This window comes from Burkholderia sp. 4M9327F10 (assembly GCF_005503145.1).
GTDB lineage: Bacteria > Pseudomonadota > Gammaproteobacteria > Burkholderiales > Burkholderiaceae > Paraburkholderia.
Genome location: NZ_SCNV01000053.1, coordinates 1 through 57,671, shown reverse-complemented (window position 1 = coordinate 57,671; position 57,671 = coordinate 1). Strand labels below are relative to the sequence as shown.

General features: G+C 62.1%; 47 protein-coding genes and 3 pseudogenes (1 of these 50 running past the window's edge). 32 read left to right on the top strand and 18 right to left on the bottom strand.

The window, feature by feature from the left end:
- A protein-coding gene (gene smc / locus FFS45_RS32340) for a chromosome segregation protein SMC (protein WP_137958708.1) crosses the window boundary here: on the top strand, positions 1–581 show its final stretch. Its footprint begins 2,938 nt before the window's first position; the window shows 581 of its 3,519 coding nt (coding positions 2,939–3,519); the start codon falls outside the window, past its left edge; the stop codon is at positions 579–581.
- 97 nt (positions 582–678) lie between these two features.
- Positions 679–1,908 carry a cell division protein ZipA C-terminal FtsZ-binding domain-containing protein gene (locus tag FFS45_RS32335; RefSeq protein ID WP_137958707.1) on the top strand — a complete coding sequence of 410 codons (1,230 nt, stop codon included), beginning with the start codon at positions 679–681 and terminating at the stop codon, positions 1,906–1,908.
- Between the two features lie 224 nt (positions 1,909–2,132).
- Here FFS45_RS32335 and FFS45_RS32330 read toward each other — a convergent pair whose 3' ends face one another.
- On the bottom strand, positions 2,133–2,981 hold the full coding sequence (locus tag FFS45_RS32330) for a hypothetical protein (protein ID WP_212745784.1): 849 nt from the start codon (positions 2,979–2,981) through the stop codon (positions 2,133–2,135).
- Between the two features lie 316 nt (positions 2,982–3,297).
- Between FFS45_RS32330 and ligA the strand changes: the two genes are divergently transcribed.
- Together ligA and def are read left to right on the top strand one after the other, a co-directional pair.
- Positions 3,298–5,349 (top strand): NAD-dependent DNA ligase LigA, encoded by a 2,052-nt coding sequence (gene ligA, locus FFS45_RS32325; RefSeq protein ID WP_137958706.1) that lies wholly within the window; start codon positions 3,298–3,300, stop codon positions 5,347–5,349.
- Positions 5,346–5,879: a peptide deformylase gene (def, locus tag FFS45_RS32320; protein WP_137958705.1), complete on the top strand. Its 534-nt coding sequence runs from the start codon at positions 5,346–5,348 to the stop codon at positions 5,877–5,879. The genes ligA and def overlap by 4 nt, the downstream gene beginning before the upstream one ends.
- A gap of 152 nt (positions 5,880–6,031) precedes the next feature.
- On the opposite strand, the gene FFS45_RS32315 is transcribed toward def, so the two are convergent.
- Genes FFS45_RS32315 through map form a run of 3 tightly spaced genes read right to left on the bottom strand, consistent with a single transcriptional unit; the run spans position 6,032 to position 11,643 of the window.
- Positions 6,032–8,215, bottom strand: a complete 2,184-nt coding sequence (locus tag FFS45_RS32315) for a pseudouridine synthase (RefSeq protein ID WP_137958704.1) — start codon at positions 8,213–8,215, stop codon at positions 6,032–6,034.
- Between the two features lie 6 nt (positions 8,216–8,221).
- The gene (locus FFS45_RS32310; protein WP_137958703.1) at positions 8,222–10,801 is read right to left on the bottom strand and encodes a [protein-PII] uridylyltransferase; all 2,580 of its coding nucleotides are present in this window, start codon (positions 10,799–10,801) and stop codon (positions 8,222–8,224) included.
- Between the two features lie 29 nt (positions 10,802–10,830).
- Positions 10,831–11,643: a type I methionyl aminopeptidase gene (gene map, locus FFS45_RS32305; RefSeq protein ID WP_137958702.1), complete on the bottom strand. Its 813-nt coding sequence runs from the start codon at positions 11,641–11,643 to the stop codon at positions 10,831–10,833.
- A 396-nt stretch (positions 11,644–12,039) separates the two neighbouring features.
- Here map and rpsB point away from each other — a divergent pair, with 396 nt between their 5' ends.
- The 16 genes from rpsB (at position 12,040) to FFS45_RS32225 (ending at position 28,226) form a co-directional block, all read left to right on the top strand.
- The gene (rpsB, locus tag FFS45_RS32300; protein WP_137958701.1) at positions 12,040–12,792 is read left to right on the top strand and encodes a 30S ribosomal protein S2; all 753 of its coding nucleotides are present in this window, start codon (positions 12,040–12,042) and stop codon (positions 12,790–12,792) included.
- A gap of 166 nt (positions 12,793–12,958) precedes the next feature.
- A complete protein-coding gene (gene tsf, locus FFS45_RS32295) occupies positions 12,959–13,840 on the top strand; it encodes a translation elongation factor Ts (protein ID WP_137958700.1) in 882 nt (293 codons plus the stop codon).
- A 232-nt stretch (positions 13,841–14,072) separates the two neighbouring features.
- The gene (pyrH, locus tag FFS45_RS32290) at positions 14,073–14,786 is read left to right on the top strand and encodes a UMP kinase (RefSeq protein ID WP_074264280.1); all 714 of its coding nucleotides are present in this window, start codon (positions 14,073–14,075) and stop codon (positions 14,784–14,786) included.
- A gap of 98 nt (positions 14,787–14,884) precedes the next feature.
- Positions 14,885–15,445, top strand: a complete 561-nt coding sequence (gene frr, locus FFS45_RS32285; protein WP_137958699.1) for a ribosome recycling factor — start codon at positions 14,885–14,887, stop codon at positions 15,443–15,445.
- A gap of 63 nt (positions 15,446–15,508) precedes the next feature.
- Positions 15,509–16,291, top strand: coding sequence for a polyprenyl diphosphate synthase (gene uppS / locus FFS45_RS32280; protein WP_137958698.1), 783 nt, complete (start codon positions 15,509–15,511; stop codon positions 16,289–16,291).
- Complete coding sequence (locus FFS45_RS32275) at positions 16,285–17,106, top strand: phosphatidate cytidylyltransferase (protein ID WP_137958697.1); 822 nt, start codon at positions 16,285–16,287, stop codon at positions 17,104–17,106. Before uppS ends, FFS45_RS32275 begins: the two co-directional genes overlap by 7 nt.
- 10 nt (positions 17,107–17,116) lie before the next feature.
- The gene (locus FFS45_RS32270; protein ID WP_137958696.1) at positions 17,117–18,322 is read left to right on the top strand and encodes a 1-deoxy-D-xylulose-5-phosphate reductoisomerase; all 1,206 of its coding nucleotides are present in this window, start codon (positions 17,117–17,119) and stop codon (positions 18,320–18,322) included.
- Positions 18,323–18,329: 7 nt separating this feature from the next.
- Positions 18,330–19,727 (top strand): RIP metalloprotease RseP, encoded by a 1,398-nt coding sequence (gene rseP / locus FFS45_RS32265; protein ID WP_137958695.1) that lies wholly within the window; start codon positions 18,330–18,332, stop codon positions 19,725–19,727.
- Positions 19,728–19,793: 66 nt separating this feature from the next.
- Positions 19,794–22,097 carry an outer membrane protein assembly factor BamA gene (bamA, locus tag FFS45_RS32260; RefSeq protein WP_137958694.1) on the top strand — a complete coding sequence of 768 codons (2,304 nt, stop codon included), beginning with the start codon at positions 19,794–19,796 and terminating at the stop codon, positions 22,095–22,097.
- Positions 22,098–22,143: 46 nt separating this feature from the next.
- On the top strand, positions 22,144–22,716 hold the full coding sequence (locus tag FFS45_RS32255; protein ID WP_171029811.1) for an OmpH family outer membrane protein: 573 nt from the start codon (positions 22,144–22,146) through the stop codon (positions 22,714–22,716).
- 20 nt (positions 22,717–22,736) lie between these two features.
- A complete protein-coding gene (lpxD, locus tag FFS45_RS32250) occupies positions 22,737–23,837 on the top strand; it encodes a UDP-3-O-(3-hydroxymyristoyl)glucosamine N-acyltransferase (RefSeq protein ID WP_137958692.1) in 1,101 nt (366 codons plus the stop codon).
- Positions 23,838–24,023: 186 nt separating this feature from the next.
- Positions 24,024–24,491, top strand: a complete 468-nt coding sequence (gene fabZ, locus FFS45_RS32245) for a 3-hydroxyacyl-ACP dehydratase FabZ (RefSeq protein ID WP_090694092.1) — start codon at positions 24,024–24,026, stop codon at positions 24,489–24,491.
- A 142-nt stretch (positions 24,492–24,633) separates the two neighbouring features.
- Entirely contained in the window at positions 24,634–25,422 is a 789-nt protein-coding gene (lpxA, locus tag FFS45_RS32240; protein ID WP_137958691.1) for an acyl-ACP--UDP-N-acetylglucosamine O-acyltransferase, read from the top strand.
- A gap of 3 nt (positions 25,423–25,425) precedes the next feature.
- On the top strand, positions 25,426–26,595 hold the full coding sequence (lpxB, locus tag FFS45_RS32235) for a lipid-A-disaccharide synthase (protein WP_137958690.1): 1,170 nt from the start codon (positions 25,426–25,428) through the stop codon (positions 26,593–26,595).
- On the top strand, positions 26,592–27,362 hold the full coding sequence (rnhB, locus tag FFS45_RS32230; protein ID WP_137958689.1) for a ribonuclease HII: 771 nt from the start codon (positions 26,592–26,594) through the stop codon (positions 27,360–27,362). The genes lpxB and rnhB overlap by 4 nt, the downstream gene beginning before the upstream one ends.
- Positions 27,363–27,440: 78 nt before the next feature.
- The gene (locus tag FFS45_RS32225; RefSeq protein ID WP_137958688.1) at positions 27,441–28,226 is read left to right on the top strand and encodes an RNA methyltransferase; all 786 of its coding nucleotides are present in this window, start codon (positions 27,441–27,443) and stop codon (positions 28,224–28,226) included.
- Between the two features lie 30 nt (positions 28,227–28,256).
- Here the strand turns inward: FFS45_RS32225 and FFS45_RS32220 are convergent, their stop codons facing one another.
- The gene (locus FFS45_RS32220; RefSeq protein WP_137958687.1) at positions 28,257–29,072 is read right to left on the bottom strand and encodes a pyruvate, water dikinase regulatory protein; all 816 of its coding nucleotides are present in this window, start codon (positions 29,070–29,072) and stop codon (positions 28,257–28,259) included.
- A 666-nt stretch (positions 29,073–29,738) separates the two neighbouring features.
- Between FFS45_RS32220 and ppsA the strand changes: the two genes are divergently transcribed.
- The 3 genes and pseudogenes from ppsA (at position 29,739) to FFS45_RS32205 (ending at position 33,811) form a co-directional block, all read left to right on the top strand.
- Positions 29,739–32,144 (top strand): phosphoenolpyruvate synthase, encoded by a 2,406-nt coding sequence (ppsA, locus tag FFS45_RS32215; RefSeq protein ID WP_137958686.1) that lies wholly within the window; start codon positions 29,739–29,741, stop codon positions 32,142–32,144.
- Between the two features lie 122 nt (positions 32,145–32,266).
- A pseudogene (locus tag FFS45_RS32210) lies at positions 32,267–32,701 on the top strand (NfeD family protein); the annotation flags it as partial.
- 177 nt (positions 32,702–32,878) lie between these two features.
- Entirely contained in the window at positions 32,879–33,811 is a 933-nt protein-coding gene (locus FFS45_RS32205; protein WP_137958684.1) for a stomatin-like protein, read from the top strand.
- A gap of 135 nt (positions 33,812–33,946) precedes the next feature.
- Here the strand turns inward: FFS45_RS32205 and smpB are convergent, their stop codons facing one another.
- Positions 33,947–34,393 carry an SsrA-binding protein SmpB gene (gene smpB / locus FFS45_RS32200; protein ID WP_090694127.1) on the bottom strand — a complete coding sequence of 149 codons (447 nt, stop codon included), beginning with the start codon at positions 34,391–34,393 and terminating at the stop codon, positions 33,947–33,949.
- A 100-nt stretch (positions 34,394–34,493) separates the two neighbouring features.
- On the opposite strand from smpB, the gene FFS45_RS32195 reads away from it, so the two are divergent.
- Positions 34,494–34,931: a type II toxin-antitoxin system RatA family toxin gene (locus FFS45_RS32195; protein WP_137958683.1), complete on the top strand. Its 438-nt coding sequence runs from the start codon at positions 34,494–34,496 to the stop codon at positions 34,929–34,931.
- Positions 34,928–35,260, top strand: a complete 333-nt coding sequence (locus tag FFS45_RS32190; RefSeq protein WP_137958682.1) for an RnfH family protein — start codon at positions 34,928–34,930, stop codon at positions 35,258–35,260. Before FFS45_RS32195 ends, FFS45_RS32190 begins: the two co-directional genes overlap by 4 nt.
- A gap of 102 nt (positions 35,261–35,362) precedes the next feature.
- On the opposite strand, the gene FFS45_RS32185 is transcribed toward FFS45_RS32190, so the two are convergent.
- Entirely contained in the window at positions 35,363–36,346 is a 984-nt protein-coding gene (locus tag FFS45_RS32185; RefSeq protein WP_137958681.1) for a DMT family transporter, read from the bottom strand.
- 242 nt (positions 36,347–36,588) lie between these two features.
- Between FFS45_RS32185 and guaB the strand changes: the two genes are divergently transcribed.
- The 4 genes from guaB to FFS45_RS32165 all read left to right on the top strand — a co-directional run bounded on the left by guaB (position 36,589) and on the right by FFS45_RS32165 (position 42,083).
- The gene (guaB, locus tag FFS45_RS32180) at positions 36,589–38,049 is read left to right on the top strand and encodes an IMP dehydrogenase (protein ID WP_137958680.1); all 1,461 of its coding nucleotides are present in this window, start codon (positions 36,589–36,591) and stop codon (positions 38,047–38,049) included.
- A 6-nt stretch (positions 38,050–38,055) separates the two neighbouring features.
- On the top strand, positions 38,056–38,757 hold the full coding sequence (locus FFS45_RS32175) for a hypothetical protein (protein ID WP_137958679.1): 702 nt from the start codon (positions 38,056–38,058) through the stop codon (positions 38,755–38,757).
- A 215-nt stretch (positions 38,758–38,972) separates the two neighbouring features.
- Positions 38,973–40,556, top strand: coding sequence for a glutamine-hydrolyzing GMP synthase (gene guaA, locus FFS45_RS32170; RefSeq protein WP_137958678.1), 1,584 nt, complete (start codon positions 38,973–38,975; stop codon positions 40,554–40,556).
- 222 nt (positions 40,557–40,778) lie between these two features.
- Positions 40,779–42,083, top strand: coding sequence for a site-specific integrase (locus FFS45_RS32165; RefSeq protein WP_137958677.1), 1,305 nt, complete (start codon positions 40,779–40,781; stop codon positions 42,081–42,083).
- A 147-nt stretch (positions 42,084–42,230) separates the two neighbouring features.
- Here FFS45_RS32165 and FFS45_RS32160 read toward each other — a convergent pair.
- Positions 42,231–42,443, bottom strand: a pseudogene (locus FFS45_RS32160) (transposase domain-containing protein); the annotation flags it as partial.
- A gap of 22 nt (positions 42,444–42,465) precedes the next feature.
- Between FFS45_RS32160 and FFS45_RS42545 the strand changes: the two are divergent.
- Positions 42,466–42,641: pseudogene (locus FFS45_RS42545) on the top strand (transposase domain-containing protein); the annotation flags it as partial.
- A gap of 209 nt (positions 42,642–42,850) precedes the next feature.
- Here FFS45_RS42545 and FFS45_RS32150 read toward each other — a convergent pair.
- The gene (locus FFS45_RS32150) at positions 42,851–44,701 is read right to left on the bottom strand and encodes a sigma 54-interacting transcriptional regulator (protein WP_249363018.1); all 1,851 of its coding nucleotides are present in this window, start codon (positions 44,699–44,701) and stop codon (positions 42,851–42,853) included.
- Between the two features lie 304 nt (positions 44,702–45,005).
- Here FFS45_RS32150 and FFS45_RS32145 point away from each other — a divergent pair, with 304 nt between their 5' ends.
- Both FFS45_RS32145 and FFS45_RS32140 read left to right on the top strand, forming a co-directional pair.
- On the top strand, positions 45,006–46,139 hold the full coding sequence (locus tag FFS45_RS32145) for a branched-chain amino acid ABC transporter substrate-binding protein (protein ID WP_137958676.1): 1,134 nt from the start codon (positions 45,006–45,008) through the stop codon (positions 46,137–46,139).
- Between the two features lie 218 nt (positions 46,140–46,357).
- Positions 46,358–47,506 carry a porin gene (locus FFS45_RS32140; protein WP_137958675.1) on the top strand — a complete coding sequence of 383 codons (1,149 nt, stop codon included), beginning with the start codon at positions 46,358–46,360 and terminating at the stop codon, positions 47,504–47,506.
- A gap of 388 nt (positions 47,507–47,894) precedes the next feature.
- On the opposite strand, the gene FFS45_RS32130 is transcribed toward FFS45_RS32140, so the two are convergent.
- The 9 genes from FFS45_RS32130 to FFS45_RS32085 form a co-directional block, all read right to left on the bottom strand.
- Complete coding sequence (locus tag FFS45_RS32130; protein ID WP_137958673.1) at positions 47,895–48,662, bottom strand: enoyl-CoA hydratase/isomerase family protein; 768 nt, start codon at positions 48,660–48,662, stop codon at positions 47,895–47,897.
- A 53-nt stretch (positions 48,663–48,715) separates the two neighbouring features.
- Positions 48,716–49,162: a hotdog domain-containing protein gene (locus tag FFS45_RS32125; protein ID WP_249363017.1), complete on the bottom strand. Its 447-nt coding sequence runs from the start codon at positions 49,160–49,162 to the stop codon at positions 48,716–48,718.
- 157 nt (positions 49,163–49,319) lie between these two features.
- The gene (locus FFS45_RS32120; RefSeq protein WP_137958672.1) at positions 49,320–50,036 is read right to left on the bottom strand and encodes an ABC transporter ATP-binding protein; all 717 of its coding nucleotides are present in this window, start codon (positions 50,034–50,036) and stop codon (positions 49,320–49,322) included.
- Positions 50,036–50,812, bottom strand: coding sequence for an ABC transporter ATP-binding protein (locus FFS45_RS32115; RefSeq protein ID WP_137958671.1), 777 nt, complete (start codon positions 50,810–50,812; stop codon positions 50,036–50,038). Before FFS45_RS32115 ends, FFS45_RS32120 begins: the two co-directional genes overlap by 1 nt.
- Positions 50,813–50,836: 24 nt before the next feature.
- Positions 50,837–52,006 carry an ABC transporter ATP-binding protein gene (locus FFS45_RS32110; RefSeq protein WP_137958670.1) on the bottom strand — a complete coding sequence of 390 codons (1,170 nt, stop codon included), beginning with the start codon at positions 52,004–52,006 and terminating at the stop codon, positions 50,837–50,839.
- A gap of 18 nt (positions 52,007–52,024) precedes the next feature.
- Positions 52,025–52,975 (bottom strand): branched-chain amino acid ABC transporter permease, encoded by a 951-nt coding sequence (locus FFS45_RS32105; RefSeq protein WP_137958669.1) that lies wholly within the window; start codon positions 52,973–52,975, stop codon positions 52,025–52,027.
- Between the two features lie 857 nt (positions 52,976–53,832).
- Complete coding sequence (locus FFS45_RS32095) at positions 53,833–54,597, bottom strand: enoyl-CoA hydratase/isomerase family protein (protein WP_137958668.1); 765 nt, start codon at positions 54,595–54,597, stop codon at positions 53,833–53,835.
- Positions 54,594–55,910: an AMP-binding protein gene (locus tag FFS45_RS32090; RefSeq protein WP_249363016.1), complete on the bottom strand. Its 1,317-nt coding sequence runs from the start codon at positions 55,908–55,910 to the stop codon at positions 54,594–54,596. The genes FFS45_RS32095 and FFS45_RS32090 overlap by 4 nt, the downstream gene beginning before the upstream one ends.
- Before the next feature lie 514 nt (positions 55,911–56,424).
- Positions 56,425–57,438, bottom strand: coding sequence for an AraC family transcriptional regulator (locus tag FFS45_RS32085; RefSeq protein WP_137958667.1), 1,014 nt, complete (start codon positions 57,436–57,438; stop codon positions 56,425–56,427).
- Between the last annotated feature and the right edge of the window lie 233 nt (positions 57,439–57,671).

The following is a 57,671-nucleotide window of genomic DNA, read 5'->3' as shown; positions in this document are numbered from 1 at the left end:
CCGCTACCGAGCGCAAGAATTTCCTCGATGCGCAGTCGGCCGACCTGACGAGCGCCATCGAAACCCTGGAAGACGCGATCCATAAGATCGACCAGGAAACCCGCACGCTGCTGCAGGGCACCTTCGACGAGGTGAACCGCCATTTCGGCGAACTGTTCCCGCGTCTGTTCGGCGGCGGTCAGGCGAAGCTGATCATGACCGGCGACGAAATTCTCGATGCCGGCGTGCAGGTCATGGCGCAACCGCCGGGCAAGAAGAACTCGACGATTCACTTGCTGTCCGGCGGCGAGAAGGCGCTTACCGCCACCGCTCTCGTGTTCGCGATGTTCCAGTTGAATCCGGCGCCGTTCTGTCTGCTCGACGAAGTGGACGCGCCGCTCGACGACGCCAACACGGAGCGCTTTGCCAATCTCGTGCGTGCGATGTCGGACAAGACCCAGTTCCTGTTCATTTCGCACAACAAGATCGCGATGGAAATGGCTCAGCAACTGATCGGCGTGACGATGCAGGAGCAGGGCGTGTCGCGGATCGTCGCGGTCGACATGGAAACGGCCGCGGGTTTCGCCCAGAATATCGTTTGAGTTCGCACGGCGCGAGCCTGCGCTGCGCTGCGGCCTCGTTGCCGCGCGACGCAGGCTCAGGCGCCGCACAAACAGAAGAATTGCTGATGGAGCATGCATGGACGAGTTGACACTCGGTTTGATCGGCGCGGGTGCCGTGGTGGTCGGGGGTGTGGTGGTGTACAACGCATGGCAAGGCGCGAAGGTGCGACGCCGGATGCCGCGGCCGATGCCGGCCGATACTGCCGAGGCCTTCGCACGGGAAGATCACGAAGAACAAAGCCCGTTCATCGAACCGGCCCGGCCGACGGTGCGCCGCGAGCCCGCTGCGGACGACGCGGCCGATACCGAGTCGCGTGTCGAGCCCACCTTCGGCACGGCCGCGCCGCTCGATGTGCCTGCGGATATCCAGGCCGAGACGACCACGCCGAATGGTTTCCCCGAGGCTCATGGCGAGACGGCGGCTGCCGGTGCCGATGAACCGGTGGAGCCGATCATGCCCGCCGCGACGACGATTTCCTCGGCGCCGCCGGCAATCGTCGACCGGCGCATCGACTGCATCGTGCCGATTCGCCTCGCTGGCCCGCTCGCGGGCGACAAGGTGATTCCGCTCGCGCAACGGTTGCGCCGCGCGGGTAGCAAGCCGGTGCATATCGAAGGCAAGCCGGAGGGCGGCGGCGCGTGGGAGCTGCTGCAGAACGGCGTGCGCTACGAAGAGTTGCGTGCGGCGGCGCAACTGGCTAACCGTAACGGGCCGCTGAACGAACTGGAGTTCTCCGAGTTCGTCACCGGCGTGCAGCAGTTCGCGGATGCGATCGACGCCGCGCCTGAATTCCCGGACATGATGGAGACGGTGGCGATGGCGCGCGAGCTGGATGGCTTCGCCGCCCAGTGCGACGCGCAACTGTCGATCAATGTGCTGTCGGACGGCGCGCCGTGGTCGGCGAACTACGTGCAGGCGGTGGCGTCGCAGGACGGCCTGCTGCTTTCGCGCGACGGCACCCGGTTCGTCAAGCTCGACGCCCGGCAAAGCCCCGTGTTCATGCTGCAGTTCGGCGACACCAACTTCCTGCGCGACGACCTCACGTACAAGGGCGGCCAGATGATTACGCTGGTGCTCGACGTGCCGGTGGCCGACGAAGACATTCTGCCGTTCCGGCTGATGTGCGACTACGCGAAATCGTTGTCCGAGCGGATCGGCGGCCGGGTGGTCGACGACGGCCGTCGTCCGTTGCCGGATACGGCGCTGCTGGCGATTGAGAAGCAGTTGATGACGCTCTACGCCAAGCTCGAACAGGCGGGGATTCCGGCGGGGTCGCCGGCTACGCGGCGGTTGTTTAGCCAGTAGGCTGTTTGGGGACTTGGGCTTGGGCTTGGGCTTGCGTTTGCGTTTGCGTTTGCCCGCGCCTGTGCCTGTGTCCGCCCCCGTGCCGCTGCCATTGGCGGCGGGCGCGCGGCACACGGTAGCGACCGGCATCGCGAATTCCGGTCCCGGTGCGCCTTGGCAAATACGTTCGCTCAGTCGAACACTTTCCGGCAGCCGAACACCTTCCTGCAGTCAGACACCTTCCCTCAATCAATCTCCTTCGGCCACTGTGCGCCGCTGATCCACGCCTTCAGCGCGGCCACCACCGCTTCATCCTGCCCATAGAAACCGTGATGCCCCTTCGCCTCGCAGGGGTTGCCTTGAGCGCTTCCGCCGCTGACGGCGATCAGGTCGTGCCCGTCGTCCGCGATACGTTTCGCCGCACTGAACGAGCATAGGAAGCAGCCGTCGTCGACGTGATGCACGAAGAGTTGCCGTGCGTGGATCTCACCGTAGTTGAAGCCGATCAGCGGCAGCGCCTGGCCGCGTGCCGGACTGCTTAGCGTCGACGTATGGACCACCGCGTCCCAGGTATCGGGTAGCGCGCGGCCGACGAATGCCGAGGAAATGGTCCCGCGGCTAGTGCCGACGAGCACCAGCCTCGCCCCGGGAAAGCGCGTGCGCAGGTCCGCCGCGATGTGCGCGATATCGTCCGCGTGGCGCGGCGAAGCGCGGAACATGTCCGAGTAGCCGTTAGGCTGGTCGGACGGCGCGTCGACTAGCGCGGTCGCAAAGCGGTCGTCGGCGAGCAGCGTGCGGGCCCGCACGAGGAAGTTGTTCTTCAGGCGCATGCTGATCGCGCCGTCGCTTGCCTGGGCAAGTTGCAAATCCCCATCGCCACCGGCAAACATCACCAGGATCCACTCCGGGTGGCTGCCGTCCTTCTGCGTGAGCAGGTACGAGATCGTGGCGTTGTCGGCCACCGGCACGCTGACTACCTGTTCGAGTGCGCAGGCCGGGGCGGCGTACCAGACGAACAGGGTGACGAATACCGCCATGGCATGCGAGGCCAGCCGGCGAAGACAGCTTTGCTTGATGGCGACGAGGCCCGCCATGATTTCTCCCTGGGTAGATGCGGCCAGTACGGCACGTGGGACATGCGCCTACAGTCGCATTGCGCCGCACGAGTGTCAATGCGGCGGCACATACGTTAGCCGTTCGGCCAGGGCGCAGCCAAGGGTCTCTTGCGTAGAGCGCACGTGACCCCGAGGCGGCTAGCGGGTGGCTAGCGAGCGGCAACCACGCAAAGCGTGCGCCGATGTGGCGTCTGGGTGAGCCGGCGTACGAAAGTGGCTATCCGGCCAATGTCCACGGCGGGCGGTTCCTGAGATAATCAGAAGTCTGAATTTCACCGGCGAATCTTCCGACAGCATGACTCGAACCACCGTCCCCAACCCAGCAACGAGCAGCCCGGCCGAGCGTGCCGTGTGGTTGCGCGCGGAGCTTGAACGCGCCAACCATGCGTACTACGTCCTCGACCAGCCGGACTTGCCGGATGCAGAGTACGACAAGCTCTTCAAGGAGCTGCAACAGATCGAGACGGAGCATCCGGATCTGGTCACGCCGGACTCGCCCACCCAGCGTGTCGGCGGCGAGGCTGCGAGCGGTTTCGTGCCGGTCCTGCACGACCAGCCCATGCTCTCGCTGAACAACGGCTTCGCCGACGAAGACATCGCCGCGTTCGACAAACGCATTGCCGACGCGCTCGGCAAAACGCCGGTCAGCTATGCGTGCGAGCTCAAGTTCGACGGCCTGGCCATTTCCTTGCGCTATGTCGACGGCCGCCTGGTACAGGCCTCCACGCGCGGCGACGGCACCACCGGTGAAGACGTGACCGGGAACGTTCGCACAATCCGCTCCATTCCGCTGACGCTCAAAGGCAAGCGCGTGCCCAAGGTGCTCGACGTGCGCGGCGAAGTGTTGATGTTCAAGCGCGATTTCGAACGCCTGAACGAGCGGCAACGCGCCGCTGAGCTCAAGGAATTCGCGAACCCGCGTAACGCGGCGGCCGGCAGTTTGCGTCAGCTCGATTCCAGGATCACGGCCCAGCGCCCGCTGTCGTTTTTCGCTTATGGCATTGGCGTGCTCGACGGCGAGCCGATGCCGGCCACCCATAGCGCGCTGCTCGACTGGTATGGCGAACTGGGCTTGCCGGTCAACGGCGAGCGCTCGGTCGTGGAGGGCGCTGAAGGGCTGCTGGGATTCTTCCGCGCGGTGGGCGAGAAGCGCGATGCGCTGCCGTACGACATTGACGGCGTGGTCTACAAGGTCAATGCCCGTGAAGAGCAGGACGTCCTGGGCTTTGTGTCGCGCGCGCCGCGCTTCGCGCTGGCGCATAAATTCCCGGCTCAGGAAGCGTTGACGAAACTGCTGGCGATCGACGTGCAGGTAGGCCGCACGGGCGCGATTACGCCGGTGGCGCGGCTCGAGCCGGTGTTCGTCGGCGGCGCCACGGTGACGAATGCCACGCTGCACAACGAGGACGAAGTGCGCCGCAAGGACATCCGCATCGGCGACACCGTGATTGTGCGGCGCGCCGGCGACGTGATTCCGGAGGTGGTGAGCGCGCTGATGGATCGTCGGCCGGCGGACGCCGCCGAGTTCGTCATGCCTACGCAGTGCCCGGTATGCGGCTCGGCTATCGAGCGCCTGCCCGACGAGGCCATCGCCCGCTGCACCGGCGGCCTGTTTTGCCCGGCGCAACGCAAGCAGGCGCTGTGGCACTTTGCACAGCGCCGCGCGCTGGATATCGACGGGCTCGGCGAGAAGATCATCGACCAACTGGTCGAGCTGAACCTCGTGCGCACCCCGGCCGACCTGTTCAACCTCGGCTTCGCGACGCTCGCGGAACTCGACCGCTTCGGCGACAAATCCGCCCAGAACCTGCTCGACTCGCTCGAGAAGGCCAAGCACACTACACTTGCGCGGTTCCTTTACGCGCTTGGAATTCGTCAGGTGGGCGAATCGACGGCGAAGGATCTGGCCAAGTACTTCGGCTCGCTCGATCCGATCATGAACGCCACGGTCGAAGAACTGCTTGAAGTGAACGACGTGGGGCCGGTGGTCGCCGAGTCGATCCATCAGTTTTTCGCCGAAGAGCACAACCGCACGGTGATCGAGCAACTGCGCGCACCGGGCAAGGTGACCTGGCCTGAAGGTCCGCCCGCGCCGAAGGCGCCGCAGGGCGTGCTGGCCGGCAAGACGGTCGTGCTGACCGGTACCTTGCCGACACTGGCGCGGGAAGAGGCAAAGGAAATGCTCGAAGCGGCCGGCGCGAAGGTGGCCGGCTCCGTGTCGAAGAAAACCGATTATGTGGTGGCGGGTGCCGAGGCCGGTAGCAAACTTGCGAAAGCTGAGGAACTTGGCATCCCTGTGCTCGACGAAGATGGTATGCGTAAGCTCCTGGAGGGGCAGATAACATGATCCGCGAAATTCTCAAGATGGGCGATCCGCGCCTTTTGCGCATCGCCGCTCCCGTCGACCATTTCGACACGCCCGACCTGCATGCCCTTGTGAAGGACATGTTTGAAACCATGCACGACGCGAACGGCGCGGGCCTCGCCGCACCGCAAATCGGGGTCGATCTGCAGGTGGTGATTTTCGGCTTCGGGCACAACGAACGTTACCCGGACGCGCCGCCGGTGCCGGAAACGGTGCTGATCAATCCGACCATTACACCGGTGTCGCAGGACATGGAAGAGGGCTGGGAAGGCTGTCTTTCGGTGCCTGGGTTGCGCGGCGCCGTCAGCCGCTTTTCGATGATCCGCTATCACGGCTTCGATCAGTTCGGCAATCCGATCGACCGCGTCGCCGAGGGCTTCCACGCCCGCGTGGTGCAGCACGAGTGCGATCACCTGATCGGCAAGCTGTACCCGATGCGGATCAACGATTTCTCCAAGTTCGGCTTCACGGAAGTCCTGTTCCCGGATCTGGATCCGAACAGCGACGACTGAGCTGGTAGCGGCTAACGGTGGCCGCGTCGGCACCGGGGCGCCACAACAGGCTCCACAGAAAAAAAGCCCACGCATTAGCGTGGGCTTTTTTTCACATTCGCTGCGTTTTCTGCCGCGCAGCGCTCAAACGGCGCAGCAGCTACGCGTGACGATCAGAACGACTCGTCGTGCGCCAGATAACGCCACTGTCCGGGCGGCAATGCGCCAAGCGGCACGCTACCCATCCGCACGCGCTTCAGGCCGACCACTTCCAGACCGACCAGCTCGCACATGCGGCGAATCTGCCGCTTCTTGCCTTCACGCAGCACGAAGCGCAACTGTTCGCCGTTCTGCCAGCTCACCTTGGCCGGCTTGAGTGGCACATTGTCGAGTTCCAGTCCGTGACGCAGCAACTCCAGGCTTTCGGGCGGGAAGTTCTGATCGATTTCGGTGGTGATATCGCCATAGGTGACGCGCACCAGGTATTCCTTCTCGACTTCCGAATGTCCGCCGATCAGCCGCTTGGCAATCCGGCCGTCCTGGGTCAGCACCAGCAGCCCGGTGGAGTCGATGTCCAGCCGGCCCGCCGGAGCGAGCTGGCGCAGATGCGACACCGAGAAGCGGATGTCCGAGTTGTCGCCCTCCCAGCGGTTTTCCGGCGTGACGAGCGTGACGGCCGGCTGATAGCCGTCTTCAGCCTGACCCGACACGTAGCCAACCGGCTTGTGGATGAGGATCGTGACGAGCCGTGCCTGGATCGCCTGAGCGGCCGGGTCGATCTCGATACGCTGGTCCGGGCGGACCTTGGAGCCGAGCGTGTCGATCTTTTCACCGTCGACGCGCACCCAGCCGTTCTCGATCCACTCGTCGGCTTCGCGGCGCGAGCACAGACCGAGTTCAGACATCAGCTTGGACAGGCGCAGCGTTCCCGGCGCGTCGTCATGATCGCGGCGGTGCGCAGCGGCGGGACGCTCAGCGGAGTCATCGTCGTGCCCGGGGCGCGGCGCCTTGTCGAAGCGGGCCGGGCGTTCACGCTCGGCGAAGCGACTGCCGGGAGCGGGGCGGTCACTGCGCGCGCCCCGTTCAGCGCGCTCCGAGTGTCCGGTGCGCTCAGCACGCGGCGGACGGTCGCCAAATCCGCGCGGGGCAGGCGCCCGCGTGCCACGATCTTCGCGGGGCGCGCGTTCAGTGCGCTCGCCGTATGCCCGCTTGACTGGACTCGCGAACGAACGCTCGCCGCGCTCGGACGAACCGCGTTCGCCGAAGGCCGGGCGTTCGCCGCGCGCACCCGGCGGCCCACGGCGGGCGCCTTCGTCGCGCGAGGGCCGCTCGAAGCTGCGACGCTCGTCAGAACCGCTGCGGCCTGCGCCGAAGCGCGGACGCTCGGAAGCGCCACGTTCACGCAATTCTTCGCGTTCACGCCGTCCCGGGCGTTGTTCGCCGCGCGGACCGGCATTGAAGGCGCCAGTAGTGCGCGGTGCGCCGGGGCCGCGCGTATCGTCGGCGCTGCGGGGGCCGCGTGGTGCGCCAAAGGCCGGGCGGCGCGTGCCTTCGTCACGGGCAAAGCGGGCAGGGCGCTCGCCTTCAGCGCGGCGCGGTGCGCGGTCGCTACGATCACCCTCGAAACGGCGCGGTGCGCCGCCAGGGCCTTCACGGCGCGGCGGGCGCTCGGTCCGCTCGCCTTCGAAGCGGCGCGGCGGGCGTTCGCTGCTCTCGCCCTCGAAGCGACGTGGCGCACGCTCGGTGCGTTCACCCTCGAACTTACGCGGCGGGCGCTCGCTACGCTCACCCTCAAAGCGACGTGGAGCACGCTCAGTGCGCTCGCCTTCAAACTTACGTGGCGGGCGTTCGCTACGTTCACCGTCAAAGCGACGCGGAGCGCGTTCAGTGCGCTCACCTTCAAACCTACGCGGCGGACGTTCGCTACGTTCACCCTCAAAGCGGCGCGGAGCACGTTCGCTACGCTCGCCCTCAAATTTACGCGGCGCCCGCTCACCACGTTCACCTTCAAACCGTCGCGGCGCACCGGCCTCACCATCGCGGCGCGGCGGGCGGTCCGACGGCGCACGCCGGGGAGCCCCAGCACTGCCCGCATCGCGCTCGCGCGAAAACGCTCCCTCAGCACGCGGCGGCCGCGCGCCGCCCTGCGTGCGGCCGCCGCCACCCGCAAAACCCGCGGGCTTCGCCGGACGTTTGCCGGCCCCGCCCGGCGTAGCTTCGCGCGCACCGGCGGCCGGTGTGGCGGGCCGCGGCCCAACCGGGCGCGTCGGTTTACGCGCGGTTGTACTACCCGAGCGAACAGGGGCGCGTTCGGACGAAGCCGACCGCGGGTGCTTGGCTGTCAATTTGACTCGCATGAAATCTCACACTGCGATCGCGCGCAGCAGCTCTGTCTCGACCTGAATTTGCAGGCGGTTGTCCGAGAGTCCGCGTCCGTCCAGCAGGAATACGTCCTCTACGCGTTCGCCGAGCGTATTGATCCGCGCCGATTGGACGCCGACCTGGTGCTCGGCCAGCACGCGCGCGATCGAATAAAGAAGGCCCGGCCGGTCGTTCGCCGACACGGACAGGATGTAGTACTGACCACGGTCGTCGGCCCGAAGGTCGACGCGCGGCGTAACAGGGAAGGTTCGCGACAGGCGCGACAAACGCCCTTTCGACGGCTCCGGCAGCAGGGTGCCGTCCGCCGTGAGGCGTGCGGTCAGTTCCTGCTCGACCAGATTGGCGATGTCGCGATAATGCACGTCCTCCTCGGTGTGCTGGACGATAAAGTTATCCAGCGCGTAACCGTGGCGGGTCGTGCTCACACGGGCGTCGAGAACCGACAGCCCGTTCTTGTCGAAATACGCGCAAATGCCGGCAAAGAGGTCAGGGCGATCCTGCACGTAGACGAGTACCTGCAGGGCCTCGCCGACGGGCGACGGCCGCGCGCGTACGATCGGCGTGGGCGTTTCGACATGGCGGTACAGCACACGGGTTTGCCATGCGATATCCGCTGCGTCGTGACGCAGGAAGTAGCCGACGTCGAGCTTGTCCCATAGCGCCTGGTGCGCGTTTTCCGGCACGGTTTCCAGACGCAGCAGCGCGAGCGCCTCTTCCTGACGCGACTTCAGTTCCGAATGCGCGTCCGGGCGGGCGCCGCCGAGCACGGCGAGGGTGGCCCGGTAAAGGTCTTCGAGCAGCTTGCCTTTCCAGCCGTTCCAGACCTTCGGGCTGGTGCCGCGAATGTCGGCCACGGTCAGCAGGTACAGCGCGGTCAGGCGCCGTTCGTTGCCCACCAGTTCGGCAAACCGCTTGACGACCTCAGGGTCGCTCGTGTCCTGCTTCTGCGCGACCTGGCTCATGGTCAGATGGTGCTGGACCAGCCACACCGCCAGATCGCCGTCGCCGTTGTCCATGCCGTGTTCACGGCAGAAGCGGCGGGTGTCGGCCATGCCGAGCGTGGAATGGTCGCCGCCGCGGCCTTTGGCGATGTCGTGAAACAGCGCCGCCACATAGAGCACCCAGGGCCGCTCGAAGTTGGCGATCAACTGGCTGCAGAACGGGTATTCGTGCGCGTGCTCGGCCACCGCAAAGCGGCGCAGGTTGCGCAGCACCATCAGGATATGCTGGTCGACCGTGTACACGTGATACAGGTCGTGCTGCATCTGTCCGACAATCCGGCGGAAATTCAGCAGGTAGCGCCCCAGCACGCTGGTCTGGTTCATCAGCCGCAGCGCGTGGGTGATCCCGGCGGGCTGCTTGAGAATCTCCATGAACATGCGCCGGTTTTCCGGGTCGCGCCGCCAGTGCTGGTCCATCGCATCGCGCGCGTTGTAGATCGCCCGCAGCGTGCGCGCCGACAGGCCCTTCACGCCCGGCGTCTGCTCGTACAGCAGGAAGGCTTCGAGAATCGCGTTCGGCTCGCGTTCGAACACGTCGTCGCCGGCGATTTCCAGCATGCCCTGCTTCTCGACGAAACGATCCGACAGCACCCGCGTGATGCCGCTCGTGTTCGGAAACAGTTGCGCTTCAATGTTCTGGATCAGGATCGTCGCCAGCTGGGTGACCGCCTTGGCGGCCCAGTAATAGCGGCGCATGAGTTGCTCGCTGGCGCGCTTGGTGGCGGTCGGCTTGTAGCCGAAGCTTTCGGCCACGGCCGTCTGCATATCGAACACGAGGATGTCCTGGCGCCGTCCCGCGATCACGTGCAGCCGGGCGCGCAGCGCCTTCAGGAAGCCTTCGTTGCGCTCCAGTTCGCGGGCTTCGCGCTCGGTAATCAGGCCGCGCGCCTCCAGTTCCTCCCAACTGCTGCCGAAACCGGCCGCCTGGGTTACCCACAGGATCAGTTGCAGGTCGCGCAGACCGCCCGGGCTTTCCTTGATGTTCGGCTCGAGCGCGTAGGGCGTGTCCTGGAATTTGGCGTGGCGCTGGCGCATTTCCAGCACTTTTGCCTGGAAAAAGGCGCGCGGATCGAGCGCGTCGCGATAACGCTTCGAGAAGTCCTCGAACAGCGCGGTACTGCCGGTAATGCGGCGCGCCTCCAGCAGCGAGGTGCGCACGGTGATGTCGTTGGCGGCCTCTTCGAGGCATTGCGAGACCGAGCGCACGCTGCTGCCGAGTTCCAGCCCCAGATCCCACGCGAGACTGATGAAGCGCTCGATGCGCGCTTCCAGATGGGCGATCGGATGATCGGGCAGCAGCACCAGAATGTCGATGTCCGAATGCGGCGCCAGTTCGCCGCGCCCGTATCCGCCCACGGCCAGCAGGGCGAGGGAGGGTGGCAGGTCGCAGGCGTTCCACGCGCCGCGCAGCGCCTCGTCGGTGGTGCGCGCGAGCGCGCCCATCAACGATTCGACGATGGTTGCCAGCTTGAAGCGTTCCAGCAACTTGGCTTTGGCCACCTTGTAGTCCGCCTTGAGCGACGTGGCATCGGTAAGGGCGACGGCTGGAACACTGCTCATGGGCGCGCGCGGGTGGGGGCGAGCGGCGCTCAGGCCGCGGTGGCCGCGGCGAGCGGCGGCCGCGCCGGGGTGCCGGCGGAAACGGTCAACACGTCGTAACCGGTTTCGGTGACGAGGATCGTGTGCTCCCACTGCGCGGACAAGCTGCGGTCCTTGGTTTTTACCGTCCATTGATCCGGCATGGTGCGAATATCGCGGCGGCCGGCGTTGATCATCGGTTCGATCGTGAAGATCATGCCCGGCTGCAGTTCGAGGCCCGCGCCCGGACGGCCGTAGTGCAGGATCTGCGGGTCTTCGTGGAACACGGTGCCGATGCCATGGCCGCAATACTCGCGCACCACGCTGTAGCCCTGGGCCTCGGCATGACGCTGGATGGCGTGGCCGATGTCGCCCAGATGGGCGCCGGGGCGGACCTGGTCGATGCCGAGCCACATGCACTCATAGGTGGTCTGCACCAGCCGTTTAGCGAGGATCGAGCCTTCTCCGACGATGAACATGCGGCTCGTGTCGCCGAAATAGCCGTCCTTGATGACGGTGACGTCGATATTCAGGGCGTCGCCGTTCTTCAGCGTCTTGTCGCCCGGAATGCCGTGGCAGATCACGTCATTGACCGAAATGCAGGTGGCCTTCGGATACGGCGGATAGCCGGGCGGCTGGTAGTTCAGCGGCGCCGGGATCGTGCCCTGTTCCTTCAGCATGTATTCGTGGCACAGCCGGTCGAGCTCGCCGGTGGTGATGCCGGCGGTGACGAGGGGGGTGATGTAGTCGAGCACTTCGCTTGCCAGCCGGCAGGCGACGCGCATCTGCGCGATATCGTGTTCGTTTTTGAGCGTAATAGCCATGAGTCGGGCCTGAAAATGCGATTATTTGAAGATTATCGCACCATATTCCGGCTCTCGCAGGGTTTTGAGGGGGCGGTAGGCCGCTCGACCGCCGCGAGGTGCAACCCTGGCGTCGATTCGGGGCTACCGGGCAGGTTGAGTCTGCCGATAGTCACGTGCTATAATCTCTGGCTAAGTCGCTCTACGTTATTCCCGATCGTGAGAAATCCGGCGGAAAATTCGTGGGGCAGACTGGCCTGTAGCGGTAGTTTTTGATTTTGATACTTGCGCTACAGGACTGACTCGCAAGCCGGCAGCACCCAGGGTGTCCGTCGCGTCAGGTCTTCCCGAATATAGGCGAAGACGGCGCGGCCGATACGGCAGCCGGCTTAAGACCCAACCCTAGCGGAGATTTTCATGGCAGTTACCATGCGTCAAATGCTGGAAGCAGGTGTCCACTTCGGTCACCAAACGCGCTTCTGGAACCCGAAGATGGCCCCCTTCATTTTCGGTCATCGCAACAAGATTCACATCATCAACCTCGAAAAGACGCTGCCGATGTACAACGACGCACTGAAGTATGTGCGTCAGCTGGCAGCTAACCGCGGCACGATCCTGTTCGTCGGCACGAAGCGTCAATCGCGCGACACGATCGCCGACGAGGCACAACGCGCTGGCATGCCGTTCGTCAACGCACGCTGGCTCGGCGGCATGCTGACCAACTTCAAGACGCTGAAGGTTTCGATCAAGCGCCTGAAGGACATGGAAGCAGCGCTGGAAGCCGGTGAAACGGAACGCATGAGCAAGAAGGAAGCGCTCCTGTTCGAACGCGAAATCGCCAAGCTGCAAAAGTCGATTGGCGGCGTGAAGGACATGGGCGGCATTCCGGACGCAATTTTCGTGGTTGACGTCGGCTACCACAAGATTGCTGTGACCGAAGCGAACAAGCTCGGTATTCCGGTTATCGCTGTGGTCGACACGAACCACTCGCCGGAAGGCATCGACTACGTGATCCCGGGTAACGACGACGCCAGCAAGGCTGTCGCTCTGTACACGGCTGGCGTGGCTGACGCGATCCTCGAAGGCCGCGCCAATGCGGTCAACGAAGTGGTGCAGGCTGCACGTGGCGGTGACGGCGACGAGTTCGTCGAGGTCAACTCGGAAGCGTAAGGCTACCCTGTGTCCGGCAAAAAAGGGGGCTTTCTACAGGCCCCCTTTTTTTAAGTCACGACACCTGGTTAGAGTGCGAGAAAAATACGCACTGTGCGGAAACGAATTCTTGCCGCCGGCATCGAAGTGCGGGCGGCGTGTGAAAGACAGACTCTAGGAGCGAATGATGGCGGCAATTACCGCAAGCATGGTTGCAGAACTGCGCGCGAAGACCGACGCGCCGATGATGGAATGCAAGAAGGCGCTGACGGAAGCCGACGGCGACATGGCGCGTGCCGAAGAACTGCTGCGCGTGAAGCTCGGCAACAAGGCCAGCAAGGCCGCTTCGCGCGTCACGGCTGAAGGCGTGATCGCCTCGTTCATCGGCGGCAAGGTCGGCGCAATCGTCGAACTGAACTGCGAAACCGACTTCGTTTCGAAGAACGACGACTTCCTCGCTTTCTCGAAGCAGATCGCCGAGCTGGTCGCTACGCAAAACCCGGCTGACGTTGCGGCGCTCGCAGCCCTGCCGCTGGAAGGCTCGACGGTCGACGCAGTGCGCCTCGCGCTGGTCGGCAAGATCGGCGAAAACCTCTCGATCCGCCGTTTCGTGCGTTTCGAAACCGCCAACCAGCTGGCTGCGTACCTGCACGGCACGCGCATCGGCGTGCTGGTCGAGTACACCGGCGCGGACGAGCAGGTCGGCAAGGACGTCGCAATGCACATCGCGGCCATGAAGCCGGTCTCGCTGTCGTCGGACGACGTCCCGGCAGACCTGATCGCCAAGGAACGCAGCATCGCTGAGCAGAAGGCTGCCGAATCGGGCAAGCCGGCTGAAATCGTCGCCAAGATGGTCGACGGCAGCGTGCAGAAGTACCTGAAGGAAGTCTCGCTGCTGAACCAGACGTTCGTTAAGAACGACAAGCAGACGATCGAACAGATGCTCAAGGCCGCAGGCTCGAGCGTGCAGAAGTTCGCGCTGTTCGTGGTCGGCGAAGGCATCGAGAAGAAGCAGGACGACTTTGCCGCTGAAGTGGCGGCTCAAGTGGCTGCTGCAAAGCAACAATAAGCATTGCCCAGCTTCATCGCAGTACCGTTGGACCCGCGGCGGGGCAAGACCCTGCCGCGGCCGGCGGCGCCGCAAGGCTGCATGCGGGTTGACCCTCGCGATGCAGCCGCCTCTGGCGAACCGCGCTTCTGCTTCGCGGTCCGTCAATTTGGCGGTGCTTGCCCGAATCAGCATTTCACCCCTACAGTTAGCTCCTTGTTGTTGCCCTGTTCTGCGCGATCTGGATATCCCTATGCCCACTGCCTATAAACGCGTCCTGCTCAAACTCTCCGGCGAAGCTCTGATGGGCGACGATGCCTTCGGCATCAATCGCGCGACGATCGAAAGAATGGTGGCGGACGTGGCCGAGGTGGTGCGGCTCGGTACGCAGCTCGCCGTGGTGATCGGCGGCGGCAATATTTTCCGCGGTGTGGCGGGCGGCGCGGCCGGTATGGACCGCGCCACGGCCGATTACATGGGTATGCTGGCGACCATGATGAACGCGCTGGCCCTGCAGGACGCCATGCGCCACGCCGGGATCGAGGCACGCGTGCAGTCCGCGCTGCGTATGGACCAGGTGGTCGAGCCGTACATCCGCCCCCGGGCAATCCGCCAGCTTGAAGAAGGCAAGGTCGTGATTTTCGCGGCCGGCACCGGCAACCCGTTCTTCACGACCGACACCGCTGCGGCGCTGCGCGGTTCGGAAGTCGGCGCGGAAGTCGTGCTGAAGGCCACCAAGGTGGACGGCGTCTATTCGGCCGACCCCAAGAAAGACCCGACGGCAACGCGCTACACGACGATCAGCTTCGACGAGGCGATCGGCCGCAATCTGCAGGTGATGGACGCCACGGCGTTTGCGCTGTGCCGCGACCAGAAACTGCCGATCCGCGTGTTTTCGATTGTCAAGCCGGGTGCGCTAAAGCGCATTGTGCAAGGCGAGGACGAGGGTACGCTCGTCCACGTGTAAACTCTCGTTCACATAACGTGGGCTTTAACGCGGGCCCGGGCCGCTGCTACTCGCGCGCTGGCCGGCTCGCACCGTTTTGAAGGTTCGGAGGTTTAAAAATGTCTGTGGCTGATATCAGGAAGGGCGTCGAGCAGAAGATGCAGCGCTCGATCGACGCGTTCAAGAACGATCTGTCGAAGATCCGCACGGGCCGTGCGCACACGGGCCTGCTCGATCACATCCAGGTCGATTATTACGGCTCGCCGGTGCCGATCTCGCAGGTCGCGAACATGACCCTGATCGACGCGCGCACGATTGGCGTGCAGCCGTGGGAAAAGAAGATGGTGCCGGTCGTCGAAAAGGCGATTCGCGACTCCGATCTGGGCCTGAACCCGGCTACCCAAGGCGACGTGATCCGCGTGCCGATGCCCGCGCTGACCGAAGAGCGCCGCCGCGAGCTGACCAAGGTTGCCCGCAGCGAAGCCGAAACGGCCAAGATCGCGGTGCGCAACCTGCGCCGTGACGCCAACGAGCAACTGAAGAAGCTCGTCAAGGATAAGGAAATCTCCGAAGACGACGAGCGTCGTGCCGGTGACGATGTCCAGAAGCTGACGGACAAGTTCGTGGCCGAAATCGACAAGCTCGTGACGACCAAGGAAGCTGAGATCATGACGGTCTGAGGCCGTTAGGCTTCAGCATCTTCAGGTTTCTACTTCTTTTTTGCAGTTATTGTCCCGACGGCCATGACCTATACCAGCTCAACCGTTCGCGTGCCTGATGTCGCGGCGGTGCCGCGACATATCGCGATCATCATGGACGGCAACGGCCGTTGGGCAACGCAGCGCCGCCTGCCGCGCGTGGCAGGCCATACGCGCGGCGTCGACGCGGTGCGTGCCGCCGTCGAAGCGTGCGCGCGTTCCGGCGTCGAATACCTGACGCTGTTTGCCTTCAGCTCCGAAAACTGGCGCCGTCCGAGCGACGAAGTGTCGTTCCTGATGCGCCTGTTCGTGACCGCGCTCGAGCGCGAAATCGGCAAGCTGCACGCCAACGGCATCCGCCTGCGCGTGGTCGGCGACCTGACGATGTTCGACAAGCGCATCCAGGACCTGATCCGCCGCGCCGAAACCAAAACCGCCCGCAATACCCGTCTCACCCTGACCATCGCCGCCAACTACGGCGGGCGCTGGGACATCATGCAGGCTACCCGCAAGCTGGCCGAGCAATCGGCGCGGGCGGGCGAGGCCGTCGAGGTCAACGAGGAATCGTTTGCCGAGCACCTGGCCATGGCCTACGCACCGGAGCCGGACCTCTTTATCCGCACCGGCGGCGAGCAGCGCATCAGCAACTTCCTGCTGTGGCAGCTCGCGTACACCGAGTTCTACTTCACCGACACTTTCTGGCCGGACTTCGACGCGGACGCGCTGCGCCACGCCATCGATTCCTATGCGGAGCGCGAGCGCCGCTTCGGCCGCACCAGCGCTCAGCTCGAGCCGCAATCGCAAAACGTCGATTCGCTTCCATGCTAAAAACCCGTGTTATCACGGCGATCGTCCTGCTGGCGGTGTTCTTGCCGGTCACGCTGTTTGCGCCGGTGGGCGCATTCGGCGCGCTGATCGCGTTCGTGGTCGTCTTTGCCGCCTGGGAATGGGCGCGTCTGCTGAAAGTCGAGGGCGTCGGTCCCATTATCTACGCGCTGGTGGCGGCGCTCGCGCTGGTGGCGAGCACCAAGCTCGGCACCGGCACGCGACTGCCGCGCCCGCTGTTCCAGGCTGCCGCCGTGTTCTGGGTGCTGGCCGGCCCATACGTGCTGGTGCGCAAGCCGGCACTGGCGCAGGGCGCCTGGCGCCTGTTCCTGTTTCTGGCCGGCATTGTCGCGTTCGTCGCCTGCTGGCACGCGCTGGTTGCTGCCCGCATGGCTGGCGTGCCGTTTGTTCTGTCCCTGTTGCTAGTGGTCTGGCTCGCCGATATCGGCGCATACTTTGCGGGTAAGGCGTTCGGGCGGCACAAGCTGGCGCCCGCCATCAGTCCCGGTAAGACATGGGAAGGGGCGATCGGCGGCTGGCTGGCGGTGGTGGTGGTCGCCGGCGCGGCGATCGGGCTTCACGCCTTTGAACCGACCCTGTATTCTGCGCTGCTGGAGCGCCTGGGCGCCGTCCGGACGCTGGCTGCGCTGACCGTCCTGGTGGCCTTCAGCGTGGTCGGCGACCTGTTCGAGTCGATGTTAAAACGCCAGGCCGGCGTGAAGGATTCAAGCGGCCTGCTACCGGGACACGGTGGCGTCCTTGACCGCATCGACGCATTATTGCCGGTGCTGCCGCTCGCAATGCTGTTGCTCGGCTAGAGAAAGAGATATGCAAAAACGTCTGACACTGCTCGGTTCAACGGGCTCGATTGGAGACAGCACGCTCGACGTCGTCGCGCGTCATCCCGAGCGCTTTTCGGTCTACGCGCTGACCGCGCACCGTAACGGCGACAAGCTCGTCGAACAATGCCTGCGCTTTACGCCCGAAGTGGCCGTGGTCGGCGACGCCGACACCGCGGCGCAAGTCGCCGCGAGGCTGCGTGCGGCCGGCTGCAAGACCGAGGTGACGTATGGCCCGCAAGCGCTCGTCGAGGTCTCGAAGAGCGACGCTTGCGATACGGTGGTGGCCGCCATTGTCGGCGCCGCGGGTCTCGCGCCGAGTCTCGCCGCCGCCCGCGCCGGCAAGCGCATCCTGCTTGCCAACAAGGAAGCGCTGGTGATGTCCGGCGCGATCTTCATGGACGCGGTGCGCGATCACGGCGCGGTGCTGTTGCCCGTCGACAGCGAACACAACGCGATTTTCCAGTGCCTGCCGCGTGAAGCCGCGCAGCACGGCGGCGTCTCGAAGATCATTCTCACGGCCTCGGGCGGACCGTTCCGCACCCGCGAGCCCGCGAGCCTCGTCAATGTGACGCCGGACGAAGCCTGCAAGCACCCGAACTGGGTGATGGGCCGCAAGATTTCGGTCGACTCGGCGACCATGATGAACAAGGGCCTCGAAGTCATCGAGGCGCACTGGCTGTTCGCGCTGCCGGGCGAGCGCATCGAAGTGCTGATTCATCCGCAGAGCGTGATTCACTCGATGGTCTCGTACGCCGACGGCTCGGTGCTTGCACAGCTCGGCAATCCCGACATGCGCACGCCGATCGCGCACGCGCTGGCGTTCCCCGACCGGGTCGATTCCGGCGTGGCCCAGCTCGATCTGGTGCAGGTCGCGTCGCTGTCGTTCGAGCGGCCGGACTACGCGCGCTTCCCGTGTCTCGCGCTGGCCATGAAGGCCCTCGCGGAAGGCGGCATCGCCAGCGCCGCGTTGAACGCGGCCAACGAGATTGCAGTCGAAGCATTTCTGTCGCGCAAGATCGGCTTTATGGCCATCGCGCAGGTCGTCGACGCGGTGCTGAACGCGCTGCCCAACCGCAGCGCCCACGCGCTCGACGATGTGATCGAAGCAGACGCGGCCGCGCGCCGTGCGGCTGCCGATTTCATCCAGCGTCTGCCGCACGACGCCCTTCGCGCGGAACGTGCCGTCCAGTGAGGCGAATATGAACCTGCTGATCGAAGTGCTCGCCTTCGTCGTCGCGATAGGCGTGCTCGTGGTGGTCCACGAGTATGGCCACTACAGCGTCGCGCGCTGGTGCGGTGTCAAGGTGCTGCGCTTTTCGATCGGTTTCGGCAAGCCACTGGTTCAGTGGGTCAGCCCCAAGACGGGCACTGAATGGACGATTGCCGCGTTGCCGCTGGGCGGCTACGTGAAGATGCTCGACGAGCGCGAAGCGGGTGCGCCGATTCCCGCTGAGGCGCTGCCTTACGCGTTCAACCGTCAGCATGTCGCGAAGCGTTTTGCGATTGTCGCGGCCGGCCCGCTCGCCAACTTCATCCTTGCCATCGTGCTGTTCGCCGCCGTGTTCGCCACCGGTGTGAGCGAGCCGTCGGCCATCGTGGCCACGCCGGCGCCGAATACGCCGGCAGCGCTCGCGGGCTTCGACGGCGGCGAGACGGTCGTCGCCGTGCGCAATGCGGACGCGGCCGAGAGCGAGCCGGTGCGTTCGTGGTCCGACCTGCGCTGGAAGTTGCTCGGCGCCGCGTTCGATCACAGCCGCATCGTCCTGAGTGCGAAAGACAGCCACGGGGTTTCGGATTTCCAGCTCGATCTGCGCGACGTGTCCGAGAAGGACGTCGACGACGACTTCATGTCGCGTCTGGGCTTCGAGCCGGGCGGCGGCAAACTGATTGTGGCAGGCGTTCAGCCGGGCAGCGCCGCGCAACGCGCCGGCCTCGTCGCGGGCGACCGCCTCATCTCGATCGACGGCGCGCCCACCGATAACGCGACGGCCTTCATCGCCTATGTGAAGACGCATGCGGGCAAGAGCATCACGCTGAAGGTCGAGCGTGGCGACCAGGCCGACGAAGGGCAGCAGACGGGCAAGATCGAGGACATTCACGTCGTGCCGCAGATGCAGCATGACGACGCCAGCGGTCAGGATATCGGCCGCATCGGCGCGGAACTGGCGACCCAGGTGCCGTCCGTCACGGTGCGTTACGGCCCGCTCGAAAGCCTGCAACTGGGTGCGCGCAGGACGTGGGATCTCGCGGCTTACTCGGTGCGGATGTTTGGCCGGATGATTACGGGCGAGGCGTCGCTGAAAAATCTGTCGGGGCCGGTCACGATTGCCGACTACGCGGGTAAGAGTGCGAGGTTGGGTCCCTCAGCATTCCTGTCATTCCTGGCACTGGTCAGCATTAGCCTTGGCGTACTTAACCTGCTCCCGATTCCGGTATTGGACGGGGGGCATCTGTTATATTATTTGGTTGAAGCTGCAACCGGTAAGGCGGTTTCCGACCGCTGGCAGCTCGTTCTGCAGAGAGCTGGACTGGCCTGTATTGTCGCCCTCTCGGCGATTGCGCTTTTCAACGATCTGGCTCGCCTGATCCATTTCTGAAATGTCCGGCGGCGCTCGCGAGGAGTGGCCGCCCGGCATGATTGAGCTTTACATTGGGGAAGTCCGTTGTTGAAACCTCATCGCCTTGTACCTAAATCGTTCGCCGCTACAGCGTTAGCTGCGCATGGCCTCGCGGCCCATGCGACATCGGCGTTCGTGGTGCAGGACATCCGGCTCGAAGGGCTGGAGCGAATCGAGGCGGGCACCGTGCTGGCCTATCTGCCCATCCAGCAAGGCGATATCTTCTCCGACGACAAGGCATCCGAAGCGATCCGCGCGTTGTACGCCACCGGTTTCTTCAGCGACGTGAAGATCCTCACCGAAGGCGCGACCGTGGTCGTGCAGGTGACCGAGCGCCCGGCTATCGGCACGGTCGATTTCTCGGGCCTGCATGAATTCGACAAGGACAATCTGACCAAGGCGCTGCGCCTCGTGGGGCTGTCGCAAGGCCGCTTCTACGACACGGCGCTCGTCCAGAAGGCCGAGCAGGAGCTCAAGCGCCAGTATCTGATGCGCGGCTACTATGCCGCCGAGGTCACAACCACCATCACGCCGATCGACCGCGACCGTGTGGCGTTGCTGTTCTCGGTGGGCGAAGGCCCGAACGCGAAAATCCGCCAGATCAACTTCATCGGCAACCGGGCGTTTAGCGACAGCACGCTGCGTGACGAAATGCAGCAGTCCACGCCGAACTGGTTTTCCTGGTACACGAAGAACGACCTCTACTCGAAAGACACGCTGAACGGCGATCTCGAGAAGATTCGCTCGTATTACCTGAATCACGGCTACCTCGAGTTCTCGTTTGAATCGACCCAGGTGTCGATCTCGCCGGACAAGAAAGACATGTACGTGACGCTCTCGGTGCATGAGGGCGAGCCGTACATGATTTCAGGAATTCATCTGGCGGGCGACCTGCTCGACCGGGAAGACGAACTCGACAAGCTGGTGAAGATCAAGGCCGGCGAGGTGTTCTCGGCTGACAAGCTGCAGGCCGCTACCAAGGCGCTGGTCGACAGGTTCGGTGAATACGGCTATGCCTTCGCCACGGTGAACGCGCAGCCGCTGATCGACCAGCAGCGCCATACGGTCGACCTGACGCTACAGGTGGACCCGAGCCGCCGGGTCTATGTGCGCCGCATCAACATTACCGGCAATACCCGCACGCGTGACGAAGTGGTGCGCCGCGAAATGCGCCAGCTCGAAAACTCGTGGTTCGACTCGAATCGTCTCGCGCTTTCGAAGGACCGCCTGAACCGCCTCGGCTACTTCTCCGACGTGGACGTCACGACGGTGCCGGTCGAAGGCACGGCGGATCAGGTGGACGTGAACGTCACGGTCAAGGAAAAGCCGACCGGTGCGATCACGCTGGGCGTCGGTTACGGCTCGGGCCAGGGGCCGATCCTCTCGGCGGGCGTGTCGCAGGACAACCTGTTCGGCTCCGGCACAAGCCTCGCGGTGAATCTCAACACCGCGAAGACGTACCGCACGCTCACCGTCACGCAGATCGACCCGTACTTCACGGTGGACGGCATCAAGCGCGTTACCGACGTCTACTACCGCACCCAGCAGCCGCTGTACTACTCGTCGGATTCGAGCTTCAAGATCGTGACGGTAGGCGGCGACCTCAAGTTCGGCATTCCGTTCTCGGAAGTCGATACGGTCTATTTTGGCGCCGGTATCGAGCAGAACGCGCTCGACGTGGATGGTGCCACGCCGCAAAGCTATGTCGACTATGTGAACCAGCAAGGCCGCGTGTCGAACAGCGTGCCGGTCACGGCGGCCTGGGCACGCGACGCGCGTGACAGCGCGCTGGTGCCGAGCCGCGGCTACTTCACCCAGGCGAGCGCCGAATATGGCACGCCGGTGGGTGGCACGCAGTATTACAAGGCTGATATCAACGCGCAGTACTATTATTCGTTTGCGCGCGGTTTCGTGGTGGGTGTCAATCTCCAGGGCGGCTACGGCAATGGCCTGGGCGGCAAGCCTTACCCGATCTTCAAGAATTACTACGCGGGCGGTATCGGCACGGTGCGCGGCTATGAGCCGAGCTCGCTCGGGCCGCGCGACGCTTCGACCGGCGACCCGATCGGCGGCTCGAGGCTGCTGGTGGCGAACCTCGAATTAACGTTCCCATTGCCGGGCACAGGCTATGATCGCACCCTGCGGGTGTTTACGTTCCTTGACGCGGGTAACGTCTGGGGCGATGCAGGCGAAAGCGTGGGCGCGAACGGCTTGCGCTATGGCTATGGGGTGGGCCTGGCGTGGATCTCGCCGATCGGTCCGCTCAAGCTGAGCCTGGGTTTCCCGCTCACGAGGCACAGTGGCGACCAGTACCAGAAATTCCAGTTCCAGATTGGAACGGCATTCTGATTGGACGGTCCGGGTCAGTCCCGGACCTCTTTACAGTATCGAGAGGATGACTTTGCGAACCGGTATGTTTTCGAAATGTGTGAGATGCGCCTATGCGACGTGCGCGCTTGCGCTGGCAATGACCTTGGGCATGGGCGCGGCGCACGCGCAGGAAGCCAGGATTGCGGCCGTCAACTCGGATCGTATCCTGCGCGAGTCGGCTGCCGCGAAGGCGGCGCAGACCAAGCTCGAAGCCGAGTTCGCGAAGCGCGACAAGGATCTGCAGGATATGGCGCAGAAGCTGAAGTCGATGTCCGACGCGCTGGACAAGAACGGCGCGTCGATGGCGCCGGCCGATCGCGCCGAGAAGCAGCGCGACCTGTCGCAACTGGACAGCGACTTTCAGCGCAAGCAGCGTGAGTTCCGCGAAGACCTGAACCAGCGCCGCAACGAGGAGCTGGCAGCGGTGCTCGATCGCGCCAACAAGGTGATCAAGCAGATCGCCGAGCAGCAGCACTATGACCTGATCGTTCAGGAAGCGGTGTATGTGAGCCCGCGCATCGACATTACCGACCAGGTGCTCAAGGCGCTTGCGGCGGCGCCCAGCAATGGCGCGTCGTCCACCAGTAGCAGCAACTGAACCGCAGGAGCAGTACACGCATGGCATTTACACTCGAGGACATCGTCCAGCGGTTCGGCGGTGAAGTAGTTGGAGACCGCTCGCACCGGGTCAGCAGCCTGGCTCCGCTCGACCAGGCAGGCCCGGAACAGCTGGCATTCCTCGCCAATCCGAAGTACCTGTCGCAGGTCGAAACCACACGCGCAGGCGCGGTGCTGATCAACGCCGGCGACCTCGCCAGGCTGGGGGCGCCACAAGGGCAAGCTCCCGCAGGCCGTAACTTCATCGTCACGCCCAACCCCTACGCTTACTTCGCGCGCGTTGCGCAGACGTTTATCGAGCTGGCCGCGCCGAAGGCCGTGCCGGGCGTGCACGCCAGCGCCACTATCGATCCGTCCGCCCAGGTGGCGGCCAGCGCGGTGATCGGGCCGCACGTCACGGTGGAAGCCGGTGCGGTGATCGGCGAGCATGTGCGGCTGGACGCGAATGTGGTGATTGGCCGCGGTGTCCGGATTGGCGCGGGTTCGCACCTGTATCCGAACGTCTGCGTGTATTACGGCTGCAAGATCGGCGAGCGCGCCATCATCCATGCCGGCGCTGTGATCGGCTCCGACGGCTTTGGGTTTGCGCCTGATTTCGTCGGTGAAGGCGAGGCCCGCACCGGCAGTTGGGTCAAGATTCCGCAGGTCGGCGCCGTGTCGGTCGGCGCGGATGTCGAAATCGGCGCGAATACGACGATCGACCGCGGCGCAATGGCCGATACGGTGATCGAAGAGTGCGTGAAGATCGACAATCTGGTGCAGATCGGCCATAACTGCCGGATCGGCGCCTACACGGTGATCGCCGGTTGCGCAGGCATCGCCGGCAGCACCAATATTGGCCGGCATTGCATGATCGGCGGCGCGGTCGGCATTGCCGGACACGTTACACTGGCTGATTACGTGATTGTCACGGCGCAGTCGGGCGTGTCGAAGTCGCTCCTGAAGCCCGGCATGTACACGAGTGCGTTCCCGGCCGTCGAGCATCGCGACTGGAACAAGAGTGCGGCGCTGATGCGCAACCTCGACAGGCTGCGCGACCGTATCAAGGCGCTGGAAGCGGCTGCGGCCGCTGCTGCGCCGGGCGGCAAGGCGGCTGGATAGGCGCTGGATGGGCGCTGGATGGGCGCCGGGCAGGCAACGGCCAGATTTCAAGCAGGAAGCGTCGCTTTGGGTGGCGGGGCAGCATCGGCTGCCGCATCACTGAAAGCGACGGCAGCAAGCGTTACCAATCCACCTGAACCGTATTCGCAGTCATCATCGCGCAGTCAATGCGTGAGTAGAAACACCATGAGCACCGAAAAAATCAATCTCGACATACATAAGATTCTCACGCTGCTGCCGCATCGCTATCCGATCCTGCTGGTCGATCGGGTGCTCGAACTCGAACCGCACAAGAGCATCAAAGCGCTGAAGAACGTGTCGATCAACGAGCCGTATTTCATGGGGCACTTCCCGAGCCGTCCGGTGATGCCGGGTGTGCTGATTCTCGAAGCGCTGGCGCAGACCGCAGCGCTGCTGACGTTCTCGGAAGAGCCGCATGATCCGGCCAACACGCTGTACCTGTTCGTCGGCATCGACAACGCGCGCTTCAAGCGCGTGGTGGAGCCGGGCGATCAGCTCATTCTGAACGCAACGTTCGAACGGCACATGCGCGGTATCTGGAAGTTCAAGGCGCGCGCTGAGGTGGATGGTGCGGTTGCGGCGGAAGCCGACCTGATGTGCGCAGTCCGCCACACGGACACGGATGGCCAGTAAGCTGGGCCGGTAATGCTGGCGCGCTGGCGGACGTCCATCGCATGGGCATCCGTCCGGGGGGCGGCCAGCAATGGAGCGCTGACGACGCGGCACACGCGGGCGCGGCATCCAGATAACGCAACAGAATCAGAAGCGAGGTCGCATGAGCAGGATTCATCCCACTGCAATCGTCGAGCCGGGCGCGCAGCTCGACGAAACGGTTGAAATCGGGCCGTATGCCATTATCGGCCCGCACGTCAGCATCGGCGCGGGCACGACGGTCGGCTCGCACAGCGTGATCGAAGGTCACACGACCATTGGCGAAGAAAACCGCATTGGTCACTATGCATCGGTCGGTGGCCGGCCGCAGGACATGAAGTACCGCGACGAGCCTACCCGGCTCGTGATCGGCAACCGCAATACCATCCGCGAGTTCACCACCATCCACACCGGCACGGTGCAGGACGCGGGCGTCACCACGCTCGGCGACGACAACTGGATCATGGCGTACGTGCACATCGGTCACGACTGCCACGTGGGCAGCAACGTGATCCTGTCGAGCAACGCGCAGATGGCCGGCCACGTGACGATCGGCGACTACGCGATCGTCGGCGGCATGTCGGGTGTGCATCAGTACGTGCGCATCGGCGCGCATTCGATGCTGGGCGGCGCGTCGGCACTCGTGCAGGACATCCCGCCGTTCGTGATTGCCGCGGGCAACAAGGCGGAGCCGCACGGCATCAACGTCGAAGGCCTGCGCCGGCGCGGCTTTTCCGCCGACGCGATCTCGGCGCTGCGCGCGGCGTACCGCCTGCTGTACAAGAACGGCCTGTCGCTGGAAGAGGCCAAGGTGCAACTGCGTGAGCTGGCAACGGCCGGCGGCGACGGCGATACGGCGGTGCAGGAGCTGGTCGACTTCGTGGTCGCGTCGCAACGCGGCATCATCCGCTAACCGATGGCCCTGCAACCCAGTCCGCTACGGCTTGCAATGGTGGCCGGCGAGCCGTCCGGCGATCTGCTGGCCGCGTCCCTGCTCGACGGCCTCGCGAGCCGTCTGCCGGCCGGCACCCAGTATTACGGCATCGGTGGCCCGCGCATGATCGCCACCGGTTTCGACGCGCACTGGCCGATGGAAAAGCTGTCCGTGCGCGGCTATGTCGAAGCCCTGCGGCATATTCCCGAGATTCTCGGCATCCGCAATGAGCTGAAACGCCAGTTGCTGGCCGAGCCGCCTGCCGCGTTCATCGGCGTCGACGCGCCTGACTTCAACTTCGGCCTCGAACACTCGCTGCGCAACGCCGACATTCCGACCATCCACTTCGTTTGCCCGTCCATCTGGGCGTGGCGCGGCGGGCGCATCAAGAAGATCGCCAAAGCGGTCGATCACATGCTGTGCGTGTTTCCGTTCGAAACCGCGCTGCTGGAGAAGGCCGGCGTGGCGGCGTCGTACGTGGGCCATCCGCTTGCCGACGAAATTCCGCTCGAACCCGACACGCTGGGCGCACGCCGTACCCTCGGCCTGCCGGAAAGCGGGCCGGTGATCGCCGTGCTGCCCGGCAGCCGGCGCTCGGAAATCAACCTGATCGGCCCGACCTTCTTCGCGGCCATGGAGCTGATGCAGCACCGCGAGCCTGGCGTGCGCTTCGTGATGCCGGTGGCGACGCCGGCGCTGCGCGAACTGCTGCAGCCGCTGGTGGACGCCAGTCCGGGCCTCGCGCTGACGCTGATAGAAGGGCAGTCGCAGGTGGCGATGACCGCCGCCGACGCGATTCTCGTCAAGAGCGGCACGGTGACGCTGGAAGCCGCGCTGCTGAAGAAGCCGATGGTGATTTCCTATAAGGTGCCCTGGCTGACAGGTCAGATCATGCGGCGCCAGGGCTATCTGCCGTATGTGGGGCTGCCGAACATCCTCGCTGGGCGCTTTGTGGTGCCGGAGATCCTGCAGCACTTTGCGACGCCCGAGGCGCTCGCCGATGCCACCCTGAAACAGTTGCGCGACGAAGCCAACCGGCGCACGCTGACGGAAATTTTCACGGAAATGCATCACGTGCTGAAGCAGAACACAGCCCAGCGTGCCGCGGAAGTGGTGGCGAACGTCGTCGAAACGCGCAAGGGGCGTCGATGACCGGCGCCCGCGTGCGTGAGCGCAAGTCCGCTGCGGCAGCGCAGCAACCCGGTTTTGACTTCAACGCCGCCGACGAGATCGTCTGCGGCGTCGACGAAGCCGGGCGCGGGCCGTTGGCCGGCCCGGTGGTGGCTGCGGCGGTGATTTTCGATCCGTCGAAGCCGATGATTCGCGGTCTCGACGATTCGAAAGCGCTCACCGCCAGAAAGCGCGATGAGCTGTACGACAAGATTGTCGATCGCGCGCTGGCGTATTGCATTGCTTCGGCTTCCGTCGAAGAGATCGACACGCTCAATATCCTGCACGCGACCATGCTGGCGATGAAGCGCGCCGTGGAAGGCCTCGCGGTTGTGCCGACTCTCGTGAAGATCGACGGCAATCGTTGCCCGGTGCTGAGCATTCGTAGCGAAGCGATTGTTGGCGGCGATGCGCTGGTCAAGTCGATTTCGGCGGCGTCGATTCTCGCCAAGGTCACGCGCGACCGCATGCTGCTGGAGCTGCATCAGCGCTTCCCGGTGTACGGCTTCGACGCTCATTCCGGCTATGGCACGCCGCAGCATCTGGCGGCGCTGCGCGAGCATGGACCGTGCGAGCATCATCGCCGCTCGTTTGCGCCGGTGCGCGAAGCGCATCTGCGTATGGGCAGGCGCGTGGCGGCGCCGGGCGTCGAACTGACACGGCTGCCGCCCGTGGTGGAGACGGCCTGGGTCGACGACGAGTCGAATTCGCTGGGCGCATCGGCCAGATCGACCGGATCGGTCCGCTAGCCGATAACGCGCTTTTCTGAAGCGCCCGCGCGGGCGCTTCATCCTGCTTTTCTCACATTCTCACTGTCTTCGCTGCCTGTGAAAGCCATCACCTCGCGGGACAATCCGCTCTACAAACGCCTCAAGGCGCTCGCCGGCTCGACGCACCAGCAGCGTCGCAGCGGCCACGCGCTGCTCGAAGGGTTTCACCTCGCAAGCGCCTATCTGGACGTCGCCGGCCAGCCCGAAACCTGTCTTGTCACCGAAGGCGCGCTGCGTCACGACGAGGCGCAGGCCATCGTGTCCCGCATCGACGCGAGCCGTATCGTCACCTTGCCGGATGCCTTGTTCGGACAGTTGTCGAATGTGGTGAACGGGGTGGGGATTCTGCTGCTGGTCGAGAAGCTGGCGCCGCCGCTGCCGGAGCGGGTCGGACAGACTTGCGTGGTGCTCGACGGCGTGCAGGACGCGGGCAATGTCGGCTCGATTCTGCGCAGCGCGGCCGCCGCTGGCATTCAGCAGGTGTTTTGCGCGCCGGGAACGGCTTACGCGTGGTCGTCGAAAGTGCTGCGCTCCGGGATGGGAGCGCACTTCCTGCTGGAGATTCACGAGGATGTGGAGCCGCAGACCTTGATCGAGCGGCTTGCCGTACCGGTGGTGATTACCGATTCGCATGGCGCTCAGGCGCTTTACGATTGCGACCTGTCCGGTCCGCTTGCCTGGGTCATGGGCAACGAGGGGGCAGGGGTGTCGCAGGCGTGGCGCGATGCGGTCACGCTGCGTGTGACGATTCCGCAGCCGGGCGGCATGGAATCGCTCAATGTGGCGGCCGCTGCCGCCGTGTGCCTGTTCGAGCAGTGCCGCCAGCAGCGCGGCGGCCGTTGAAGCCGGCCGCTCGCCTGACTAAAACCCGACTCAATACGACGGCCGGTCCAGCTTGATTTCCTGCAGGATCGTCGTCGCAATCTCTTCGATCGACTTGTGCGTCGACGATAGCCATTTGATCCCCTCGCGCCGCATCATCGCTTCTGCTTCGTTGATCTCGTAACGGCAGTTTTCCGGCGCCGCGTACTTGCTGCCCGGCCGGCGCTCGTTGCGGATCTCGGACAGACGCTGCGGATCGATCGACAGTCCAAACATCTTCGGCCGGTGCGCCAGCAACGGCGTCGGCAGCTTGCCGCGTTCGAAGTCTTCCGGAATCAGCGGATAGTTCGCTGCCTTCACGCCGTACTGCATCGCCAGATACAGGCTCGTCGGCGTCTTGCCGCTGCGCGACACGCCCACCAGGATCACGTCTGCATCGGCCAGATTGCGGTTCGACTGACCGTCGTCGTGGGCGAGCGAGAAATTGATCGCCTCGATACGGTTCTTGTACTCCTCCGTGTCCGCATTCTGGTGGCCGCGGCCCATTGCGTGGCTCGACTTCAGCTCCAGTTCCTGCTCGAGCGGTTCGACGAAGGTCTGGAACATGTCCAGCACCAGCGCATTCGAGCCTTTGACGATCTTGTTCGACGAACTGTCGACCAGCGTCGTGAAGACGATCGGCCGGCGGCCGTCCTGCTGGGTCGCTTCGTTGATTTTCTCGAGCGTCGCGTAGGCTTTTTCGGTCGAATCGACAAACGGGACCCGCACCAGGCGGAATTTCTGGTCGAACTGGGAGAGGATCGAATGCGCGAAGGTTTCGGCAGTGATCCCGGTACCGTCGGAGACGATGAATACGGTGGGCGGCATCAGTGGGGCAGTGGGCAGGGAACGTGAGCGGGAAATTTCGCTCGAATCTAACATCGTCGCGCCGAGGCTCACTGTACGGTGGCTAACCGCAAACTACAGGAGCACCGGCGCGGCGCGCCGTGGGCGCCGCTCGCGCACCCTTGACAGCCGTGGCCTCGCGAAGAGCCCGACGGCAGGTCGGGGGCGCGTTTCGAGGCGCAATTCTCGTCCGACAGTCACATTTCAGGAGTCGGCACGGTAGAATAGCGGCAACCTGTTGGATAAGCAATTGCAGGCGAACCGCGCTTAACTCGCATTTATCGCCCGGTCAACGCCCCGCTTTTTGCTGGTAACCTGCGGCGAATTTGAATAATTTCGTCCAACCGTTGGCTTCGTCGTGCTTTTTGCGCGCTTCGTGGCAGCGCGGTTGTAAAAGCGGGAGGCCGGTTAAGCACGTGCTGATTACGCTTCAGTGCGCACGGCCAGGCGATTGCTTATCTAACAGGTTGTGCAAGACGTGAGATCGTCCAAAAGACGTGCTTCCAAGGAAGAGCCCCCAACCTGGCGCTACGCGCCAGCCCCCCGAGGGGGCCAAGAAAACTTGGAGAGGCCCGGCGTTTTCTTATGAGCACTCGCGTCCAAGCCCACTTGCACAGCCGTGTATTTCTTCCACACTTAGGGGCTTGTATGACTAACGCAGTTAACGTCGCAAAGGACCAGGCGTATGTAGTGCCGTTCGAGCAGTTGCGGATGACCGATGTAGAGATCGTGGGCGGCAAGAACGCGTCCTTGGGCGAGATGATCAGTCAACTCGCCCAGGCAGGCGTTCGGGTGCCCACCGGTTTCGCCACGACGGCATTCGCATTCCGTGATTTCCTCCATCACAACAACCTCACCGAACGCATCGCCCAACGTCTCGAGACGCTCGACGTCGACGACGTGAAGGCGCTCGCCGAAGCGGGCAAGGAAATCCGTCAGTGGATCGTCGACGCACCGTTGCAGCCGCAACTCGAGGCTGACATCCGTGCGGGTTTCGACACGCTCCAGAACAGCTCGCCTGAAGAGCTTTCGTTCGCAGTCCGTTCGTCCGCTACGGCAGAGGATTTGCCGGATGCGTCGTTCGCGGGCCAGCAGGAAAGCTACCTGAACGTGGTCGGCGTCGAGGACGTGCTCGACCGCATGAAGCACGTGTTCGCGTCGCTGTACAACGACCGCGCGATCTCGTATCGCGTCCACAAGGGCTTCACTCACGCTGAAGTCGCGTTGTCGGCGGGCGTGCAGCGCATGGTGCGCTCGGACGTCGGCGCGGCCGGCGTGATGTTCACGCTCGACACGGAATCCGGCTTCAAGGACGCGGTGTTCATTACCTCCAGCTACGGTCTCGGCGAAACCGTCGTGCAGGGCGCCGTCAATCCGGACGAGTTCTACGTCTTCAAGACCACGCTGGCACAGGGCAAGTACCCGATCATCCGCCGCTCGATCGGCTCGAAGCTCATCAAGATGGAATTCACCAAGCCGGGCGAGCCGGGCCGCGTGAAGACCGTCGACGTGGCGCACGAGCAGCGTAACCGCTTCTCGATTACCGACGAAGACGTGATCGAACTGGCGAAGTACGCCGTGATCATCGAGAAGCACTACCAGCGTCCGATGGACATCGAGTGGGGCAAGGACGGCCGCGACGGCAAGATCTTCATCCTGCAGGCGCGCCCGGAAACGGTGAAGAGCCAGGCGACGGGCAAGGCCGAGCAGCGCTTCAAGCTGAAGGGCCAGTCGCAGGTCATCGTTACGGGTCGTGCTATCGGCCAGAAGATCGGCGCGGGTCCGGTGCGCGTGATTCACGATCCGTCGGAGATGGACCGTGTGCAGCCGGGCGACGTGCTGGTGGCCGACATGACCGACCCGAACTGGGAGCCGGTGATGAAGCGCGCCTCGGCGATCGTCACGAACCGCGGCGGGCGTACCTGCCACGCGGCGATCATCGCGCGTGAGCTGGGCGTGCCGGCCGTGGTGGGTTGCGGCGACGCCACCGACCTGCTGAAGGACGGCGCGCTGGTTACCGTGTCGTGCGCGGAAGGCGACGAAGGCAAGATTTACGACGGCCTGCTCGAAACCGAAGTCACCGAAGTCCAGCGCGGCGAACTGCCGCCGATTCCGGTGAAGATCATGATGAACGTGGGCAACCCGCAGCTCGCCTTCGACTTCTCGCAACTGCCGAACGGCGGTGTGGGGCTGGCGCGGCTCGAGTTCATCATCAACAACAACATCGGCGTGCACCCGAAGGCGATTCTGGAGTACCCGAACATCGATCAGGACCTGAAGAAGGCGGTCGAGAGCGTGGCGCGCGGTCATGCATCGCCGCGTGCGTTCTACGTCGACAAGCTGACCGAAGGTATCGCGACGATCGCCGCGGCGTTCTATCCGAAGCCCGTCATCGTGCGTCTGTCGGACTTCAAGTCGAACGAGTACAAGAAACTGATCGGCGGTTCGCGTTACGAGCCGGACGAAGAAAACCCGATGCTCGGTTTCCGTGGCGCCTCGCGCTACATCGCGGACGACTTCGCCGAAGCGTTCCAGATGGAATGCATCGCGCTGAAGAAGGTGCGCGAAGAGATGGGCCTCGACAACGTCGAGATCATGGTGCCGTTCGTGCGCACCTTGAAGCAGGCGGAGCGCGTGGTCGGGCTGCTGGAGAAGTTCGGCCTGAAGCGCGGCGAGAAGGGCCTGCGCCTGATCATGATGTGCGAAGTGCCGTCGAACGCGATCCTTGCCGAGGAATTCCTGCAGTACTTCGACGGCTTCTCGATCGGTTCGAACGATCTCACGCAGCTCACGCTCGGCCTCGACCGCGACTCCGGCATGGAACTGCTGGCAGTCGATTTCGACGAACGCGACCCGGCGGTCAAGTTCATGCTCAAGCGCGCGATTGAAACCTGCCTGCGGCTGAACAAGTACGTCGGCATCTGCGGGCAGGGCCCGTCGGATCACCCGGATTTCGCACAGTGGCTGACCGACGAAGGCATTGCGTCGATCTCCCTGAACCCGGACACGATTGTCGAGACGTGGCAGGCTTTGGCTAAATCGTCGACAAAATAAGCACTACGCATCGCAGGACGGTGCGGTTCATCAAAGTGGACCGTGCCGGACGGTAAAATGCACCGGCTTCGTGCTATAAACACCTCGGTAGATCCGGGGTGTTTTGCTTTGTGGAGGTCGACGTGACGCCTGGTGGACTGTTCTGGTGGATCGGGGCCGGCGTGCTTATCGTGCTGGAGTTGATGAGCGGCACCTTCTATCTGTTGATGATCGCGTTGGGTTTCGTGGCCGCTGCTCTCGCGCGCCTCGCCGGCGCCAATGCCGACGTGCAGTTCGCGCTGGCGGCCGTGGTGGCGCTGGTCGCCGTGTTGCTGCTGCGGCGCTCGCGCTTTGGCCGCAGAAAGCGCGAGGTGGCCGCGCGCAATCCCGACGTGAATCTCGACATCGGTCAGACTTTGACCGTGACCGGCTGGCGCGAGCGGCGGGCGCGGGCCAGCTATCGCGGCGCCGCGTGGGATGTCGAACTCGCGCCGGGTGAGCCGGAGGATGCGCAGGTCTATGAGATCAGCGCGCTGGACGGCAGCCGGCTGGTCGTGGTGGCGAGCAGGCGGCCTGCGAGCGGGGCTGGGAGCGGGACTACGAGCGGGACTACAAACGGACCAGGGGCCGGGCCCGCAACCGGGCCTGCAACGGGCAGCGCGGACGGTTCCGCAAAAAATCCCGCAGATGGCCCGCATTCGCCCGGCCATTCACACCAGGCACCATAACAATTCAAACCAGAGATCGGAGTAGCCATGGATTCGACTATCGTCGCGGTAGTGCTTCTCATCATCGTCATTGTGATTGCCGCGCAGACCATCAAGATCGTGCCGCAGCAGCACGCGTGGGTGATGGAGAGGCTTGGCCGCTATCACGCCACACTTACACCGGGGTTGAGCTTCGTGGTGCCGTTCGTCGACCGCATCGCCTACAAGCACGTGCTCAAGGAAATTCCGCTCGACGTGCCGAGCCAGGTCTGTATCACGCGCGACAACACCCAGTTGCAGGTGGACGGCGTGCTGTATTTTCAGGTCACCGATCCAATGAAGGCCTCATATGGTTCGAGCAACTTCGTGTTTGCGATTACGCAGTTGTCGCAGACCACGCTGCGCTCGGTGATCGGCAAGCTCGAACTCGACAAAACCTTCGAGGAGCGCGACTTCATCAATCACAGCATCGTTTCCTCGCTCGACGAAGCGGCGTCGAACTGGGGCGTGAAAGTGCTGCGCTACGAAATCAAGGATCTCACTCCGCCGAAGGAAATCCTTCATGCGATGCAGGCGCAGATCACGGCGGAGCGTGAGAAGCGCGCGCTGATCGCGGCCTCGGAAGGGCGCAAGCAGGAGCAGATCAATATCGCCTCGGGTGGACGCGAGGCGGCCATCCAGAAGTCCGAGGGCGAGCGCCAGGCGGCCATCAATCAGGCGCAGGGGCAGGCCGCGGCGATTCTGGCGGTGGCCGAAGCCAATTCCCAGGCTATCCAGAAGATCGCCGCGGCGATCCAGTCGGCCGGCGGCATGGAGGCGGTGAACCTCAAGGTGGCCGAACAATACGTGAACGCGTTCGCCAACGTGGCGAAGCAGGGCACCACGCTGATCGTGCCGGGCGATCTGTCCAATATGAGCTCGATGATCGCCTCGGCGCTGACCATCGTGAACAAGGGCAAGGGCGCGACTGAAGTGCGCTGAGCTCACCGTTGGATCCCCGGCGGCGCGGCGATTCGCCGCGCCGAAGCCGTCTACACAAACAAAATGGCCCGCCAATCAGGCGGGCCATTTTTGTCAGCAGGATGCGCCGGAATCCGGCTCAGGCTCCGGTGCGGCTCAGGTCGGGTTGCGCATCAGGCGGGCCTTTTCACGTTCCCAATCCCGTTTCTTCTCGGTCTCGCGCTTGTCGTGCTGCTTCTTACCCTTGGCGAGGCCGATTTCGCATTTGACGCGGCCGCCCTTGTAATGAAAGTTTAGCGGCACGAGCGTATAACCGCGTTGCTCGACCTTGCCGATCAGCTTGCTGATCTCCTCGCTATGCAGGAGCAGCTTGCGGGTGCGTACCGGGTCCGGCGTGATGTGGGTTGACGCTTCGGGCAGCGGGCTGATGTGCGTGCCAATCAGGAACAGCTCATTGTTCTTGATGACCACATAGCCTTCCTTGATCTGGCCGCGGCCGGCGCGCAAGGCTTTGACCTCCCATCCCTCGAGCACGAGCCCTGCTTCGTAGCGCTCTTCGACCGAATAGTCGTAGAAGGCTTTTCTGTTGTCTATGATGCTCATGAATGGAAAGTGCCCAACTCGTTTAAAATCACGATTTTAGCAAAGCGGGGCAAGGAAAGCCCGCAGCGCTTCTCCACCCTTGCCCCGTGCTGTCCAATTTATGGCAGATGTCCAGAAAACCGTGTTGATACGCCATTCGGCGGAACAGATGTTCGACCTCGTTACCGATGTCGCCGATTACCCCAATTTCCTCCCCTGGTGCGGCGGGGTCGAGATCCGTCGCCAGGACGAGGACGGCATGGAGGCGAAGATCGACATCAACTTCAAGGGCATCAAGCAGCACTTCGCCACCCGCAACAGCATGAAGCGGCCCGAGCGCATCGACATGGAGTTCGCGGACGGCCCGTTTCGCAAGTTCACCGGCTACTGGCGCTTTACGGCGCTGCGTGAGGACGCCTGCAAGATCGAATTCGCGCTGCACTACGAATTCACCAACATCATCCTCGAGAAGATCATCGGGCCGGTGTTCAGCCATATTGCCAACACCTTCGTCGAATCGTTCGTGAAGCGCGCCGACACGCGCTACGGCAAGGCATGAGCGCGATGCTTTCGATTGAAGTCTGCTACGCGCTGCCCCACGAGCAGGCGCTGATTCCCGTCGAACTGCCGGAAGGCGCGACGCTGCAGCAGGCGCTCGACGCCAGCGGCATCCTCGAGCGCTATCCGCAGATCGATCTCACGCAGCAGAAGGTTGGCGTGTTCGGCAAGCTCAAGCCGCTCGATACGGTGCTCGCCGACCACGACCGCGTGGAAATATACCGGCCGCTGATTGTCGATCCGAAGGCGGCGCGCCAGCGGCGCGTCGACAAGACCCGCAAGGAAGGCTCCATCGAAGGGCGCAAGTGGCAGAACCGGGACTCGCGCTAGGGCGAGACCGTTTGTACCACCGCCCGCCGGGTTTGTGCGCCACGCTGGTCAGCGGTCAGCGGTCAGCGGTCAGCGGTCAGCGGTCAGCGGCCAGCCCGGCGCTCAATGCGCCGACGCCTGCGCCTTCTCCTCGATCGGCACGCCGGCCGAATCGTCATCCGCGTGCTGCCGCACCGACCAGCTCACGCCCGCCACCAGCAATGCAATGGCCGCCATTTCGAGCGGGCGCGGCAGCCGGTGGTCGTAAATGAACGCATAAAGCAGCGCGAACAGCGTTTCAAACACGATCATCTGGCCTGATAGCGTCAACGGCAAGCGCTTCGAAGCAGCGTTCCACAGCCCGTTGCCGAGCCACGACGCGCCGATTGCCAGCGCCAGATTGAGCACCCAGAAGGTATGCCAGCGCGCGCTGCCGAGCGTCGTCTGCAGGCTGCCCGAAGGCAGCAGCCCAATCACGAGCCACAGCGCCGCGCCCAGCGCGCCGGTCACCACACCCCATAGCACCGACCACTCATTGCCGCTGAAATGGGTCTGCCGCTGCAGATAACGGGCGTTTTCGACCGCAAACCAGGTCCAGCAGGCCAGCGCCCCGACCGCGCAGGCAAGCCCGGCGAGCTTGCTGAGGATGTCGCCCGGCGTGCCCGCCGCCCCGTCGGCGGCGGTGAACACATCCACGTTGATACAGGCGATGCCCGCCAGCACCATCGCCAGCGGCCACACGAGGCGGGCGAGCGGCACGGCGCCGTGGTCGCGCCGGCCGAGCAGCGTGACGGTGACCGGCAGCACGCCGACGATCAGCGACGCCGGCGCGATCCCGATCAGGTGCACAGCGCTGGTCAGAAGAATGTAGTAGAGCAGGTTGCCGGCCAGCGCCAGCTTGATGAGCGCGAGCAGATCCTCGCGGGTAAGGCGGGTGGCGAGCGGGCGCGCCATCGGCAGGGCGGCGGCCAGCGAGACGAGGCCGTACATGGTGTAGCGGCCCGCGCTCAGGAGCAGCGGCGAAAAATCGGGCAGCATCCGCGGCACCAGAAACACCATGCCCCACAAGGCCCCGGCCATGACGCCGTACGCTACACCACGCTGCATCGACTACTCCGACATAAAACTGGACAGGTGCGCAGCTTAACCAGGCCGTTGCCGGGCGTCTTGTTCGATCCTGCACTCGTCTCGGGAAACGAAACCGGATCGAACCCGACCCGAACGGCGAAGCGAAATTCCCCTGCGGAAAGACCTTAAAAAATCGGTGGAAATTCGCTAACCTGCTGTTCGTGCAGTGAAAACCGGGGAGGTATCGCGTATAATTCGCTTTTGCGCCTATAGGATTTGCCATGCGTCTGATCCAAACAGCACTCACGTTCGATGACGTGCTCCTCGTCCCGGCCTTCTCCGATGTTTTGCCGCGCGACACCAGCCTCAAGACCCGGCTGACCCGCAACATTTCCCTGAACATGCCGCTCGTGTCCGCCGCCATGGACACCGTCACCGAAGCCCGCCTCGCCATTGCAATGGCGCAGATGGGTGGCGTGGGCATCATCCACAAGAACCTCACGGCGGCCGAGCAGGCCCGTGAAGTCGCCAAGGTGAAGCGCTTCGAATCGGGTGTGGTGCGCGATCCGATCACTGTGCCGCCGCAAATGAAGGTGCGCGACGTGATCGCCCTGTCGCAACAGCATGGCATTTCGGGTTTCCCGGTGGTGGAAGGCTCGCAACTGATCGGCATCGTCACCAACCGCGACCTGCGTTTCGAAGAGCGCCTGGACGAGCCAGTGCGCAACATCATGACGCCGCGCGAACGCCTCGTCACGGTCAAGGAAGGCACGCCGCTCGCCGAGGCTAAGGCGCTGATGCACAGCCACCGTCTGGAACGCGTGCTGGTCATCAACGACGCGTTCGAACTGCGCGGCCTGATGACGGTGAAGGACATCACCAAGCAGACCGAACACCCGGACGCGTGTAAGGACGAACACGGCAAGCTGCGCGCTGGCGCGGCGGTCGGTGTCGGCGAAGACAATGAAGAGCGCGTGGAACTGCTGGTGCAGGCCGGCGTCGACGTGATCGTCGTGGATACCGCGCACGGCCACAGCAAGGGCGTGCTCGAGCGCGTGCAGTGGGTCAAGAAGAACTTCCCGCATGTCGAGGTGATCGGCGGCAACATCGCTACGGCGGCCGCTGCCAAGGCGCTGGTCGAATACGGCGCGGACGGCGTCAAGGTCGGTATCGGCCCGGGCTCCATCTGCACGACGCGTATCGTCGCAGGTGTCGGCGTGCCGCAGGTCACGGCTATCGCCAACGTCTCGGAAGCGCTCAAGGGCACCGGCGTGCCGGTGATCGCCGACGGCGGCGTGCGTTTCTCGGGTGACATCAGCAAGGCGCTGGCCGCCGGCGCGAACGCCGTGATGATGGGCAGCATGTTCGCCGGCACCGAAGAAGCGCCGGGCGACGTGTTCCTGTATCAAGGCCGCCAGTACAAGTCGTACCGCGGCATGGGCTCGGTCGGCGCGATGAAGGACGGCGCGGCAGACCGCTACTTCCAGGACAACTCCGCGAACATCGACAAGCTGGTGCCGGAAGGTATTGAAGGCCGCGTCGCCTACAAGGGCTCGGTCAACGCCATCCTGTTCCAGCTGATCGGCGGCGTGCGCGCCAGCATGGGCTACTGCGGCTGCCGCACCATCGCCGAGATGAACGACAAGGCGGAGTTCGTGCAGATCACCGGCGCCGGCCTGCGCGAGTCGCACGTGCACGACGTGCAGATCACCAAGGAAGCGCCTAATTACCACGTGGACTAATCGCCCATGAAGCCACTGCTGCGCGCTGTACTGATCATCGATGCCTTGCTGTTGCTGGCGTTCGGCCTGCTGTTCCTGCTGACGCCCTGGACTTCGCTGTACAACGCGCTGCAACTGGTGCAGACCCAGCCCACGCTGGTGGGGCAGGGACTCGGCATCGCGCTGATCGGGCTCGCGTGGCTGGCTTTCCATGCGTCGATAGACGGTGCGCTGACCTCGACGGTCGCCAAGGTCGTCGGGCATGTGAACTGGCTGACGGGCCTCCTGATGCTGGTCTGGCTGATTGGCATGCACCGCCCCGAGTTGACCGGCTTCGGTCAGCTTGTCGCGGTGCTGGCCGGTGTGGTTCTGGTTGTCGTGGGGCTGGGCGGCGTGCGGCTGTCGGGCGCGGTGCGGCGGCGCGAGCGGCTGCGTCTCAGCGAAGCCGCTGCCGCGCAACGTGCTGAAAAGCAGGCTGCGAAAGACGCTGCAAGAGGGCGCGACGCGGTTGCGTACCGGGCCGAACCCGCAGCGGTGGAGCCTGTGCTGGAACCCGTCGTGCCGCCTGCGACGCGTGCTGCCAGCCCGATCAGTCCTGCTACGGGGCATCCGGTCGAACCGGACTTTGCTTCGGCAAACCGGCCGGGCACGCTCTCGGCAAGCGACGTCGAAGCACGCACCGCCGCAGCCGATGCGCCCGGCGCGCCACGGCCGCCGTTTCATGGCTGAGGCCCGGAGCGCCACGCCACCTGCCGAAGCTTCCGGATTCCGTCTGCGCGCGTGCCTGCCAGTGCGCCTGGTGGGCCTGGTGTACCCGCTGCGATTGCACCACGTCAGAACCTGCGCTGCCCGATATGGCCTCACGGCCGGGTCCGTTTTGAATTCAACGCCGCGCTTCGTGCGCGGCTTTCCTTATCCGTTCACTTTTGATTCCGTCCGCTGCCATGCATGACAAGATCCTGATTCTCGACTTCGGTTCGCAAGTCACCCAACTGATTGCACGTCGCGTCCGCGAGGCGAACGTGTACTCGGAAATCCATCCGTACGACGTCGATGCGGCGTTCATCCGCGACTTCGCGCCGAAGGGCGTGATCCTGTCGGGCGGCCCGAGCTCGGTCACCGAAACGGACACGCCGCGCGTGCCGCAAGCGGTGTTCGAACTCGGCGTTCCGGTGCTCGGCATCTGCTACGGCATGCAGGCGATGGCCGAGCAGCTTGGCGGCAAGGTCGAAAACGGCCATGTGCGCGAATTCGGTTACGCCGAAGTGCGGGCACGCAACCATACGAGCCTGCTCGAAGGCATTAGCGACTTCACCACGCCGGAAGGTCACGGCATGCTGAAGGTGTGGATGAGCCACGGCGACAAGGTGCTGGAAATGCCGCAGGGCTTCCAGTTGATGGCGTCGACGGAGTCGTGCCCGATCGCCGCGATGGCCGACGAAGCGCGCCATTTCTACGGCCTGCAATGGCACCCGGAAGTCACGCACACGGTGCAGGGCCGCGCGATGATCGAGCGCTTCGTGCTGAAGATCTGCGGCGCGCGCTCCGATTGGGAAATGGGCCATTACGTCGATGAGGCGGTTGCGAAGATTCGTGAGCAGGTCGGCAACGAGCACGTGATTCTTGGGCTTTCGGGTGGGGTGGATTCGTCGGTGGCGGCGGCGCTGCTGCATCGTGCGATTGGCGATCAACTGACCTGTGTGTTCGTCGACCACGGCCTCTTGCGTCTGAACGAAGCCGAGCAGGTGATGGCGACGTTCGCGGATCATCTGGGCGTGAAGGTGATTCACGTGGACGCGAGTGAAGTGTTCCTGTCGAAGCTCGCCGGCGTGACCGATCCGGAAGCGAAGCGCAAGATCATCGGTGCGGAATTCGTTGAAGTGTTCCAGGCTGAAGCGGCCAAGCTGACGGACGCGAAGTGGCTGGCGCAAGGCACGATTTATCCGGACGTGATCGAATCGGCAGGCAAGGGCAAGAAGGCCACGCAGACGATCAAGAGCCACCACAACGTGGGCGGGCTGCCGGAGACGCTGAATCTGAAGCTGCTGGAGCCGCTGCGCGAGCTGTTCAAGGATGAAGTGCGCGAGCTTGGCGTGAAGCTTGGGTTGCCGCCGGCGATGGTGTATCGCCATCCGTTCCCCGGCCCGGGTCTGGGCGTGCGGATTCTCGGCGAAGTGAAGCGTGACTTTGCGGATCTGCTGCGTCGCGCGGACGCGATTTTCATCGAGACGCTGCGCACTTTCGTTGACAAGGAAACGGGTAAGTCGTGGTACGACCTCACGAGTCAGGCGTTTGCGGTGTTTCTGCCGGTGAAGAGCGTCGGTGTGATGGGCGATGGGCGGACTTATGAGTATGTGGTTGCGCTGCGTGCTGTGCAGACTCAGGACTTCATGACCGCGCATTGGGCGCATCTGCCGCATGAGCTGCTTGGGCATGTGTCGAACCGCATTATCAATGAAGTGCGGGGGATTAACCGGGTTGTTTATGATATTTCGGGGAAGCCGCCGGCGACGATTGAGTGGGAATAATTTAGGATCCTCTGCAGTGGTCTGCAGAGGTCCGTTGATTCCCAAATTTCCCACACAAAAACAAGGGTTTATCGACTATTTAGATCCGCTGCCGTCCGGCGGCAGGGCTACATCGCCGACGGTATGAGCGACGGTATAGCATCTTTCTCTGCAGACGATCCACTTTGATACCGTCACGGCGCGTGACGGTATCAAACACGGTATCAGTTAACGGAGTATTGCATGCTTACGGACCTCGAATTGCGGGCGCTCAAGCCGACCGGCAGGATATACAAGGTTGCTGACCAGCGTGGCCTGTATGTGGCGGTTACCTCGTCCGGCACGGTGAGTTTCCGCTTCGACTATCGTCTGAATGGACGCCGGGAGACCCTGGTCATAGGTCGTTACGATCCCGGGCTACCTGCGCGCGGCGCACGCGCGGACGACGAACTTTCCTTTGGCATGTCGGTGCGTCTTGCGGAAGCAAGGCTGCTCCTTGAGCGGGCGCGTCGGGAAGTTGAACAAGGCGCAAGTCCGTCGAGAAGTAAGGTTGAAAAGCGGGTAGAGGCGGCCGAAGCGATGACGTTCGGGACGTGGGCCGAAAAATACTTCGCAGACGCCACGCTTGCGGAGTCGACCCGAGCGATGAGGAAGTCCGTCTACGACCGGAATCTCGCAGCAGAGTTCGGGCGGCTGAAGCTCGAAGAGATTACACCTTTAAGACTCCTAATGAGATGCGAGAAGATCAAGGAACGAGGTGCGAATGCACCTGCCGTTCAGGCGCGCGACATCGTTCTGCAGATCTACCGTTTTGTGCAGGCACGAGGGCTGAAAGTAGCCAATCCGGCGGAAGACATCCGGCCCTCCGCCATTGCTACTTTCAAGCCACGGGATCGGGCACTGACACCCTCCGAAATCCACGTGTTCTTCAAGGCGTTGGAGCGCACGCCAACGCTCCCTACGCTGCGTCTGGCGGTCAAGTTCATGCTCCTGACAATGGTGCGCAAGTCTGAATTCATTTTGGCAACGTGGGATGAAGTGGACTTCAATGCGGCGATCTGGACAATTCCGAAGGACCGGATGAAGGCTGGTCGCGCGCACAATGTCTATCTGAGTCAGCAGGCCCTGGATATCTTGGTCACCTTCAAGACTTGTTTTGGCGCAAGCTCGTATCTGCATCCGGGTCGTTACGAGTCGGAATTGCCGATAAGTGCTGCCACCCTGAATCGCGTGATCGACAGCGCCGTAAAGCTCGTTCGCGAGAACGGAGTAGAGGACTTCGAATCTTTCTCGGTACACGATCTGCGGCGAACGGCGAGCACGCAACTGCATGAAGCCGGGTTCAACAGCGACTGGATAGAAAAATGTCTGGCACACGAACAACGAGGGGTGCGCGCTGTATACAACAAGGCCGAATATGCCGAGCAGCGAAGGGAGATGCTACAGACATGGGCTGAGATGCTTGACGGGTGGATAGTGAATAACCCGGAAACAGGTAACGGCGTAAGGGTACGGCCGGCCAGAAGTCCGTTAACGTCGACAGGGTAGTCGTTTGCTCCCAATCGCTGACATGGCGGCGAGTTGTGTGTAAGTGCGCGATCTAGCACGCTGGGCACGCGTAGACGCGGGAAGGCGAGCGGGTCCACGAGAGCAAATCGATCGATAGAGGTTTTATGAGGTGGAGACCGATCAAGCTCAACGCGTTGCCGTTTCTGTGGGCTTCGCGTAGTTGAACGGTAAGAGGTCAGTCACGTCGGCACGCGGTTCGCGCTTCGGTAGTTCGGGAAGCAAGTGCACAAGGTAGGCGTAGGATTCGACGTTGCAGGCCCTGCAGGTCAGCATAAGGCTGTCGATCATGGCGCTTGCCTTCGCGCCGGCAACGGTGTCGCTGAGCAGTCCTGAAGCCCTGTTATGAAGTTGCTTCTCTAACCGATCAAACTGGCTCGTCTGTGACACCGTCGACGGCGCAAATGCCGCCGCCAACCGCTATTCGCTCGTGCAGACCTCGAAAACCAACAGCATCGAGCCGTACCGTTACCTCATTGCACTGTTAAAAGTCGCACGCACGCGCGCACCACCGATGACTACGAGGCTTTGCTGCCCTAGCAGTGGAATCCACACGTGGCCTGAAGCATGTTGCATGGCACCGCGTAAGGGACACCGTCTAATGCGCGCCTACTGATGTACACCCCGACCATCGTGTGAGTGGCGAGTGAGATGGTACGAGAGATCGCGTGAGTCTTCGTGGCGGCGGGCGCTGCTTGTGCTTCGAATGGTTTACGCCAGCAGTCACGCAGCTCAGTCCGGCGAAGGATCTAAAGCGGTCGCTCAAGAATGATCCGGTAACGTTTGATTTTTGCGTAAAGCGCGGGCTTGGATATCCCTAGTAGCGATGCGCAGCGCGTCACGTTGTATCGACAGGCCTCGAGGGCTTGACGCACGGCTGCGCCTTCCTGATCACGTAGCGGACGCACATCGGCCGCAACGATGGCACCTCGTTCGGGCTTGGCTGGAGGAGAGGCTGCGCCAATCTCGGGCTCTTCCACGCCAGACTCGAGCCACCGCGTAAAGTCATTTATCATTTCCTCTTGGGTAAGATTCACAATCCGCTCAATGGTATTCTCCAGTTCGCGAATGTTGCCGGGCCAAGGATAGGCGATGGCCTCGTCTATCGCCAACGACGACAGTCGACATGCGGGCTTACCGAGGAGGCGTGCGTATTTCGAAAGAAAGTACTCGGCGAGAACGGGAATGTCGCTTGCGCGCTCGCGCAGTGCTGGAATGCGTATCCCCAGAACGTTGCATCGATAAAAAAGATCGGCACGGAATTCGTTACGTGCTACTAGCGATCTCAGCTCACGATTGCTCGCACAGATGATCCGCACATCAATCGGGATGCCAGTGGTATCGCCGACGCGCACTACTTCCCGCTCCTGAATCACGCGCAGCAGCTTTGCCTGAGCGTTCATAGGTAGCTCGGAAATTTCGTCCAGAAAAATCGTACCGCCGTTTGCGGATTCAAATTTTCCGGGTCGTCCCTCTCGCGCAGCTCCGGTGAAGCTTCCGGACACGTATCCGAATAGCTCGCTCTCTACGAGATCACGGGGCAGCGCCGAGCAGTTGAGTGCCACGAACGGCATGTCTGCGCGTTTGCTCGCGTTATGAATCGCCTGGGCGAACACCTCCTTGCCAACGCCGCTCTCTCCCTCAAGCAGTACGTTAGCGTTGCCCCTGGCCGCGCTGCGTGCGGCGTCGATACAGGACAGAAGCGACTGGCTACGGCCGACGAGACTATCGAAGGTATATCTGGCGAGACTGCCGGCGTACCGGCTTGCAACCTTGCGCACGCGTTCGATCTCGCGGAACGTGTTAACGACGGAGACCACCTCACCTGCGCTGTTCTTGATCGGGATCGCCGTGTCAAAGATGTGGAGATGACGCTTGGGCGAGTCGATAATCATTTCTCGATCGGCGTACCCAACGCCTGATCTGAAGACCGGACTGATGGCCAGTTCGAAATCGAGGAGGTCGGTGAGTGCGTGACCGACGCTCTTTGCAGGCAGCCCCAGCATACGTGTTGCGGATGCGCTCGCGTATCGGATCGTTCCGTCGCGGTTAAGCACGAGAAGACCATCGCCTATGTGATCCACTATCGCGCGCTGCTCCTCAAGGAGGCGATTTTGCTGCTGCGCATCTGAGTAGCTGCGATAGGCGCCCACCAGCGTCGCCGCAAGCAGGCCCACCAGATCATGCTTGGCAGGCCCTGGCGGGTCTCCGTATGTTCCGACTACAACATATCCAACCAGACTGTCGTCGAAGCGAAGTGCAACACCGAGGCAGTGTGATTTGCTGTCCGTTCCACTCTCGAACTTTATTTCGACCGGGATGCGGGATATCCCGAGTGCCGCATCGATTGTAGACAGCACGGCTTGCGATATGCGTCCGGGATCATCGCCGGTGGCTCGCATAACTGCTGGAAGAGCGGACATGGCGGTCATTCGTTTTGCCACCGCCAGGTCCGCGACATTGCCGTCCGCACTTAAAACCAGAACCGACAACTGTTCGTGTTGAACCGCATAGCGCTTCGCCATCTTCCAGGTCGCCTGCGTGACGAGAGCCCGCAGCGGGCAGGTTTCAGCATGCTCGTCGGCCAGGCGTCGGGACACCGGCCGGCCAGCGCGGAGGGGCGGGGCATTTGTCATAGTAGAAATAGTGCTGTGGATCAAGCTGGACAGGATGTCGCGTCAAAAAAACTTAATCTAGTCGTGCCAAACCGGACACAGATCCGGAATTTTGCGAGTCGTCTGTAAAGTTGCAAGATGTTAAAAATCTTTACGGCGCGGGACATATCAAAATCATATAACTGCGCCAAAGCCTTGTCCGGCGGGGAAAACACTAACGTTGGCATCGACTTTGCACTTACATGAGGGCGGTAAATCTGATCTTCCCTACACGCAAAGGACCATTTCCATGAAAGTGTTCTGTCTGACTCTCGCCGGTGTTCTGGCGGCCGGCCCGTTCTCGCTGCCCAACGCCCTTGCGGATACCGTGGTCAAAATCGGTGTCGCAGGGCCGCTCACTGGCAGCCTTGCACAGAGCGGCAAAGACGACGAGCGCGGTGTCCAGCTGGCCATCAACGAACTCAACGCGCAGAAGATAACGATTGCCGGACAACCGGTCACGTTCCAGATGATTTCTCAGGATGATCAGGCCGACCCGAAGGTGGGGGTGACGGTCGCGCAACAACTTGTTGACCAGGGCGTGAGCGCGGTGATTGGACACTACAACTCCGGTGTCACGATCCCGGCCGCGAAAATTTACAATGACGCCCATATTCCGATGATAACGGCGACTGCCTCCAATCCGCAGTTGACCCAGTTGGGGTACACCTACGTGTACCGCCTGGGTGCCAACGACAACACGATGGGCGCGCGCATGGCCGTGTTTGCCGCCCAGACGCTTCATGCAAAACGCGTTGCTGTAGTTGACGATCGGACGGCCTACGGCACCGGGATTGCTGATGTCTTCATCGATTCCGCGAAAAAAGCAGGTCTTGAAGTGGTCGATCGTGAGTACACCAACGACAAGGCTACCGACTTCAAGGCGATTCTAACGAATATGAAGCCGGCAAAGCCTGACGTCATTTTCTATGGCGGTTACTACACGCAGGCTGGTTATCTCGGTCGCCAGATGAAAACGCTTCAGATCGACGCGACTCTCGTTGGCGGCGACGGCATTTGTGCTCCCGATGTTGCAAAGCTGGCGGATGGCGCGCTCGACGGAAAGATGTACTGTGCGCAGGGCGGTGCACCGCTGAAATCCATAGCAGGTGGCGAGACCTTCCGTGAAAAATTCAAGAAGACGTTCGACGCCGACGTGGATGTCTATGCACCGGCCTGCTACACGGCGACGCTTACGCTAGCCAAGGCGATGCAACAGGCCAACTCGACGGATCCACAAAAGTTTGCGCCCCTGCTCAAGACATCTACGTTCTCCAGCATGCTGGGACCTGTGAAGTTCGATCAGACGGGCGAATGGGTCAATCCTCCGGTAACGGTCTACAAATTGACGGGAAATGATCTCGTCCCCCTGGTCGCCAAATAGCAGTCGCCTGGTGTGACTGACTTCACTGGCTTGCGTGACGACGGTCGAGCGGTGCCTCGACGCGAGTGGCGAGCCGGCTCCGCGCCTCAATCCAAGCGAACTACCGTAGTGAAGTACCCGCGAGAGCAACGCGCGGGCTGATAGGCGCCCGGCGCGTTTCTGGGGCGTCGCGGCCCATCATAAAAATTGCTGTACATACCGGTTTGGAGACAAAGAGTATGGAAAAGAAAATTGTTGTCGCGGTCATGTTCTCTGCCTGCGCCATTCCCGCGCTGGCACAGAGTACGGTTACGCTGTACGGCGTCATCGACGAAGGCTTCGACTTCACGAACAATGTCGGCGGTAAGCAGGTCTACGAACTGCAAAGCGGCTATGCTCAAGGTAGTCGTTGGGGACTGAAGGGTGCAGAAGATCTGGGCGGTGGCCTTAAGGCTGTTTTTCAGATCGAGAATGGCTTCAACGTGAACAACGGCAAGCTCGGACAAGGCGGACTTGAGTTTGGTCGACAGGCCTACGTAGGACTGGCCGATGAGAAATTCGGAACCCTCACCTTCGGACGCCAATACGATTCGCTGGTCGACTATCTTGCTCAGACGACGGCAAACGGAAACTGGGCGGGTTACCTGTTCTCTCACCCATACGATAACGACAACACCGACAACTCGTTCCGGGTCAACAATACCGTCAAATACGCAAGTCCTGCGATTGCCGGATTCCAGTTTGGTGGTACGTACAGCTTCAGCAACGCGACCGGCTTTGCGAACAACCGACAAGCGAGTATCGGAGCCCAGTATGCGAACGGCGGGCTCCTGATCGCTGCTGCGTTCCTGAATGCCGATAATCCTTCTTCAACAGCGTCTGGTGCGATCAACAATGGCGGTGACGAAAACTTCCTCGCCAGTCGCTTGCGAATCTTCGGTGCAGGCATTAACTACACGTTCGGTGGTGCAACTGTAGGTTTCGCTTATACAAACACGGATGTTTCGCAACCGACGAGTTCGGGCTACGTGGGCGCGATTACGCCAGCAACTGGTACCACGTTGTCGTCGCTCAAGTACGACAACTACGAAGTCAACGGGAAGTACCAGTTCACACCTGCGTTCTATGTTGGTGCTCAATACGTCTACACGCGCAGCTCGTATGTCGCGTCAAACGGTACATTGCATCCGAACTATCAGTCGGTTGGACTGATGGCCGACTACAACGTTTCCAAACGCACCGATTTCTATGTGCAGGGTGCCTACCAACACGCTGGAGGGGATAAGACCGGTACGGTGCTGGACTATGCGTACGTCCCCGGTGCTGCGGATGTGTCGTCGACAGGAAACCAACTCGTGCTGCGCGCCGCAATTCGCCATAAGTTCTAGGAAGTGATTCTCGTGAGCGTCCTTTGAGGGCGCTCCCTTAGAGAATGTCCGATTCTGCGGAATTCCAGGAAGTCGAGCCGACGACTGTCGAAAATGGCAGGCCTTTTGCAAAACGCAATACTTGAAACATCTATTGACCCGCAGCCGGGCGAAGGGTAGGTCTCTATGATCAGTGAGTCAACATGTGACGGTATCGGTGAGTGGCAGAGTCTGGATGCATGGACACGCGCATGGTATGACACGTCGATCGTGGCCAGATACATCGACTCTCCCTATCATCCCGACGAGGAAATGTTAGATCGTCTCCGAGGCTACTTTCATTGCGGCCTGTCACCTATCGAGGCGGCGCAGGCCTGCTTCGGGCCGAAGCATTAACCGGTAGCTAACTTCAGGGCGTGTTGTGCGTCTTTGTAAATTGCTGCGCGCGGGAGGCGGCATCAGGATCACCAAATGCATCGATGGCAGCCTCTTTTTCCAGCATCAGGCTGCGTGCAAGTTGCTCGCTCAATTCACGATTGAGCAGTCTCTTCAAGCGTCGGACAGAGTTTGTTGACTGTCCGGCAACTGTTCTTGCAATGGCAAGTGCGGCAGGCAGCATGGCGTCGTCAGGCACGACCCTGTTCACGAGACCGAGTTGCAGTAGCCGTTCTGCGGATTGCCGTTCGCCCAGCAGCCAGAGTTCCATCGCACGTTGGTAGCCCACGCTCTGCGTCAGGAGATGTGAGACGCCACCCGTGACAAATTGACCCCATTTCATTTCTGGAAAGAATGCGACAAGGCTCTCAGCAGCAACAACGACGTCGCAGTTGAGCATCCATTCGAAGCCTCCGCCAACGGCATAGCCATGCATCGCACCGATGACAGGCTTGTCACTGAACATCAGGTCGCACGTAATCAACTGGATTCTCTCGACGTGTTCCTCGATGCTTTGGTGGGTCGCCGCCTGGCGGGAGAAATCCTTAAGATCGTCACCGGCACAGAATGCCCGTCCATTACCAGTCAATACGACCGCGTGGATGGCCGAATCGCTCATTGCTTCGTCGAGCACATCGTGCAACGTCGTCAGTAGCTCTCCGTTGATCGCATTGAGGGATTCCGGGCGATTGAGTCGCACAATTCCGATGGTGTGGTCCCGTTCAAACGTTACTGGATTCATGGTGATTTCTGTGAATGGATAGTGTTTTCATCGGCACGTTTGAGCCGTGGCCGTCAGTGATGGGCACGCTTTCGCGCTGTTTGTTCGATCGTCTCGCGGCTTACCAACGCCCTTGCGTGCGACCCGCGACCCACTATGCCGCTGGCGTCGCTTACGGAGACATCGAACCAGAAGAGATGTCTTTCTTGCCTGCTGAACGTAGCGGTCGCTGTAATCGTTTCGCCCAGCGCTGTTGGCGCGAGATGTTCAAATTTCGTCGAAACGCCGACGGATAGGTGATCGGGCGCAGCGTCGCCTTTCAGCAAATCCGCGCAGGCACGTTCCATAAGAGAGAGCATCGCTGGTGAGCAAAGCACCTCAGGATAGCTTTCGCCGGGACTATCGGCAAAGGATGACGCAAGATCACTCACGCTGACTTCACGCGAAAGGGTTGTTGACGCATTTGGTAGTGGCATAAAGTCATCCCAGATATCGTGAATATCTTCTGAAGAGTTGATCAAGAGGCATTACACGCGGGCGTACCCGCTTTTCAAGAAATGCTTTCGGAGCATCGAGGAAATTCCGGGTTCTGCTCAGACGGCGCGTGACCCGTCGCCTTTCGTAATCGGTTCAGGTTCCCACAGAAAACGTCGAAGTTACGCGCCGGAATCTTTCTCGCTACTCCCCCAGATAAGCCGCCCGCACCTTGGGATCATCAAGCATCTGTTTGGCATCACCCGACATCGTGACGATCCCCGAATCCATCACATAACCACGGTCAGCAGCCTGCAAGGCAAGTCGAGCATTCTGCTCAACTAGCATCACCGTAATGCCTTCCTTGGAAATCTCCCGCACCACTTCGAAGATCTTCTCAACCATGATCGGCGAAAGACCCATCGACGGCTCGTCGAGCAGCAGCAGTTTCGGCTTCGAAATGACAGCACGTGCCATCGCGAGCATCTGCTGTTCACCACCCGACAGCGTGCCCGCAAACTGCGACGCCCGTTCCTTCAGGCGCGGGAAGAAGCCGAACATGCGGTCGACGTCCTTCTTGATGCCTTCCTTGTCCTTGCGCAGGTACGCGCCCATCTGCATGTTCTCGATGATCGACATGCGCGCGAAGATGCCGCGGCCTTCCGGCACCATCGCGAGACCGCGCTTGAGCAGTTCGTGCGCCGGGATGCCCTTGATCGACTGGCCCATGTACTCGATGTCGCCACCCGAGTACGGCTTCAGACCGGTGATCGCCTTCATCGTCGTGGTCTTGCCCGCGCCGTTCGCGCCGATCAGCGTAACGAGTTCGCCCTGCTGGATCTCGAGGTCGACGCCCTTGACGGCCTGAATGCCGCCGTAGTTGACCTGAAGGCCCTTGATTTTCAACATTGCCGTAGCCATCAGTGAACCCCCGCGCCCAGATATGCCTCGATCACCTTCGGGTCCTTTTGCACGTCCTGCGGCAGACCTTCAGCGATTACCTTGCCATAGTCGAGCACTGTCATCCGGTTGCACAGGCCCATCACCAGTTTCACGTCGTGCTCGATCAGCAGGATCGTCTTGCCGTCCGCGCGGATCTTGTCGAGCAGCTTCGTCAGTTCGACCTTCTCCGTCGCGTTCATGCCGGCTGCCGGTTCGTCCAGCGCCAGCAGCTTCGGATCGGTCGCCAGCGCGCGTGCGATTTCCAGACGGCGCTGGTGACCGTACGACAGGTTGCGCGACGTGTAGTCCGCGTACTGCGCGATGCCCACGTACTCGAGCAGTTCGATCGCGCGTTCCTTGATCTCGCGCTCTTCCTTGCGTTCGGACGGCGTCTGCAGCACCGCGCCGATCAGGCCGTGCTTCGTGCGCACATGCCGGCCCACCATCACGTTTTCCAGCGCGGTCATGCCGCCGAACAGACGGATGTTCTGGAAGGTACGGGCAATGCCCGCCTGCGCGACCTGGTAGACAGCCGTCGGCGTGTACGGCGTGCCGTCGAGCTTGAATTCGCCCGAGTCCGGCGTGTAGAGATCGGTAATCACGTTGAAGAACGTGGTCTTGCCTGCGCCGTTCGGGCCGATCAGACCGTAGATCGTGCCTTCCTCGATCTGGAGGCCGACGTCCGACAAAGCCTGCAGACCGCCGAAGCGCTTGTTCACGCCCTTAACGGACAGACGGATTTTCTTGTCGCTCATGTTGTGTTTCTCCGTTCGGTTCCGTTACGCGCGCACCGGTTTCTTGCCATTGCGCTTCGACAGCTTCGCGATCTTGTCTTCATGCTTCGGCGACGGCCACAAGCCTTCCGAGCGATACAGCATGATCAGCACCATCGCGAGTGCGTAGACGAGCTGACGGATCACTTCCGTGTCGACGATTTCGTGACCGAAGATCATGTTCTGCAGCGGACCCATCGTCGAGCGCAGGAATTCCGGCAGCACCGCGAGCAGCACCGCGCCGAGAATCACGCCCGGGATGTGGCCCATGCCGCCCAGCACCACGCAGGCCAGCACGACGATCGATTCCGGCAGCGTGAACGATTCCGGCGACACGAAGCCTTGGAACGCACCGAACATCGCGCCCGACAGACCGCCGAACGACGCGCCCATCGCAAACGCGAGCAGCTTCACGTCGCGCGTGTTGATGCCCATCGCCTTCGCGGCGATTTCGTCTTCGCGGATCGCGGCCCATGCGCGGCCGATACGCGAGTGTTGCAGACGCGTACAGACCCAGATCACGAACAGCGCGCACAGCACGAACACGTAGTAGTACGAGTACACCGACGGGAACTGGAAACCGAACAGCGAGTGCGTCTGCGCGAGGCTGAAGTCGCCGACGTGAATCGGATCGATCTCGGTGATGCCCTTCGGGCCGTTCGTGATGTTCACCGGACGGTCGAGGTTGTTCAGGAAAATCCGCACGATTTCCCCGAAGCCCAGCGTCACGATCGCGAGGTAGTCACCACGCAGACGCAGCGTCGGCGCGCCAAGAATCACGCCGCAGAGTGCCGCAATCGCCATCGCGCACGGGATGATGATCAGGAACGCCACGTGCAGGCCGCCCGGCGCGAGATGCGCAATCCATTCGAATTGCGACGACAGGTGCGGCGAGCTCAACAAAGCTGCCGTGTAGGCGCCCACCGCGTAGAACGCGATGTAGCCCAAGTCCAGCAGGCCGGCGAAGCCGACCACCACGTTCAGGCCGAGCGCCAGCATCACGTACAGCATCGCGAAGTCGAGCACGCGGACCCAGTAGTTGCCGCCGGCGGCGCCGATGACGAACGGCGCGGCGATCACGAAGATCGCGGTCAGAATGCCGACCACCGCGGTTTTCGTCGCGTTCTTTTCAGGGACGAGCGTCGTGGACGGCTCGATCGGTTGAATTGAAGTCATTTTCCTAGCTCCTTACCCTTACGCGCGATCCGCAACACGTTCGCCCAAGAGGCCCGACGGACGGAACACCAGCACGATGATCAGCACGATGAACGCGAACACGTCCTGATAGTTACTGCCGAACACGCCGCCCGTGAGGTTGCCGATGTAGCCCGCGCCGAGCTGTTCGATGAGACCGAGCAATACGCCGCCCACCATGGCGCCGCCAAGGTTGCCGATCCCGCCGAGCACCGCCGCCGTAAACGCCTTCATGCCGGGGATGAAGCCCATGTAGAAGTGCGCGTTGCCGTATTCCGACGCGATCATGACGCCTGCCAGCGCGGCGAGGGCCGAGCCGATCATGAAGGTCGCCGAGATCACGAAGTTCGGGTTCACGCCCATCAGGGAGGCGACGCCCGGGTTCTCGGCGATCGCGCGCATGGCGCGGCCAAGCCTGGTCTTGTGCACGAGGAGCAGCAGGCCCGCCATCACGAGGAACGCGACGACGATGATCACGATTTCAGTCATCGAGATCACGGCGCCAGGCGTCGTATCGGTGGCCTTGATCACGTTCAGCGGATCGGTCGGCAGCAGCTGCGGGAACGGCAGCGGGTTGCGCGACCAGATCATCATCGCGAGCGTCTGCAGCAGGATCGACACGCCGATCGCGGTGATCAGCGGCGCGAGACGCGGCGCCTTACGCAACGGCCGGTAGGCTAGGCGCTCGATCGTGTAGCCGACCGCTGCGCACACAATGGCCGCGATGATCAGCGCGATGATGAGCGTCGGCACATTGCCGAGCCCGGGGAAGTGGTTCTGAAGCATGCCTATGGCCGAGAGCGCAACCATTGCGCCCACCATCAACACATCGCCGTGCGCGAAATTGATGATGCCCAGAATGCCGTACACCATCGTATAGCCCAGTGCGATGATGGCGTAAACGCTGCCGAGCACCAGGCCATTGATGACCTGTTGTATAAAAATATCCATGTCTCACTCCAAATTCATTAGTACAACAGCTTATGCAATGATGTCGACCATATGGAAAGTATGTTTTAAAGCCAGCCGTTAGCGTCAACCTCCTGTCTCTATCGTTCCTTGAGCAGAGAATGCTCTATTGGCGCGCATAGGTTATTCACGATGTGTGACATCGCTCGTCATCGTCGGTGCGTGCTCCGCCCTTAGTACTCGCGTTGCATCGGGACAGATGGATTGCGTAGCAGGGGCCCTTGCTCATTGGCCCTATAGGGGCGCATTGGCAAAATACAGGTGAGAAGTTCAAGCATCCGCCGGAATCTCTCGCCCGTCGGGGCGATTGCGTTGAGAATCCTGCGTGGAGTGCACGTTGCGCATCGATTGGCCTGCCCATAGTTATCTTGTCGAAAGCAACGGTGCATGGTTTTGGACGTGCCACGCGAAACGCACCGCCGGCGACGGCCGCGTAACGTCAGGAGGGCACAGCGAGGCAGTGCCGTCTGCAATGGTCACGTAACACGCAAGCACAATCTCAAGTCCACCAGCCAGCGCATGGCCATTGATCGCGGTAATCGAGGATGTCGGGCGCCTTGCGAAACTGGAGTCAGCAAATTTTCCACGCTCCGTCCAGAGCGAGTTGATGTGTCCTGCTGCGATGGCCCTGATATCACCCCCTGCACAGAATCTTCTGTCGCCAGTTCCACTCAGGACGACCGCCCAGACGTCGTCATCGGGTCCGAGTGACTCGACGACCCGGTCAAGCTCGCTCGCGACCCGCGGGTCGTGTTGAACATGGCGTCGGTCCTCACGCCGGCCGGCAGCAGGGCATAGAAATCCGTTTGGCCCGCTGCGTCCGACTGTTGGGAGACGTGCTAGTCACGCTGACGTGTGGTGAATCGCGTCACGCGTTCTGCGGCTTCTGGTCTGAGAAACGCTTCGATGGTGGCGTCTTCCTCCAGTTTCACCGCGCGCCAGAGTTCCTGGCCAAGTTCGCCATAGATGGTGGATTTGAGTTTACGCACTGAGAACGCCGATTTCTCGGCGAGCCGCTGCGCGACGTCCAGGGCTTTCGGGAGCATCTGGTCGACTGGGACAACCCAGTTGACCACTCCGAATTCCTGCAGTCGGGCCGCCGACTGGCGCTCGCCCAACGCGAGCAACTCGATGGCGCGTTGGTAGCCAACAGTGACCGGAAGCAGATGAGTTACCCCTCCGGTCACGAAATTTGCCCAGTCCATTTCCGGGAAAAAGGCCATCAGATTGTCCGCTGCAACGACTAGATCACAGTTCAGTATCCATTCAAATCCACCACCAACCGCATAACCGTGAATTGCGCCAACGACCAGCTTTGGGCCGCCGAGAAGAAGCCTGGTGATTCGCTGTATAGCCTCGATGTGGGCGCGAACGCTTTCTTCGCTCTCGGCTTGCTGTTCAAATTCCTTGAGGTCGTCGCCCGAGCAGAATGCCCGACCTGCTCCAGTTAGCACGATCACATCGGTGCTCTCGTCTTGCTGGGCAGCGCGCAAAGCGCTCTCGAAATCAGCCAGCAATTCGCCGCTAATCGCGTTGAGGCGATCGGGGCGGTTGAGCGTGACGACTGCTACCTTTGCCTGCTTTTCAAACGTTGCTAAATTCATTTCGGATGCCTCTCGATCAGGGTTGTTTTTCCGTCCGTGCGCGGCAAGCTGTCGGGTGGCAATAACGTCACCTCAGCCGATGCTCCAGCGTGCTGTCGCACTGCGAGCTCGAGCTCGCGTACTGCATTTGCCCACTCCTGTTCCGGAAGATTCGGCGCCGCCTCGACCTTGATCTTGATCCGGTCCCAGGGACCCGGGCCGTCGAGCACGATCCTGAATTGACCCGACGCGAGGTCGGGGCGCGACATAACGCCTTTCTGAACTGCGGACGGGAAGACGTTGATGCCGCGGACATTGAACATGTCATCGGTACGACCGGTGACACGGAAGCGCCACGAAGTACGGCCACATCCGCACGTGCCTGTCCCGGTCACCGTGATGACGTCGCGGGTCCGGTAACGGACCAACGGCTGGCACTCTTTCTGAAGGTGTGTGCAAACAAGCTCGCCGCTATTGCCTTCCTTGATTGGAAGGCTACTGCCTTGGGCATCGAGGATTTCAGTGAAGAGCGCGTCGCCACCGTGGAAGTGCAGATCGTTTGTGTGCTCGCACTGGCTCGCGAAGTTGCTGAGAATTTCCGACATGCCGTAATTAGCGTTGCGCACGCCGAATCCCCAAACGCCTTCCATCGCGTCGCGGAACTCAAGGTTGTCGAGGCCGGCTTCACCGCCGAACAGGCCAAGACGCAGGCCAAAATCTCGCGGACTCTGACCTTGCTCCCGCAACACTTTTTCGAGCAATGCCGGATAAGACGGCGTGCACGAAATTGCGTTGATGCCGAGGTCCGTGATCGTATCGAGCAGTTTTTGCGTGTTTCCAACGCCGAACGGGATGACGCATGCGCCCGCAGCCTCCAGCGCCAAGTGATCGGTGACACCGCCCGTCCACATGCAATAGTTCAGACAATGAATCACTCGATCTCCAGGCCGGAGTCCGGATGCGAACATGGCCCGGCCACCGATGCGCGCGACGAGCGCAACATCGCGTTGGCTGTTGGCAAGTTGCAGGGGACGCCCGGTGGTTCCGGATGTCATATGCAGACGGACAGGTTTGTCAGTGCCGCAGGTTATGTAATCGCCAAACGGATATTCCCGCTCCTGGCTTTGTCGCAACTCATCCTTCTCGGTGAAAGGCAATTCCTGCAGACCGTCGAGCGAGGCCGGATGGCTGAGCTGGGCTCCAAATTTTTCAGCGTAGAAACGGGATCCTGCGCGTAGATGAGACCATTGCTCGGTCCAGAGGTCATTTTGAAGCCAACGGACGCGATCGTCCGGAAGGGTCTCGAAATCGGGATGAAGCATTGTCTGGCTCACTGCGCGTTCTCCGTAGGTTGAGCATATTCATGATGCCTTGCTCCGGATTAATGCAGCTTGCGGGCCATGTTTGGCAGACGATCAATATCGCATTGATTTATAAACAATAATTTTGTTAAGTATGCATAGTGTTAATTTTATGGGTATGGTTTATTTCCGTTAAAAATATTTACGGAAAGAAAAAAATTATACGTTGTTGGAGGCTTTGGTTTATGGCGATTGTGGGTGGGCCGATTACACTTTTGGCAAGATTTCATGTCTTGTCTTGGAGGACTCGGCTTCTCCTGCTGATCGCAGGAAGGAAGCGCGATAGTGGTATTTGCCCACGGAACGTAGGCCGCACCCGCATACGTATTGCAACTTTCCTGTCCATTCAAGGATAGCTACCGACTACACATCGGTAGCACCAATTTATTTGCAATTCATGCCAAAAAATTGATAAGTGGGCATGCCTCGGCGAGGGGCGGCGCGAGAAGGTGGTTCGAGTGTGAAAAACGTGCCGCCCGAGGCGAATTTACTTGCATTTAACGGATTGTCTATATTCTCCCGGACTTTGTCCCGTCCATTGACGGAACGCCCGGATGAAGCTCGCCTCATTACGAAATCCTGCCGCCGCGGCGACGAACTTCAGGGGTTTGTTTGTGCGAGCGAGCTGGTGCATCGCTACCTCGCGTCGGACATCGTCCTTCAGTCGCTGAAGCGATGTCCCTTCCTCCGCCAAATGCCGGTACAGACTGCGAGTAGAGAGATTGAGCTCCACCGCGAGCGCGTCGGCGTTCGATAGCTCCAGGCTACGCGTCCGTAGCAGGTCACGCAGGCGCTGCGACAGCAGCCTGTCGCGGCGGTACTGCAGCACGATCAGTGGCAACGGTCGCAGCAACATTTGACGGAGGTCGCGGTCGTCCCTGCGCGCGGGGAGCGTCAGGTATTCCGCATCGAAGCTGAAACTTGCACGCGACTCGTCGAACACGACGGGGCAGCGAAACATCAGTTCATACACTCTGTGGTGCCGCGGCGCGGGGTACGGGAACCGTGCGGCTATCAAGGGAATGCGCGAGTCGACAAGCCAGCACGCGAAGCCAAGGATGTTGCGAAATGTACTGACGAGACAAAATTCGCGTTGCTCTCCGAGATCCCTGCACTCATGGATGCTCAAGCTCGCAATCCTGTTTTCGACTGTCAAATCGATTCGAATATCGTCGACCAGCAAACTGTAATGCCTGCACCAGCGCAAGAGCGCGACTCGTAAATTGTCGGATGGCAGCGACGCCCTGCAGAGCATGCCGTTAGTTCCCCAGCGAAGCTTCCGGTTAAACCAACCGAGGGCTTCGTCGTCGAGTTCCCGCATGGCGAACCCAGAAAAGATCTCCAGCTGTTGGGCTGTCACGCGTCCATTTGGATTGCCGAGCAGGGATGGCGGGATATGTGCCGCCGACAGGGCGTTGAACGGATTCATTCGATACCGTTCATACGCGAGAACGATTGAACGAATGAATGCGACGGGCGTTTCGGCGATGTCGTGTTTCATTCGCCAAATGGTACATCACCTGTTGGCACGATATGCAAATGACTTGGCACGGATTTCGGCGACGCGTGGCCTATTCTCGTCTGTACCTTGGATTGTCGAACGAAGAGAGGACAAAGTGCAGGTTATTCAATCGAAGCTTAATGCGCGTTCGACCGATTTTCAGGCCAACGCCGTCCATATGCGTGGACTGGTCGGTGAGCTGCGGACAGTTGTCGAGCGGGTGGGGTTGGGAG

Bases quoted from the DNA above. Each gene is read 5' to 3' on its own strand.
- FFS45_RS32330 (WP_212745784.1), bottom strand. From the start codon at position 2,981: ATGGCGGGCCTCGTCGCCATCAAGCAAAGCTGTCTTCGCCGGCTGGCC.
- FFS45_RS32115 (WP_137958671.1), bottom strand. From the start codon at position 50,812: ATGAGCGACAAGAAAATCCGTCTGTCCGTTAAGGGCGTGAACAAGCGC.
- FFS45_RS32145 (WP_137958676.1), top strand. From the start codon at position 45,006: ATGAAAGTGTTCTGTCTGACTCTCGCCGGTGTTCTGGCGGCCGGCCCG.
- lpxD (WP_137958692.1), top strand. From the start codon at position 22,737: ATGGCATTTACACTCGAGGACATCGTCCAGCGGTTCGGCGGTGAAGTA.
- FFS45_RS32255 (WP_171029811.1), top strand. From the start codon at position 22,144: ATGACTTTGCGAACCGGTATGTTTTCGAAATGTGTGAGATGCGCCTAT.
- frr (WP_137958699.1), top strand. From the start codon at position 14,885: ATGTCTGTGGCTGATATCAGGAAGGGCGTCGAGCAGAAGATGCAGCGC.
- FFS45_RS32195 (WP_137958683.1), top strand. From the start codon at position 34,494: ATGGCAGATGTCCAGAAAACCGTGTTGATACGCCATTCGGCGGAACAG.
- FFS45_RS32175 (WP_137958679.1), top strand. From the start codon at position 38,056: ATGAAGCCACTGCTGCGCGCTGTACTGATCATCGATGCCTTGCTGTTG.
- FFS45_RS32275 (WP_137958697.1), top strand. From the start codon at position 16,285: ATGCTAAAAACCCGTGTTATCACGGCGATCGTCCTGCTGGCGGTGTTC.
- FFS45_RS32270 (WP_137958696.1), top strand. From the start codon at position 17,117: ATGCAAAAACGTCTGACACTGCTCGGTTCAACGGGCTCGATTGGAGAC.
- guaB (WP_137958680.1), top strand. From the start codon at position 36,589: ATGCGTCTGATCCAAACAGCACTCACGTTCGATGACGTGCTCCTCGTC.
- FFS45_RS32205 (WP_137958684.1), top strand. From the start codon at position 32,879: ATGGATTCGACTATCGTCGCGGTAGTGCTTCTCATCATCGTCATTGTG.
- lpxA (WP_137958691.1), top strand. From the start codon at position 24,634: ATGAGCAGGATTCATCCCACTGCAATCGTCGAGCCGGGCGCGCAGCTC.
- FFS45_RS32335 (WP_137958707.1), top strand. From the start codon at position 679: ATGGACGAGTTGACACTCGGTTTGATCGGCGCGGGTGCCGTGGTGGTC.
- FFS45_RS32185 (WP_137958681.1), bottom strand. From the start codon at position 36,346: ATGCAGCGTGGTGTAGCGTACGGCGTCATGGCCGGGGCCTTGTGGGGC.
- FFS45_RS32220 (WP_137958687.1), bottom strand. From the start codon at position 29,072: ATGCCGCCCACCGTATTCATCGTCTCCGACGGTACCGGGATCACTGCC.
- tsf (WP_137958700.1), top strand. From the start codon at position 12,959: ATGGCGGCAATTACCGCAAGCATGGTTGCAGAACTGCGCGCGAAGACC.
- def (WP_137958705.1), top strand. From the start codon at position 5,346: ATGATCCGCGAAATTCTCAAGATGGGCGATCCGCGCCTTTTGCGCATC.
- FFS45_RS32165 (WP_137958677.1), top strand. From the start codon at position 40,779: ATGCTTACGGACCTCGAATTGCGGGCGCTCAAGCCGACCGGCAGGATA.
- lpxB (WP_137958690.1), top strand. From the start codon at position 25,426: ATGGCCCTGCAACCCAGTCCGCTACGGCTTGCAATGGTGGCCGGCGAG.
- FFS45_RS32315 (WP_137958704.1), bottom strand. From the start codon at position 8,215: ATGCGAGTCAAATTGACAGCCAAGCACCCGCGGTCGGCTTCGTCCGAA.
- guaA (WP_137958678.1), top strand. From the start codon at position 38,973: ATGCATGACAAGATCCTGATTCTCGACTTCGGTTCGCAAGTCACCCAA.
- fabZ (WP_090694092.1), top strand. From the start codon at position 24,024: ATGAGCACCGAAAAAATCAATCTCGACATACATAAGATTCTCACGCTG.
- rseP (WP_137958695.1), top strand. From the start codon at position 18,330: ATGAACCTGCTGATCGAAGTGCTCGCCTTCGTCGTCGCGATAGGCGTG.
- rpsB (WP_137958701.1), top strand. From the start codon at position 12,040: ATGGCAGTTACCATGCGTCAAATGCTGGAAGCAGGTGTCCACTTCGGT.
- smpB (WP_090694127.1), bottom strand. From the start codon at position 34,393: ATGAGCATCATAGACAACAGAAAAGCCTTCTACGACTATTCGGTCGAA.
- FFS45_RS32110 (WP_137958670.1), bottom strand. From the start codon at position 52,006: ATGACTTCAATTCAACCGATCGAGCCGTCCACGACGCTCGTCCCTGAA.
- uppS (WP_137958698.1), top strand. From the start codon at position 15,509: ATGACCTATACCAGCTCAACCGTTCGCGTGCCTGATGTCGCGGCGGTG.
- FFS45_RS32130 (WP_137958673.1), bottom strand. From the start codon at position 48,662: ATGAATCCAGTAACGTTTGAACGGGACCACACCATCGGAATTGTGCGA.
- pyrH (WP_074264280.1), top strand. From the start codon at position 14,073: ATGCCCACTGCCTATAAACGCGTCCTGCTCAAACTCTCCGGCGAAGCT.
- FFS45_RS32105 (WP_137958669.1), bottom strand. From the start codon at position 52,975: ATGGATATTTTTATACAACAGGTCATCAATGGCCTGGTGCTCGGCAGC.
- ligA (WP_137958706.1), top strand. From the start codon at position 3,298: ATGACTCGAACCACCGTCCCCAACCCAGCAACGAGCAGCCCGGCCGAG.
- ppsA (WP_137958686.1), top strand. From the start codon at position 29,739: ATGACTAACGCAGTTAACGTCGCAAAGGACCAGGCGTATGTAGTGCCG.
- FFS45_RS32120 (WP_137958672.1), bottom strand. From the start codon at position 50,036: ATGGCTACGGCAATGTTGAAAATCAAGGGCCTTCAGGTCAACTACGGC.
- FFS45_RS32190 (WP_137958682.1), top strand. From the start codon at position 34,928: ATGAGCGCGATGCTTTCGATTGAAGTCTGCTACGCGCTGCCCCACGAG.
- FFS45_RS32095 (WP_137958668.1), bottom strand. From the start codon at position 54,597: ATGAATTTAGCAACGTTTGAAAAGCAGGCAAAGGTAGCAGTCGTCACG.
- FFS45_RS32085 (WP_137958667.1), bottom strand. From the start codon at position 57,438: ATGAAACACGACATCGCCGAAACGCCCGTCGCATTCATTCGTTCAATC.
- rnhB (WP_137958689.1), top strand. From the start codon at position 26,592: ATGACCGGCGCCCGCGTGCGTGAGCGCAAGTCCGCTGCGGCAGCGCAG.
- FFS45_RS32140 (WP_137958675.1), top strand. From the start codon at position 46,358: ATGGAAAAGAAAATTGTTGTCGCGGTCATGTTCTCTGCCTGCGCCATT.
- FFS45_RS32310 (WP_137958703.1), bottom strand. From the start codon at position 10,801: ATGAGCAGTGTTCCAGCCGTCGCCCTTACCGATGCCACGTCGCTCAAG.
- map (WP_137958702.1), bottom strand. From the start codon at position 11,643: ATGGCTATTACGCTCAAAAACGAACACGATATCGCGCAGATGCGCGTC.